Consider the following 41,509-nt stretch of genomic DNA (forward strand, 5'->3'; position numbering starts at 1 on the left):
CAGCATACATACCTTATCCGATACTGATGACCTCCCGGGAACGGTATCTTCACATAGCCGATATGAAAAACTGAGTACGGACAGAAGTGACTGTCTCCTATCGTTTGCTTCTCCCGTTGGTCTTTTATTGAACTGTAATCATATGTACAATCAATATCTGTTTATTGATAACAGCAATGAAAACCTCAGTAAATTTGAAAAGTCTGCCCGAAATATGCATTCACTTGCAAGGTACAGCAGAGCCAATCAGATCAACAAAGAATGGATTGAAAAATACCTCAATGAAGCCCATTCATTCGGACTGCAGTCTATCCGGGCCCATTTCAATGTGATGTCATGGTCTGATGATCCAACTCAGCTCAAACAGCTTAAGAACGACACAGGAAGTGCCCTGGCACTGATGGAATGCAAGCCTCGCCATAATACCACTGACGCTGCCACTTTATATTGGGCAGGAATTCCCGGTAATGCTGGAGATTTTCCAAGTGAAGAAAGCTTTTACACCTTCATCGAACCTGCGCTGTGCTTTTTCACCGGGGAAACCAACTACCAAAATTCACCATCCCCATTTGGCATTAAGATGGCAGACCGGCTCACAGGAAAACCCATTCATTTGGATATTTCTGATCTTCCCATGAAACAGGGAATCATCACCAACCGTAACAAATTTATACTGGGACCATCAGGAAGCGGAAAATCATTTTTCACCAACCATATGGTACGTCAGTATTATGAACAGGGAGCCCATGTTCTTTTGGTAGATACCGGAAATTCTTATCAGGGCTTATGTGAACTGATCAAAGGAAAGACTAAAGGCGAAGATGGTGTTGACTTCACCTACAGTGAAGATCATCCAATTGCTTTTAATCCATTTTATACGGATGATGGGGTATTTGATATTGAGAAGAGGGAAAGCATCAAAACGTTGATCCTTACTCTTTGGAAAAGAGATGATGAACCTCCTGCCCGTTCTGAAGAAGTTGCCTTGTCTAATGCAGTCAGCGGTTATATAGAAAGAATTAAGTTAAGTAACACCTACCCTTCTTTCAATGGATTTTATGAATATGTGAGAGATGACTACCGAAAGATCCTCAACGAAAAACAGGTTAGAGAAAAAGACTTTGACATCGCTAATTTCCTCAATGTACTGGAACCTTACTATAAGGGAGGAGAATATGACTATTTACTCAATTCAGATAAACAGTTAGATCTTCTCTCTAAGCGTTTTATTGTCTTTGAGATAGATGCCATCAAAGATCATAAGATCCTGTTCCCTATAGTGACGATCATTATCATGGAAGTTTTCATCAACAAAATGCGGAGACTGAAAGGAATCAGGAAGCTCATTCTTATTGAAGAAGCCTGGAAAGCCATTGCCAAGGAAGGCATGGCAGAATATATCAAATATTTATTTAAAACCGTCCGAAAATTCTTTGGAGAAGCCATTGTGGTCACTCAGGAAGTCGATGACATTATCCAATCACCAATCGTCAAGGAGAGTATTATCAATAATTCTGACTGTAAGATTTTGCTGGATCAGCGCAAGTACATGAATAAATTCGATGACATTCAGGCCATGCTTGGTCTTACTGATAAAGAAAAATCTCAGGTGCTGTCGATCAATATGAACAATGATCCAAAGAGACTTTATAAAGAAGTATGGATTGGACTGGGAGGAACTCATTCAGCAGTGTATGCAACGGAGGTTTCCAATGAAGAATATCTCGCCTACACGACTGAGGAAACTGAAAAAATGGAAGTCATGAACCTGGCCTCGGAACTCGATGGAAATGTTGAGCAGGCCATTAAGAGGCTTTCACTTAAAAAGATTAAAACGAACAAAGAAAATTAAATCATTTTAAAAATTTACGACAATGAAAAATCCAATCATTAAAACACTCATGGTAGCAGTTCTTGCTACAACGACTCTAGCCAAAGCACAATTTGTGGTCACAGATCCCGCCAATCTTGCCTCCGGTATCCTTAACTCAGCCAATGAAATCGTTCAAACCTCAAATACGGTAAGTAATGTGGTGAAGAACTTTAATGAAGTCAAGAAAGTATATGAACAGGGTAAAGAATACTATGACAAGCTGAAAGCAGTCAACAATCTGGTTAAAGACGCCCGGAAAGTTCAGCAGACTGTTCTGCTCGTTGGCGATGTTTCAGAAATGTATGTGAAGAATTTCGGAAAGATGCTTAATGATCCCAATTTCAATGCGCAGGAACTCACGGCCATTGCCAATGGATATTCTACCTTATTAACGGAGAGTACGGAACTTCTTAAAGAGCTCAAGCAAATCGTCACCTCCACCCAACTCTCACTCAATGATAAAGAGCGTATGGATGTGATTGACAAGGTGTATAAAGAGGTTAAAAATTATCATAATCTGGTAAGATACTATACCAACAAAAACATTTCTGTCAGCTACTTAAGAGCAAAGAAACAGAACAATACCCAAAGGGTTTTGGACCTTTACGGAACCTCTAATCAAAAATACTGGTAGTATGGAAGCCACTAACTTACACGAGGTCCTCCGTTCGGTGTACGAGGAGATGCTGCCTTTATGTGCTGATATGGCAGCGGTGGCAAAGGGTATTGCCGGACTGGGAGCATTATTTTATGTTTCTCTTAAGGTTTGGCAGGCACTAAGCCGAGCGGAACCCATTGACCTGTTTCCGTTGTTACGGCCTTTCGCCGTAGGAATCTGCATTATGTTCTTTTCAACGATTGTACTGGGAAGTATCAATGGAGTCCTGAGCCCGGTTGTACAAGGAAGTCATTCCATGCTTGAAGGCCAGGTTCTTGATCTCAATGAAATGCAGAAAAAAAAGGATGTATTGGAAAGAGAGGCCATGCTCAGAAATCCAGAGATGGCTTACCTGATCTCTGACGAAGAATTTGACAAGAAACTGGAAGAGCTGGGCTGGTCTCCTTCAGATCTGGTTACGATGTCGGGAATGTATATGGAGCGGCAAATGTTTGCGATCAAAAAAGATATACGTGATGGCTTTCGTGAGTTTTTGGAAATTCTTTTTCAGGCAGCAGCGCTCGTGATTGATACCATAAGAACATTCTTTCTCATTGTACTATCCATACTCGGACCTATAGCTTTCGCCATTTCTGTATGGGACGGTTTTCAAACGACACTCACCCAGTGGCTGACCAGATACATCAGCGTTTATCTATGGCTCCCGGTTGCGGATATGTTCAGTGCGATACTGGCCAAGATTCAGTCTCTTATTCTGGAAAGGGATATTGAAATGCTTTCTGATCCTGATTTTATCCCTGACACTTCCAACACGGTATATATCATTTATATGATTATTGGGATCATCGGATATTTTACCGTTCCAACTGTCACAGGCTGGGTTATCCAGGCTGGAGGTGCAGGAAACTTTACACGCAATGTCAATCAGACCGCTCAGAAATCCGGAAATATTGCAGGAGCGGCGGTAGGATCAGCAACAGGTAATATATCTGGAAAACTACTGAAATAATTAAAATCAAACCCTAATGGAATTTAAAACCTTAAGAAATATTGAAAACAGTTTTAAGCAGATCAGGTTATTCACCTTTGTTTTTGCCTTGTTATGCTTTGGTGTTGTTGGACTGGTTGTCTATCAATCCTATAGCTTCGCCGAAGAGCAGAGAAAAAAGATCTATGTTTTGGATAATGGAAAATCTCTCATGGTCGCGTTATCCCAAGATATGTCGATCAACCGTCCTGTAGAAGCAAGGGAGCATGTCAGACGTTTTCACGAACTGCTTTTCACTATTGCTCCTGATAAAAATGCAATTGAAAGCAATGCAAAAAGAGCTTTTAATCTGGCTGATCAGTCGGCGTTTGACTACTATAAAGACCTTTCTGAAAAAGGATATTATAACAGGATTATTTCCGGAAATATTCAGCAAAGAATTGAAGTGGATAGTGTGGTTGCCAGTTTCAGCAACTATCCTTATAAGGTGAAGACCTTCGCCAGGCAGTTCATTATAAGGTCAAGCAATCTAACCATACGCAGTCTGATTACCAACTGCTCACTGGTCAATTCAGTAAGGTCCGACAGCAATCCCCAGGGATTTACCATAGAAAAATTTAATGTCGTTGAGAACAGGGATCTTGAAACTGTTGACCGATAAAACCGAGTATCATGAAAAAGATAAGAAAAGCCATAGACAGTTATATTGATCAGATAGAGCAAAAGTGGAAAGCCCTGCCTGATTATAGACAGAGACTGCTAACAAAGATCTTTTTTGCTGTATATCTATTGTTGAGTGTCTTTGTACTTCTACACATCTGGTTAAAACCCACGAACACTCAAAAGATTCTTCCCGGAACATCTATTAAAGGTGTTCCATCGGAGCCTGATATTAAGAAAAATCCTGGAATCCATTCACATCAAAAAACATTAAAATGAAAGATTCAATCAAGAGTAAAATAAGAATTACAGAAGGATCTTCTGGATCTCCCGGTAACGAAGAATTTCAAGATACCACAAAGCAACAACGGGAAAAATTAAAGAAGCCTATCATCTTTTTTTTAATGACAATTGTTTGTGCCGGGTGCTTATACCTGATCTTTAAACCAAATAAAGATCAGGTCATTGCTAAGAATGCAGGTTTTAATGCGGTCGTTCCCCAGGCAGCTGATGATCAACTTCAATCTGACAAACAGAAAGCTTATGAACAACAGTTGTTGGAGCAGAAAAATGAAGAAAAAAAGAAAGCCTTAACTACCCTATCTGATTATTGGAATGATTCAAGTTCGTCAAATAATTTGAATGATAAAGCATTCAATTTGAATTCAAATGCCCCTTCTAAAAATATTGGTGCAGCCAATCAGAGTGCAGTAAACAGCTATCAAAACACACAGCAGGCACTTAGTTCCTTTTATGGTAGGGATCAACAGGAAGTTGATAATCTGAGGCGGGAGATTAGCAGGCTTAAAAATGAAGCATCTCAAAAAGAATTGCTGCCCAGAGGTGTTGGGATCAACGATCAGCTTGAACTGATGGAAAAATCGTATCAGATGGCGACAAAATATCTTCCGATGCCTGCACAGCAAGAAAAAGCTGGAGTGAAAGAAACCTCCGAAGAAGTTTCGGGTCATCACAAAGGAGATATCACATCAGTAAAGCAAATTAGAGGCAGTATTGTTTCCAGTTTATATCATGAACCTTCTGACAGTTTATTTTTAGAAAGACTTCATCAGAACAGATTTACAGGAATTCAAAATGAACATTCAATCAATTTTGAAAATAGGAATAGTATCCGCGCGGTAATCCATGAAACAAAATGGATGACTGCTGAAAGCACGCTCTCTTTAAGACTGCTGGAACCCATAATCATTGGGAAAGTTAAAATTCCCCCGGGAACACTTTTAAAAGCTATGGGAAAATTTCAGGGTGGAAGATTACAACTGAAAATATCAGTCATAGAATATAATGGATTTATCAAACCTGTTGAAATCAACATTCATGATAATGACGGACAGTTGGGACTGTATATTCCCTACTCTCCTGAACAAAGTACAATAACTGATATTGTAGGTAATATGGGTCAGAATTCGGGAACAAATATTATGATGACCCAATCTGCAGGACAACAGGTTGCCGCTGATCTCACTCGTGGAATTGTCCAAGGTATATCGGGTTATTTTCAGAAAAAAGTCAGATTACCAAAAGTTACTATAAAAGCAGGACATCAGGTCTTTCTAGTTTCAAAGAATAATTAATCAATAATAAAAAAACAATGAAATTTGTACTCAATAAATGGCTGTTTTCAGCCCTGATTATTTTTTCAGCATATAAAATAAGTGCTCAGGAAAAAACAGGTTTTACCTCCCTCAATCAGGCGAGATTAGAACCTTACAAAATGGAAATCACGTACAATAAAACGACCCATCTCTTATTTCCTTCTCCGATCCGCTATGTGGATTTAGGAAGTAATGATCTAATTGCCAGCAAAGCGGATGAAATTGGAAATGTCCTTAGAATAAAATCTTCAGTAAAAGATTTTGATGAAGAAACAAACTTTTCGGTGATTACTCAGGATGGAAAATTCTACACCTTTGATGTTTTATACAGTTCTTATCCCGAGACACTTAATTATGACCTTTTGAAGCTACAAAGGACTACTGAAAAGGGATACTCTACTGACGTGCTGTTTGAAGAACTCCTAGGAGGCTCATCGTCGCTTACCGAAGACATGATGAGAATACTGTATAAAAATACTAAGCGTCCTACTAAACATATCAGCACAAAAAGTTTTGGGATTCAGTTTTTATTAAATTCTCTGTATGTAGATGACGGAAAATTTTATTTTATCATTCAGGTAAAAAACACAAGTAATATCAATTATAATGTTGATTTTATCAATTTCAAAATAGCTGATAAAAAAAGACTGAAACGCACAGTTGTTCAGGATAAAGTTCTAACACCACTGCGTTCATATGAACCAATTACTGTTGTCAATCATCAGAGTGAAATAAAGGCTATTTATCTTTTGGATCAATTTACCTTGCTGGATGGTCAGGTATTGGAAATTGAAATATTTGAAAGAAATGGTGGGCGTCATCAGAAAATCAAGATTAAAAATAAAGATCTGATTAATGCTAAGGTGATTCAGGATATCCATTTAAAATGAAGTACAACACGTTTATAACAACATCAATAAGTGGCTATAAGACAGGATTAATCAAGAAAAACCTATTATTTCATTATTGAAGTCCATACCCAAAAAGGCCTTTTTCTAATTAGCAGCGAAAAGACCCTTCCGATCAAAGAGAGGGACTGGTCTTTTCGCCCAAAAATTCTCCAAAGAGAACGGTAATTTTTAATCGCCGTTCTCTTTATTATATGTTCCTAAAAAGACCTACAGCAGTCCTTCATCTGCAAATGAAATATATTCGGTAGAAGTTAGAATACAATGATCAAGCAATTGTATGTTTAGAAATTTTGATGCTTCTTTTATTTGCTGAGTCATTTTTACATCTTCAGCCGAAGCTTTTAAGTTACCTGAAGGATGGTTATGCGCAATAATAATGCATGATGCATTACATAAAAGAGCGGCCTGCATGATAATTCTAACATCTACAATCGTTGAGGAAATTCCAGATTCAGAAATTTTCTTTATTCCTAAAACTTTATTCGCCTGACTTAAATAGAGCGTGTAAAATGATTCTCTATAGTCAATTTCATCACTGTCAAAATGTTCTCTAAATACATCAATAGCATCTCTTGAATCCGCTATTAACCTTTCACAGTTACCTTCTCTGGAATAACTTAATTTGATTTCATTAACTACATTAAATCTCATCTTTTTTGCTCTGAGTACGGCAGAGACTGATATTTCCCGCACTTAATTATTGACTTTATTTTTCTCCACCTCTTTTCCTTCCTTATTAAAGCCTCCGTAAGACTTCTGTAGATATTTTTCAAAAGAAAAACCGGAAAAAAGAAAGCAGATAATCTAAGCGGACAATGCGGAAAACCAAAAGGAAACGGAATAATTGGAGGGTACCTTTAGGGAGCAAACCGTTTATGCCGTAGTCTTTTGGATGGAAATAGAAGATGCCTGGCCGCTATACCTTAGCTGCCTTTTTACCGATTGATGATGAAAATACTTTATACTATTCCTAAAAATACAATACTTTTCAAATTTAGTACCTTACTTAAAAGGCATCATTATGAAAACAAAAAGTGGATCGTAAAATAGTTGATTCAGCTATAGGTTAAAAACAATTACTGTGTTGCCTATGATGTTTTATTGAAGATGCGCACCACTAGATCGAGGGTATTAATCAAGTCCACGAATTTATCAAAGCAGGATCGCAAAAGCTTGCCTTCTGATCAATACAGAAATATTCTCAAAAGTTACTGGTTTGCATGGCCACGACCGTATGATCTACTTATATTGTGTAGAAGCTGTGATCATACAGGAAAGTGTGTACAATAACGGTATACAGTCCATAAAACAGCTTCTTTTGCATAGTACCTCTTAATAATATTATATCATTTTTCAACCATCTTGAAACAGCTTACTTGCTCGAAATATTCTTATATTTGTAAAAACACCATAACCATTGAATTCCAATCGAATGAGAGCTTATCGATCTATTTTATTCCTCATCATCCTACACCTATTCACTTTAGGAAAAAGCCAGAAAATATCCGAAGAACAATTAAAGAACGAGTTACAACAGATACAAGACAAGATCGGCAGTACAAGTGTCGTAAACACTACCATAAAACAGCTGGAAAACATCTACAGAACAGCAAAAGAAAATAAATACAATGTTGCATTCCCCATTGGTACTGAACTGATGCGAACTTATTCTACATTGAATAATTCGGAGAAAGTCATTGAAGTTGCAACAGACCTGGAAAGCCATATCAATGAAGATTCATCTCCACAGCAAGTATCTAATATGTACAAGATGAAGGCAGGTTCATTGGGAGCTTTGGGATTTCTAGAAGATTCCCATAAGGCATATCAGTCTTCAAAAAAATATTTGGGGAAAATCCAAGACAATGATGTCCGTCATTATTACAGCAGCTTATTTTATTCCAATTATTCCGGCTATTTTGATCAGAGCAAAAAACAACCGGACTCCGTACGTCTGTACCTCATAAAAGGGCTGGAAGAGGCAGAAAAAATATCCGAAAAAAAGTCCAGTATAGCACCGGGAAAAAAATATGATCTGATTGTTTCCATACAGGCAAACTTAACCTTGTATTATTTATGGATCATACAGCCCGCCCAGCCAAGGACGGCAGAGACATATCTTTTAAAATCATTGAAGATTGCTGAACATAGGAAAATAAGTTCACTCAATGAAATGAACCTATACAGAACCGCCGGTGATTTTTATTTTGAACAAAAAAATAACGACAAGGCCATACATTATGCCCAGAAAGGCTTAGAACTGGAGCGAAAAATTTCATCCCCTTCCGGTCGGGAAATTTTCTACGAGATCTTAACGGAGGCCTATTTGGCTAAAAACAATACGCTCGAAGGAAAAAAGTACAATCAACTTCTTACAAAGCTCAGGGACAGCATTAGAACTGTAGAAAAACATTCGGTGAATAAAGTTACTACAGCCATCAAAAAAGAAAAGGATAAGGAAAAAAACAGCACACTGAGAAACTATTTATATATATTCTTTATTTTAATCATCCTAGGATGTGGTGGGATCTGGTACTATTGGAAAAGCAGAAATAAAATCCTACAACAGAGATTTCAGGAACTCATTACAAAAATAAAACATGAGTCAGAAAACCGACAGGATGGAATGGAGAAGCATGAAGAAAAAGCAATAAAAGCTCCGAAAACAATAGCTGAGGAAACAGTCAATCAACTATTAAGTAAGATATCCAAATTTGAAAAAACAGAAAAATACCTGAAAAGTGATATTACAATAGCTGGTATGGCAAGTAGTTTCGGCACCAATACAAAATATCTTTCAGAAGTCATAAAATCCTATAAGAATAAGAACTTCAATCAGTACATTAACAGCCTTAGGGTTGAATACATTACCAGGAAACTGTATGAGGATTCAGTATGGAGAAAGTATAAGATCACTTCTTTGGCAGAATTATGTGGCTACGCCAATCATAGGGTCTTTCAGACTGCATTTAAAAAAGAAACAGGCCTAACACCCTCAGATTTTATTATCAGTTTAAAAAAGGAAACTGAACCGGAAACAGTGTAATACAAAATAAAATTTGAAAAAACTGACTACTGCCTGTCCAGCCCAAACAGCATAATCGTCAAGATAATTTTTTATCCATAAGATTATATGCATAACGGATGAGTATTTTTTCATGATTCTCAGTCAGTCAACAACATTAAAGCATTGAGAAAACCTACTGAAAAGGCTGGAGAATTGATCACCAAATAAATTGAACATTAGACTGAATTTTTCAATTTTTTCAAAAAGTAAGAAGGAGTTAAACCGGTTTCTTTTTTAAAAGCATTTACAAATACCCTAGGCGTAACATATCCGCATTCTTCTGCAAGATAGGTGATCTTATATTCCCTATAGATTGGATTTTCATAGAGCTTGTTGATGATGTAGTTGATACGAAGCTCATTGATATAACTTGTGAAATTATGATTTTTATAGATTTTTATCACTTCGGAAAGATATTTAGGATTGGTAGCAAGACTATTGGCCATCCAGGTAAGACTCAAATCCTTCCGGAGATATTTCTTTGAAACCTCAAATTTTTCAAGCTTAAGAAGTAATGCCTTTACGGTTTCATCTGTAATGGTGACAGAAGATTTTACTCCTATACTTTCAGTATCCTTTTCTGGTGTTAGTTCTATCGTTTCATCCCCGTTTTCATGATGTATTCTAGCAATGAGATCTTCATATTTTTTACGGATAATCTTATTGCTTCTTTTTCGGTATATCAACATACCTCCGACTATCAGGATGAGAATAGCAAAAGAGATAGCAGCAATTTTCTTTATCTTTTTCTCTTCGTTAATTTGAGTTTCTGAAATCATCTTTTTGACAGGAACTTCCACGGCTTGTTTTTCTACGGAATTAATACTGTCATTCAATTTTGAAAAAAGATCGAGATATTTTTGCGAAGTGGTATGATCTCCAGTTCCCAGATAAGATTTTGCCAATACCATATACGCAACTCTCCGATTATAAGGCATGCTGTTCGACTTCTCCAAAGCCAGCATATTCTCCCCATATTCTACGGCTTTATTATAATCTTTTTTCATATGATAAAACTCCTGAAGGGCCTGATATAAATCTATTTTTGTTTCCGGATTTATTTCTTTTTTAATTAAATCCAGCTGTTTTAATGCCTCCATAAAATAGAATTCGGACCTATTGACATTTCTTCCTTTATTTTTGGAATCCCTGAAGTGAATTCCCAGATTCATATTTACTGACACCAGCATATCAAGCTTTTTCTCTAAAGGAATGTCCTTACTTTTATCACTTATTTTCAAAACCTCCTGCCTGCTTTTTTCCAGATAATACAAAACCTTTTCGTCTGAACGTCCCTGGTAATACGGGGCAAAATTATAGTAAACCAGGGAAGTCTGGTAATACCTCTGATCTGCTACGAAAATCAGCTGTGCATATTTTAGAGCAGTTTCATATTCTTTTAGACTTTCATCATATAGGCCGAGGTTCTCATACAATATTGCTCTTTTATTGTATAACATGGATAATGTTTCATAATCCTTCTGACTATCGGCCAAATCCAGAGCTTTGTTCGATATTTCGAGGGCCTTTTTATAATCATAATCCTGAGAGTAGACCAACATTATATTTTTTGTTGCTTCCAGTTCTCCCTTTTCACATTCTATAGCTTTAGCAAGATTATTAGCATTTTGAAGCAATTTCAGGGCTTCTTTACTTTTTCCATGGTTACCAAGAGAGGTTGCCTGGTCTATTAGCTGGTCTATATTTTTACTGCCAGAACATAAAACTTCCGCACTGGCCATGTGAAAAAATAAAAGGGTCAAAAATAAATAGATTTTCTTCATTAGGAATTAGTATTTAGAGCAAAGAGTTAACAGAGTCACGATGAGAATAGCTACTGCATTCATATTGTTCAAAGAGGGTTAAAGTATAATTGCTTATCAACGGTCTTTTGATTTTTTATTTCTAAAAATTTATAATGAGCAATTCCTGATTTACATTTCATAAATTCTCATAAGATGAATCACTTTCATGGTAAAGATTGTATCCATAATTGTTATTTGAGCAAATTTAATGAAATATATATTCCTAAAATTCAAATACCTATTTGTGAATTTTTAAAACTTAAACTAGATATGTTGATATTTTTTAATATACTGATTTTCAGTATTCCAAATTTGTAAAACAGATCAAACAGTACATGAAACTTTCCGAATTATTCCTGTATAAGGTTTGTACAGCTATGGTGGTAATCATATTATTGCATCAAAATGATAACCGATTCTGAAAATAACATGATGAACCAAATCTTCTCTCTTCATTCACTTGGAGGGAGGAGGTTTTTTTTACTCATCTTGTTGTTAATCAACTTTGAGGTTATACAGGCCGTTGATAATCAGAATCAAGCTCCTTCGCCAGATTCTGCCTCCACATCAACTATGATAGTTCTATCAGAGGGTACTGTAGTTTCGGGTATGGAACAAATATATGTTTCACAACCAAAGGAAAAAAAAGAGAAAATTCCCAAAAGAAAGAACACACTTGTATCCAGTAAAAGAAAATACAAAAACAGAAAGGATTTCTCCCAAATCGTTAAAAACATTAATAAGTCCCAATTACTGTTCAGTAGCAATACACAATCAGAGAAATTCTTACTAACAGGTTCCGATAATAATACACAAATTGTAAGGCCGAATCAACAAACCCTGAAATTCCTTCTTTTTGAGTCCGAAAACAGAATACCTGTTCTGGTCTGTTTACTGGATGTTTTCCTGAAGAAAATCTATAAAAACCGCGGATTTTCAGATCTGAAACTAGTTAGAAATTTCAACCGTCCCCCACCATTTCTATCTATAGCTATCGCTTAACAAATCATTAGATAGCTTATTGAACGAAAATTTCCGAATGATTCATTCATACTCGCCGGCTCATCCGATGCGAACAGATACGATCATTTCTTGACTCAAATAAAATCATGATGTGTATTGCTAACCACAGATTGAAATCAGAAAACAAATCCTCCCGGAGAGTATTCATTTATATGACTTCAAATCGTAATGAAAATGACGGAATTATAATAATAGATATGCTCATCTAAAACCCTCAGGTAAAAATCTTTAAATAAAAGACACATCAGTACTTTTCAGGCTAAGTACCTTTTTTTTCGAAAAGAAAACATACCATTCATATAAAACCAATTTAAAAATCATGAAAAAACAACTTCTGCCCATCGCAATTTTACTTGCGGTAACGGGTACTGTACAATCTCAGATTGCCATAGGAAAAACGACAGTAACGAATGCTTTTGTATCCCTGGAATTTGCGGATACAGAAAATCGGGGATTCGTGCTTCCCTATGTAGAAACAAAGACAGGAATTACAGAAAACGGGACCGTCATTTATGATACTACCGACCACAAAGTAAAATACCTGAAGGATACCGGAACATGGGCTGATTTAAGTGTTGACAACACCGGAACAGCCGATATTTTAATCCAGACCAACAAAACGGAATCTACGGCCGCAAAATCAGTCATCGGATCAGCTGCTGCTGCAGACAGTACACCCGGTATGTTGATTTTATCCGATACCAACAAAGCGATGATAGTACCTAAAGTAGCCAGTCCGCACCTCAACATCATCGATCCAGCTCCCGGAATGATGGCTTATGACACCGTAAAACGACAACTTGCTGTTTACAATGGCAAAGTCTGGACTTTCTGGAAACCTTAAATAAATCCGACTAAAAACTATTAAATAATGAAAAAACAAACCCTCTTTTTCTTCCTATTTCTCATTATGGGTAATATGATGATTTTGGCACAAAGCTGCAACATCAATGCAGGAGCCAATGCGGTCATTTGCGGCACGTCTGCAAATCTATCAGGGAGCCCGGGCGGAAGTACAGCTGGAAACCCGGTATGGACTCTTGTGTCCAAACCCTCTGGTGCACCGGACCCAGTGATTGTAACACCCTCAGGTTACAATACCAATGTTACAGGAATGACCTTTCCCGGAAATTATGTATTCCAGATTGCTCAGACCTGCACCTCAGGAACAGCAACGTCACAGGTGACCATTACGGCCCCGGGAGCTGTCTCTACTTTTACTGCAGGGCCTGACATTACCAATGTTTCTGCCAATACGGGTACTGCAACCCTAAATGCAGTAATTCCTGCAGGGTATACCGCATCGTGGACGTATTACAACATTTATAATAAAGAATATTATAATCAGACTACCACAACGAATGCCACCATGTCCAATACGACAACCGCAACTCCTACCTTAACCCTTACGAAGAAAGCCAATCATGATATTGATCCTGCTTATCGTGCGGTATTAAGAATAACATCCATCAACAATCCAAACTGTTGGTACGAAGATGATGCTGTTGTCCGGTTCATTCCCAATCCACAAATCAGTCTTCCGGCAACCCATAACAGATGCTATCCGTCGACGGAAATCAACCGGTATATCAGTTTGAGTGGAACTTCTCCATTGTTCGCAAGCAATACAACAAACTCATCAGGAAACCCGACATTTGGAACGACAGTTACCATCAACGTCATCAGCCAGCCGGCAGGGGGAAATATTTCATTTTATCAGCTAAGGAACAATTCAATCTATTTCAATGGTGTCAATGTTACGGGGGCCTATGTGTTTACCATAACCGTTACCAACGCCAACGGAACATACACGACTCCTCAGATTACCTACAACTACAACGGAACAGATCCCAGGCTCGTTAGCTTTATTGATTCCACATATCCTGAACAAATGCAATCTTACTATTCAAGCGGTAGTGGAGGTGCCGTGTATTGTAATAAGGCAGGGACAACAGCACCGATTACCATTTATTTTAAAATTGATCCCGCAGACCCTGCAACACTTATTACCACAGTTGGTAATTCAGGGATAGCCCCTCCTGGAGGAAATCCTGCTTTGGTTTTGAACGGAGCCGGGACCATGAACAGGAATGTAGTGGTAACACCACCTACCGGAGGTTGGAGAGTGGGAACCTACATCGTTAATTTATCGATCAAAAGTGGCACCTGCGGCAATAGCCAGGATTATTATATTCATATTTCAGATGGTAGCCGCCCCAATGTGGCTGTACCTAATACGACAATATGTTATACAGGGTCAGGTGTTGTTACGGCGACAGTTCCTTTACCTGCTGTATATCAGGGAGTGGTTAATACCAGTTACTTTCAGGGATTTTCCGGCAGCTATAACTTTACTTTGGTTTCCAAGCCAGCCGGAGCTGCCAATCCTGTTTACGAAGCCAGTAATCTCAGAACATTTACAAATACCTCTACCACGATAAGTAACCTGGATAAGCAGGGAGAGTATGTGTTTAAGATAAAGGCTGCCTCTAATGCAGGTGGAGTGGATCCAAGATTTCTGGATCAAGAATATGCCTGCTCAGGAACTTCTCCGGAGGGTACATTTTCCATATTCGTATCCCCACAGGTCAATGCCAATGCAGGATCCGGTCAAACCTTGGGAATAGGAGTTTCACAAGCCTCTCTCAACGGGAATAATCCGGGAACGTCATCCACAGGTTTATGGACTTTGGTTTCAAAACCAGCCGGAGCTCCGGATCCGGTGATAGTCAACCCATCCCTATATAATACCAATGTGACAGGACTTACCGGTTCAGGAACCTATACTTTCAGATGGACTGTTACCACCGGTACCTGTACAAGTACCAGCGATCTTACCATTACCGTTGTAGCTCCTGGCCCCGGTGGAGTGCAGGGAGCCAGTTTTTGGGTGAAATCAGATGATGCAGGAACTATTGCGACAGCATGGAAGGACCAATCTGCATTTGCCGACCCTATTCCGAATGTGGGTGGGGTGATATTATCTCCGGCAGACAGAAACCATAATTTCAATCCTTACACTACCGGCTATACCACTTCTAAATTCTTTTATAATGCAGCTTCTGTAATGAATCCTACCAATGGAGAGCTGCCTGATATATCCCATTCCATTTTTTCAGCAGTAAGGCCTGTTACAGCAGGAACCGGACGTATTACAGGAATTGATGATGATGTAACCTATGCCTCTGAACCTGCGGCATCGATTGCCAATGGAAAACCAAGACATTATGAATATTATAATGTTACCACTTCAACAGATTTTTCTACCACTTTCAATATAGGTTCATCCAACGTTTTCTCGACGATAGCCAATAATTCTGTTGCCAACGGAGGATCTGCTGCCTCATCGGGAGGAGAAAAAAGATTAGGTCTGAATGGCACTTACGAAACAACTTCATTTACCGGATCTAATAAATTTCAGCTTTACGGCCGCAACCTAAGGGTAGGTCATGCCGGTTGGGATGCAGCCGGTGCTTTCCCTGGAGATATTATGGAAATTTTATGGTTCAAACGTGCCTTAACAGCAAATGAACAGTCGAGGGTAAATTCTTATCTGGCCGTAAAGAATGGGGTTACATTGAACGAGAATTATCTATCCACAGCAAGCGATGTGATATGGGACAGAACCATTAATACTGGTTACAACAATAATATTTTTGGTCTTGCCAAGGATGATCTTACCTTATTACATCAAAAGCAATCTGGAAGTACAAATAGCGGACAAAAGCTTGTCATTTCCACAACAGCATTTGCGGATAGCAATGCAGCCAACAGCATAGGTTTAGCCAATGATATGCAATTCCTGATGACAGGAGACAATGGTTTGGAACAAAGCCTTAAAACACCATTGTCTTACACAAGCGGTTCTAATGGTTTGGTTAACTACCGTTTTGAATCTATCTGGAAAGTGCAGAATTCAGGAAGTGTGGGTACGGTAACGGTTGCATGGCCTAAAGGAGTGAAGAACCTATATCTGGTACAATCTTTTGATGCCATTTTTGACGGAACAGATATGTTTATCCCAATGACTGCAGAAGTAACTGTAAATGGGACGGTATATAACACCGCTAATGTAACATTAGCCAACGGGCGGCTGTTCACTTTTGCAGGATATGTATACGCTCCCGGAGGAGTTGCCGGATCAGATTTCTGGATCAGATCCGATGATGCAGGAAACATCGCAACAGCATGGAAAGACAATTCCATCAACGCCAATGATATTCCTGCTGTGGGTACATGGACCCTTTCTTCAGCAGATAAAGATCATAACTTCCATCCGTACACGACAGGATATAGTGCTTCGAAATTATTTTACAATAATGCTTCAACATTGAATCCTACGACTGGCGAATTGCCCAATATATCTCATTCCATTTTCTCAGCAGTAAGACCTACTGCGGCAGGAACCGGACGTATTACAGGAATTGATGATGATGCAACCTATGCTTCTGAACCTGCGGCATCGATTGCCAATGGAAAGCCAAGACATTATGAATTTTATAATATTACCACCTCAACAGATTTTTCTACAGCTTTCAATATAGGTGCATCCAATGTTTTCTCGACGATAACCAATAATTCTGTTGCCAATGGAGGGACATCCTCTTTTTCAGGAGGAGAAAAAAGATTGGGATTGAATGGTGATTATGAAGCAACTACATTCAACAACATCAATAAATTCCAGCTTTACGGCCGCAACCTAAGGGTAGGTCATGCCGGATGGGATGCCGCCGGTGCGTTCCCTGGAGACATTATGGAGGTTATTTGGTACAAACGTGCTCTGACACCTAATGAACAGTCAAGAATCAACTCTTATCTGGCTGTAAAGAACGGGGTTACCCTGAGTGAAAATTATCTTTCCACAGAAAGCAACTTGGTATGGGATAGAACTGGAAATACCGGATACAACAACAATATCTTCGGTATTGCAAAAGATGAGGTCACTGTATTGAACCAAAAGCAGTCAGGAAGTATCAACAATAGTCAAAAGCTTGTGATCTCTACAACCGGACTTGCCGATAATAATGCAGCCAACAATACAGATCTACCAGGCAATCAGCAATTCTTAATGGTTGGAGACAACAATTTGAAACAGGGACTGAAAACGGCTCTGGCTTATACCAATGGTACCAACGGAGAAACGAATTTCCGTTTTGAAGCGATCTGGAAAGCACAGAACACAGGAAATGTAGGACAGGTAACCGTTGCCTGGCCAAAGGGAATCAAAAACCTATATCTGGTACAATCTCAGGACGAAACATTCGATACAACGGATAATTTTACTCCAATGACTACGGAAGTTTCTATAAATGGGGTGATGTACAAAACAGCCAACGTAACCTTAAGCAATGGGCAGTTTTTCACTTTTGCAGGTTTCGGACTTGCTCCGGGTGGAGTTGTGAATAACCTTTCTTATTGGTATAGGGCTGATAAAGACGCTGCCAACACGGGAGATGGAACAGATATTACGGCATGGACAGACCAGTTCTCAGGAACCACTTCAGCACAATTGGGAACCAATGCCCTGCCAAAATTCAAGTTAGGTGCTGCCAATTATTTCAACTTCAATCCAGGGGTCAGCTTTACGGCAAATACTCAAACCATTGGAAATACATCAGTAAGAACCTTTGGCAACAATACCTATGATGTCTTTATCCTGACCAAAGAAGGACTGTCAAACCCTGGCAGTAATGGAAGGATATTCAGCTCTTTACTGGATAATTCTAAATTAACTGGAAGCATCAACTATTGGGATGGTTTTGGTGATATGTATGACAGCAGAACAGAAAGAGTGAGAGCTGATGAGGGATATAGATATCTTGCTAACCCTGGAGGAACGAGGTCAACAACGATTCCAAGCATTGTATATCACAATCTGTTAAATACCACTACCGGTAAAGGAATCAACGGAGGTATTGTTTCCATGAGCGGAGCACATACTTCCATAGGCTTTCTAAACGGAGGACATACCTTCGGTTCTACACAAATAGGCTCCAATGGAAGTGATAATGGAGGTTTTGTCGGAAACCTGGGAGAAACGATTGTGTATGGAGAAGGTAACCTTACAACTTCGGAAAGACGAAGAGTAGATTCGTATCTTGCTATTAAATATGGTATTACGCTGGGACAAGTAAATACTGACCATTACCTGAATACAGATGGAAATACAGTATGGAATGGAGCAGCCAATACTACGTTCAACAATAATATCTTTGGAATATCTCGTGACGATATTGAAATGTTGGAACAAAAAGTATCGAAAAGTGTCAATGCGGGGACGGTTCTTACCATTGCTACAATCAATGATTTTGCTTCTCCGAACCAACTTGCAGCACGAACAGGATTTACAAGTGATAAAACATATTTCCTTCTGGGGGATAACAATGTTACAGCAACCCCGCTTGTCAACATCACGATTGCCGGAAATACACTGCAGAGAATCCAGAGAACATGGTTATCTCAACGTTCAAATACTTCTGGAGGTCTATACTTTGAGGCAGACCTTTCAGCCTATGGAGTGACATTCTCAGCCGGAAACAACATTAAAATGATTGTAGCAGATGATGCAGCTTTCACAATAAATGTAAAAACAATCAACGGAATATTTACAGCTGGCAGATGGGTATTTATGAATGATTTCAACGCTGATAATACCGTAAGATATATAACATTTGCTGAAGGAAAAACCTCCTGTTATAAACCGGGTGCTATTGCTACCACCGGCAATCCGGCATTACCTACAAAAGTAGGAATTACCGCTCTTGGAAGAGCTGGCGCCGGAAGTACTGACAACTGGCCAATGGTAAGAAAAGGGGGCTGGCTGGTGTTGGAAGCAAAAACCAAAGGTTTTGTTCCAAACAGAGTAAAGTTCAATGCATCCAACCAACCTGTTGCTGCAGATGGGATAACTCCTGTTATCACAGTTCCTGTAGAGGGGATGATGGTGTATGATATGACCAACAAATGCATGAAGATGTACACCCTTAAGGAAGGTGATGCAACCATGGCTTGGCACTGTATCTCCACACAGACTTGTCCTGATTAGAAAAGTACAGGTTCAATAATTGATAGAAACTTAGCTCCGGAAAGTATTGTACGGAACGGGGCTAAGACTATCAATTTTAGTCTATTAATTGCAGTCCACTGTGATGTATTATATAATAAAAAACTAAGTAATACCATGATACAATGAGCAATAAAGCATTTTATATTCTTACAACGTTCTAGTCATGAAAATCCCATCACGATAAAAAATTTACACTAATATCATATCAACAATATTCTATTAGTAGGGAATTTATGAAACCAATATCATCCAATTATTGATTTATAACATAATAATGTCCTTCCCTCTCCTATTAAAATTAATACTGCTTATGACTACCAATTTTAGAAATATTCATATTGGAAAGTTCATTCAGTTGCGCGTTAAGGAAAGCAAAATTGACTTAACCCGGATCTGCAACTTTATGAAATGTACAGAAATTGAAATCAACGAAATGTACCTACAGGAAGACCTATCCACTAGTATATTACTGAGATGGAGCAAACTGCTTGAATATGATTTCTTCAGACTATATTCACAGCATTTGATACTCTATGCCCCACCTTCTGCTTCAATCCGGGAATCCATTGTCTCAAAACTGCCTCGCTTTAGGAAGAACATCTATACCCGGGAAATGATAGATTTTATTATGGAGCTCATAGAGAAGCAAGAAAAGACCAAGCGGCAAATTACTGCTGAATATGGGATTCCTTATACCACTTTATGCAAGTGGGTAGCAAAAAATAATAAATAACATCATCAAACAGAAATGGAAAAACAGAATCAACCAAATTATAAACTGATCTATTCAGACATCATTGAACGAAAATTCCCTCATAAGAAAGCAGAATGCGAAAAGTTATTAGAAAAAAAAATACTTTCCACTATGGACATTCTGGAACTGAATAACAGAATTTTTGGTGCCAAAAATCAAGATTCAAAAAAGATGAATCAAAAACTTCGCTCTTACAATAAAACAGATATAATACGCATTCTTGATTACCAGAAAAATCATAGAATGAACAATATTCAGGTAGCGGAGCACTTTGGATTAAGCAAAAACTCGATGACCAAATGGAGAAGGATGTTTCAATAGTATGCAAAATATCAATTCCTTGCACATCCCTATGCTAACACTTATGTTAATCTCCTTATTGAGCGTTGAGGCTTTCTGGATGATCTTGAACCAGCTAAGATCAATATCCGGTCTTTCTTTTTCAATGACAGGTAATGGCGAATTTGAGCGGAATCGATCATAAATCCCATCCTTTAACGTAGGAACTTTATGACCTACAAGAACAATACTTGTCTGTTCGGATTGGTAGTGTCCATTGTTATATGATTTTTTTTGTTTACAATTAAAGTATTTGAATCAAGAGATTTTTGATATGCATCATCATCAAAACTGTCTGTTATCGCTTTTGAATAAAGTCCCTGCCGTTGTCAATATTTTAATAATGCTCATTCTTTTTTATTTTCTACCACAAAGTTCATAACTATGAACACAACTGAAGTAGCTAAATTAAGGTAAGTTATAACAGAATCTCTGTTTTTCAGTAACAGTTAGAAACTCAATTGGAAAGGTTTAGAAAAAAAGGAAATGTAAAGAATTATCCTGATGCATACTCTTTTTATAAGCTACATTAAAGTTGGTTTATTACCAACTTCAATGTTATATATATATTTTACTATCCGAAAAGTCCGAAAACTTAATAAAATCAACATGCCAAGAAGATTCGAACTTGAAGTATTAAATCTGAAATACTAAGCCTCCTAAAATTAGAAATGGCTTATCCATATTACTGCGAAATATCTTTATTACTCCTTTGCTAACAAATGATTTATAGAAATTAATTTATCAAGATCATTTAAAAAATCGTTCGAATTTACTCTTGGTGGGGTCGATGTTTATATCAACATTAATAATTGTCTATAAGATAGGATTAATAAAGAAAAACCTCTCAATACTATTTGATTATTGAAGCCCAATACCAAAAAATCTTTTCGTATTTTACAACGAAAAGACCCTTCCGATCAAAGAGAGGGGCTGGTCTTTTCGCTCGAAAATTTCACAAAGGAACGGCAATTTTTAATCGCTGTTCTCTTTGCATTATTTGTATGTAAAAACACCTACAAAATCCCTTCATCTGCAAATGACATATATTCGGTAGAGGTTAGAATACAATGATCAAGCAATTGTATGTTTAGAAATTTTGAAGCTTCTTTTATTTGCTGAGTCATTTTTACATCTTCAGCCGAAGCTTTTAAGTGGCCTGAAGGATGGTTATGCATAATAATAATAATAATAATAATAATAATAATAATGCATGATGCATTACATAAAAGAGCGGCCTGCATGATAATTCTAACATCTACAATCGTTGAGGAAATTCCGGATTCAGAAATTTTCTTTATTCCTAAAACTTTATTCGCCTGACTTAGATAGAGCGTGTAAAATGATTCTCTATAATCAATTTCATCACTGTCAAAATGCTCTCTAAATACATCACCAGCATCTCTTGAATCCGTTATTAATCTTTCACAGTTCCCTTCTCTGGAATAACTTAATTTAATTTCATTAACTACATTAAATCTCATCTTTTTTGCTCTGAGTACGGCAGAGACTGATATTTCCCGTACTTAATTAGTGACTTTTTTTCCACATTTTCTCCTTCCTTACTAAAGCATTCATAAGGGTTCTCTAAATATTTTTCAAAAGCAAAACCGGAAAAAAGAAAGCAGATAATTTAAGTGGACAATGTGGAAAACCAAAAGGAAACGGAATAATTGGAGGGCACCTTTAGGGTGGAAACCGTTTATGCCGTAGTCTTATGGGTAGAGATAAAAGATGGCTAGCTGCTATACCGTAGCTCCCTTTTTACCGGTTGACGACGAAAAATTCTCTATCCGAAAATAGTATTATAGTCTAATTTTAAAGGTATCTCACATTACAATTTTGATTCTAAAATCCAGAAAATAGTAGTCATACTATTCCTAATTCCGACAGAATAATTATTCGACAATATAATTTCCCAAATTCACACAAAAAAAATGGAACAAATTACAAGAGATCACTTAAGACAGCTAAGATTAGAAATAGTAAGTGACATAAAAAAAATATTAAGTATGAAAGGGACCGATAAGCAGGAATTTGATATTGATTGGCTACGCAGCAAAGCTATAAGGCGAATAATGAATATATCTCCCGCTACTCTTCAGAATTTGCGGATAACAGGGAAAATACGTTTTCGTAAAGTAATGGGCTCATATTATTACAGCAGAACCGATTTACTTAAATTATTCGAAGATGGAAAATAATGCAGTCTATTGGTTAAATTTCATAAAAATGGCATCAAATGATTCCAGACTAAATGTGTGGCATATGGCTCTTATTCTTGCTTTAGTGCAGCTCGCCTATTCACAAGATGAGCGTAACATTATAAGGGTAAGCAGAAGCAGACTGATGTCACTTTCGCATATCAATACTTTTCCTACCTATCACAAATATTTTAAACAGATCCAAGATCTTGGTTATATAAAATATATTCCTAATTATCACCCTGGATATCGTAGTACTGTTGAATTTTTATTGCCATGAAGCCATACTTTCTCTTATGTAGATGCTAAAATATTTTTAGCTAAGATCATTTTTAAATTTACTCAGTCTTTCTTCAAATTGCATAAATTTTTCTTCAAAACCATTATGCTCTCCTAATTTGTAATATCGTTTTAGATTTATTAGATCATTTTCAAATTGTTCCAACACTAACGAAAAGTCTTTAATAGATTCCTGTTTGAATCCTCCAGATAATCTGTCTCTTAGCTCCAGCATTTCCCTACTAATTGTCTCCTGCTCTGTAATAGCGTAATCTTCGGTCTGTGATATTGAGTGGTGCCCTAACATTTCTTTGACAACATGAATAGGTACACCATTGTTTAGTGTGATGGTGCTTGCAAATGTACGTCTTGCTTTATGCGTGTTGAGCGTACTGTAAACTTTGCTCAGCACAGCGATTTCTTTGAGATATTCATTCATTTTTTGATTGGATTTCACCGGAAGCACCAATCCACGTTCCACACAAAGAGGGTGATTTTCATATTTTTTCATGATTTGTATAGCATTTGGAAGCAGGGGAATATCGGTACTCGATTTTGTCTTCTGCCTGTTACTCATAATCCAAAGTTCTTCATCAATTCCCCGCTTTATGTCAGTTTTTTTTAACTGCTTAATATCAACATATGCCAGCCCCGTATAGCACTGGAAAACAAAGATGTCTCTTACCGTACTTAGACGTTCACTATCAAATTGCTTTGTTTCCAGTAAGTAAAGTTCTGCCCGGGTTAAAGGCTCTTTTAAAATTTTAATCTTTTTACCCTTAAATAATAGGAACGGATCCTTTGGAATAATTTCTTTAGCAATGGCACGAAGAACAATCTTTTTGAAATTCGCTATATATTTCAAAGTTGTATTATTTCCACATTTCCTTACGGTTTTTAGGTACATTTCATAATCTTTGATAAATTCATAATTAAGTTCCCGAAACTCAAGGTCCTCTTTTTGATATTTAAAAAGAATAAATTCCTGTACATGTGCCCGAGCGGTCACAAAACGCGTATGAGTACCAATAGCATATTCGTTAGGCACTAAGGCAAACACTTCATCATTATGCTTCTGAAACTCTTCGAGTACTTTAGATTTTGACGGATTATTACCTTTCACAAATTCAATAATGCGCAGTGCCGTAATTGTCTTTCCTTCATTGATCAATTCAGTTCTATAGTTACTGACATTATTCACCAATGAATCCAGAAAAAAGTTAAGACTTCTAGCATCCTCTCTTGTCCCTACAGCCCTTTCCGTATTCTGATCCCATCTTTTGGCATCCCATTTTCTTTTCGTGGAAGTCTCTTTAGGTATTCCATCAACAGTAACTCTCAAATAAACGTACCTGATCATATCAGCTTTTCTTTTTGGCGTCTTCAAAAAGAAGGTTAGCCCGTAACTGTTTTCCAGCATAATTCAACAATTTTTAAATATTAGTAAATGTCGAATTAAAGTGTCAATGAGTCAAGTCGTTAACGTTATTTACCCGTTGATCTACAGGCTTTTACGTCAATTTCTGTGGCAATTATTTTAGAATTTTAAAAGTGCCACGAAGTTGCCATATAGTTTTTGAGTATTTTTGAAAATAATGACTATATAGCCCAAAAATAAAAAACCTGCACTTAGTTAAAATTGCAGGTTTTAAAAGCTTTTTAAGCATTTTTTGAGTTTTACTCTTGCTTTTCAGCGGAGAGAGAGGGATTCGAACCCCCGGACCTGTTACAGTCAATAGTTTTCAAGACTATCGCAATCGACCACTCTGCCATCTCTCCTGAATCACGGCTATACCGTTGTTTTCAGTGGTGCAAATATATAACGTTTTTTGAAACTGACAAAATATTTTTCACACTTTCTGAAAAAACATTGATTCATCGAATCATTGATGCTTTTGTTTATAAAAATTCCCAGACACAGAAGGGCTTGGCAACGATCTGATTCTGAATAAAATTCGAAGATCCGTCTTATTTTGCCTGACCGATATCCAGCCTGTCAAATTTCCCGTCATTATTTTTGTGAAATTTAAAGTACGTGCGGAATGTACCCCACTTCCCTGCTTCAAAATTTCCGTAAATGTCTTTGCCCTCATTTTCCACTTTATCTATATTGAGAAATTTTTCCTTTCCCAGAGCATTTGAAAAGAATGATTTAAAATCTATGGTATTACCGTCATCAGTCATCCCCGGATTTTCAGTGAAGAACGTGTACCAGTTCTGATCGCCATCCTGCAATGCCTGAATAGCTTGTCTTACCATATCATCTGTTATTTTTGATAAATCCATATTGGTTTGTTTTTGTGTTCTAATTGTTTTTTGAGACTCTTTCTTCTGTGTTTGTCCGCACGCCATCCATGACAGGGAAATAACAGCTACCATAGCGAAGTTCCTTATCATGATAATCTATTGTTTTAAAGGGTGTTGAAGGTAAATAATCAGCAGGTTCAGAAGAAGAAACGGAATTTCGATCATGGCTCCCTTAAAATCTCTGTCTTGTAGCTGAAAACATATAATGAGTAATATTCCGGCAGCCATCAGGAAATTTCCCCAGACAAATGTTTTAGGAAATAGAATCAGTATCGCTGCGATGATGGTTATTGCTCCATTGATCATCAGTCCGGTTTTGCTAAAGCCCCATTTTCCAAACATGGCCGTCATTTCCGGTTTACCCATAACCATGGCTGTTCCTTGTTTTATTCCCATAAAAACAGCCGTCAGGATAAGTAAAGAATTGATAATTTTTAAGATCATTTGTTTGCATTTATACAAATATGCAGTAAATAAATGAATGATCTATGGAGAAATTTTCGGAAGTTATTTAAATTGTATTGTTTTATCTTATCTCAGAAATCCATCCGGTTTTGATTCTCCAAAATGTATAATCCGGATCTTTACCGTCTATCTCCGGAATATCTTCTATTAAAGGAATTTTGTTGATTTCTTCCTGAGTTAAAAGGGGCAAATTTATCTCTACCCGCCTATTGTTCAGAATATTCTTATCTTCTACAGGATAAATGCTTCCTTCTGCAGTCAGCTGTGTACCGTACCGCTGTGGTTTACTCTGAAAAACCTGGATTCTATCATACAGATAAGCGATGTTGGACGGATTAATATCTCCACTGTTTTCAATCATCAAATCATAACATGCTTTCATGAATTCAGGTTCGCCAATAGCATGCTGAATGATAAGCCATGCGGCATCACTTGCCTTCTCTCCCACTTTTGAAATGGTAGGAAATCCAATTGCTTTGATCATTTCCCGTAGCCGATCTGCATTTTGCCTGTGCACCTTTTCCATTTCAGGATGATATCCACGGGAAAGCTTACCTTCAGCAACCAATTTTTCTCTTATTGACAGGTCTTTTTCTGCCAGATCAATTAATTCTTTTGACCATATTTCATTCATCGTTTTTTAGGTTTAATGGAGTAATTCTAAAATTTCAAAGTATTTAATTCATCAAACTCGTTCTTTTCATATACTTTTTCAATCCTTCCATTCTGCAACACAGCGATCTTATCGCAGGTATGGAAAAGAGTTTCAATGATATGAGAACTTATAATCACTATTTTATGCTCTGATCTCAATTGTTTAATGATATCGTAGAGAATGTGAACACCTTCAAAATCCACTCCGTTAAAAGGCTCATCCAGAATATTGATAGGCTTGTCCAGCATCAGCATTCCAATCAGTGCCAGTTTTTTCTTCATTCCGCTGGAGTAATACTGCACATATTTTGTCAAAGGAAGGTTGAACTTTTCAGTGAATTCATTAAAATTAATGCCTTTTTTACCTGAAAAATAAGATAAATACTCTTCTCCGGTGATGTAAGGATAAAAATAATTTTCCGTCTCCAGATAAGAAACAGAACTCCTCTTCAGAATTTTGTCCTGCCAGTGGATAGTTCCTGAGAATTTAATGCTTTGGTATAAAGAATCAAACAATGTGGTTTTTCCCGCACCATTTTTTCCAAGGATACCAATGACATTCCCTTCCTGTATGGACAGATCTATCCCTTTTAAGACTTTCTGGTTTTTGAATTCAACCTGTAAATTTTTAATCTCCAACATAGGTTCTGATATTTTGTTCTGCCTTTTTTATATCGTTCTTCAACACCAGCAAGGCCGGAATTACTGTGAGACTACAGAAAATGTATTCTATATAAACACTGATATTATAATAACCTCTCTTTTCTTTATAGTGATAAAGTCTATATTTTCTGCTGATAATAAGAAGAAAATACAAATTCATGAATGCAAAATAATATAACAGATACAAGCTGTCTTGGGGATTTATAATCAGAAAGAACACATAAACGGGAAGCAGAAGTACATTGAAAAACAATGAATTTTTCCTTATTTTTTCTTTTAGGCTAAACTTTTTAAAATACATTTCAAACATTTCCTTGTTTTCATAAGGCTCATAGATATCTGAAACGTAATCCATCAGAAAAACTCCAGCGACAATAAGTGATCCGGGATGATAAGACGAAGCCAGAACAATCCCATATCCTGCCATTGCCAACCAGCTATTATTTCTCAGGAAACTTTTCCATTCAAATAACTGATTAGAAACAAAATTCCATTTCAGAGCAGGATTAATGTTCGTTTTGGGAAAGAAAAAAGCAAATCCTACGATCAAAATATATAAAGCCAAGCCGGCCTCTTCCAGTTTATAATGAATATTACCCATCAGTAAAACTGTATAAATTAATGCGGATTCAAGCACAACAACTGCCCGCCAGCTTTTTTCAAAAACCTTCTTCAAAAAAGGAATGTCTTTTCTTCCTCCATGGAAAACAAGTGCTGACATGAAAAATAAAACCGGATAATAATGATCTGACGGCAGCTTTACCAGGATCATAACAATGAAAATGATTACAAAAGGTATACTCACTCTCATATCAAGATTAAAAATCCTGAATATCTGTTGAAATCTGAATACAAAATGGCTGAATAGTTTTTTCAATGGCTTAAATCTTCTCTGTGACATTAGAAAATGAATAGATATTTCTGATATCATATCCTTTTTCATTTGACAGAATATCTGGAAATTCATTCATCATAACTATCTTTTTCAAGGCTATTATTTTTTTGGATTGCAAATTGATAAAAATTTTTTAAATACTCAGGCTATAATGGTTTATTCTAATTAAAAAACATCATAATCTGAAAATAAATATCCAAATCTCTCTCCAAATTGGACATATTCATCCTGCTCAAAAATAAATCCTTCACTTTAGCGTGATATGGGTCCTTGTTTATCTTCTTAAAAAGATATTTTAACTGGAAAAATATTGTTATTCAGTGATTTTATTGTTAACTAAAAAAAACATAAAACATTAATAATAAACAGTTTAAAAAACATTTATTATTAACTCGCCCATTACGACATCAAAATCATATACGCTAAACATTACATTTGGTTCAGAACAAAGTTTATCCTATTTACCACAACCAAAAAAAAATTTATGAAAAAGAAATCCATTTTGCTGGGTGCTTTACTTGCAGCCGGTATTACTATTGCACATGCCCAGACTCAAGAAGAGAGGGCAAACATTCTCAAGGGAACCAATGTGACTGTACTTGAAAAATTATCTCAGGAATATTCAGTACAATTTGCCCGTGAAAAAAGTGAAGCACTGGAATTTGCCAAAAAAAATAATATTCCTGTCATTATCAATAACAGAGACGGCTCTATGCAGGAATTAATGAAGATCGTCAATGGAAAGCCCATCTACTTCACCAATAATAATGTAGCAGCAGCCAAATCTACAAGAGCCAATCACTTGAACTCGGGCGGGTCTTTGGGATTGAACCTGGCAGGAGAGAATATTCAAGTTGGTGTTTGGGATGGTGATACTGTCCGCATGAGCCATCAGGAATTTGGCACGCGCGTAACAGCTGGTGATAATGGAAATCCAAATTTTAGTCAACTGAACCGGGACCATGCTACTCATGTTTCAGGAACAATTGCAGCAAGTGGAGTCAACGCCGCAGCTAAAGGAATGGCCCCAAAATCGAAAATCAAATCATATGATTGGAATAATGATATTTCTGAAATGGCTATCGATGCATCGCAGGGACTTATTATTTCCAATCACTCTTACGGGAATAGACCTGATCTTCTTGAAGACTGGCAATTTGGAGCCTATACTGGTTATTCTTCCGAATACGATAGAGTTCTGTTTAATGCTCCTTATTACGTAGTATGTAAATCTGCAGGCAACAGTGGTGGCAGTGGCTATAATGCATCCCCTGTTGGAGGAGGGTCTTCAAGGCTTTTTGATAACCTTAGTGATGGTGCTGTTGCAAAAAACACTATTGTTGTAGCTAATGCCAATGACGCTAATATCAATAGTGCCGGGAATCTGGTTTCCGTATCCATAAATTCCTCCAGCAGCGAAGGTCCTACTGATGATCTGAGAATCAAACCGGATATTACAGGAAACGGAACTGAGCTTTATTCTCCTGTATCTTCTTCCAATACAGCTTATGAATCTTACACAGGAACTTCTATGTCATCTCCAAACGTCACAGGAACACTGGTGCTGGTGAATGAACATTTCAAAAACCAAACGGGAAACTTCATGCTGGGAGCAGCACTAAAAGGTTTAGCATTGCATACTGCCGATGACGCAGGTGCAGCAGGGCCCGATGTGAATTTCGGGTGGGGATTGCTTAATGCAAAGAAAATGGCGGAAACCATTAATAACCGAACTACTACAGCACTTATTTCTGATAAAACATTATCAGCCGGAGGAACAGAAACGATATCTGTTAATGCTGATGGAGTAAGCCCGGTTATTGCATCCATCTCTTGGTATGACCGTCCGGGAGCCACACAAACTTCAAGCAGCCAGCTAAACAGCACCACCAAAAGATTGGTCAACGATCTTGACTTGCGTATTGTAAGTTCCAACGGGCAAACGTACTACCCATGGGCACTTACTTCCAGATCTACGAATAATAAGCAGGACAATAACAGTGACAATTTTGAGCGTGTAGATGCAGGGGTACTTCCTGCAGGACAATATTCAGTTGTAGTCACTCATAAAGGGACTTTAACCGGAGGCTCACAAAACTATACCCTGATTGTAACAGGGAAAAGTTCAGGAACAACTCCTGTAACCCCAACGTGTAACGTTCCTACCAATCTGGTCAGCAGCAATATTACAACTGGCGGCGCTACCCTTTCCTGGACAGCTTCCTCATCTGCTAACACAGGCTACACCGTAGAATATCAATCAGGGTCTGCTACAAACTGGACAGCAGCCTACACAGGCACAGCAACAACGACAACTATTTCAGGCCTTACTGCAGGAAGCAGCTATACATGGAGAGTAAAAACCAACTGCAGTACAACAGCAGCCAGTGCATACGTTTCATCAAACTTTACGACAGTTGCCAGCCCATCTACCTCTTGTGCACAGGCGTATGAAACGAACAACACTTTAGCTGCAGCTTATGGAATCAACACCAATACAGATTACAAAGCTGCTATAGGAACCAATGGAGATCTGGATTACTATAAATATACAGTAGCTCAGGGAACTTACACGGTAAACCTTACGGAACTTTCCCATGATATTGATATTGAACTGCAAAACAGCAACGGAACCAGATTGGTGCTTTCCGAAAATGGAGACACAAGCAATGAGCAGATATCAAGAACATTAAGCGCAGGGACTTATTATTTAAAAGTGTACGGATATCAGAGTTTCAATGCCAACAGCTGTTATAAACTCAGAGTAACCAACAGTGCAGCCAATTCAGTATTTGCTGCCACGGGTTCCGAACTGCCATCTGGTAAGGGAGATCAACTGAAAGTATATCCTAATCCTGCCAAAGATCAGATCAATATACATCTGACCATTAAAGGAGAGAAAACATCTGTCATCAAAATTTATGATGTTTCCGGAAAACAGATATTAACGCAGAATGCCGTGAATGGTGAAAATACCATTAATATTTCACGCCTTGCTGCAGGATCGTACATTCTTTCAGCAGAAAGTGACAGCCAAAAGCTTAGTCAGAAATTTATCAAACAATAGTTTTTATAAAGTTTCATTTTAGCAAATTTTAATATATTTTAATAGCCGGCCAGATTTAATGATTGAATTACTTCATGGCCGGTTTTCATTAAAAATCCAAAGTTCTTTTCAGGGGGATTTTATTAAAAGCTTGATCCTATCAAAAGCTGATTATAATAAGTTTTTAAAGTACTTTTTCACCAGCCGGCCGGACTTAATGATTTATTAGTCCGGTCCGGCTTTTTATACACTGTTCACAAATCCTTAAAATAATCGTAATCTATATTTCAGGTAGTTTCCCAAACAGACGTTTAATTTTGTTCAGATTTAATATACTGTATAAAGTGAAGAAAATTTTTACCTCTGTTTTATTTTGTGCATCTCTGTTTTTCTATGCACAAACCGGAACTGTCTCCGGAAATATCAATGATGATTCAAAATTATCCCTGCCGGGTGCAAAGATCTCTCTGATACCTGGGAATATCTACACAACCTCCGATGATCATGGAAATTTTGTCTTTCTGAACGTTCCTCCCGGAAACTACACAATGAAAGTAGATTATCTCGGCTACGGAACCAGCGAATACAATGTAAGTGTAGAAGCTGAAAAGAATACAAAGCAAAATATTATTTTCACCAGAAAAGAAACTACCATTGCAGAAGTGGTAGTCACGGGAGCTACTCTTAAAAACCAGGCCAGAGCATTAAATAAGCAAAAAAACAATGCCAATATCACGAATGTAATTTCATCCGACCAGATCGGACGTTTTCCTGATGCCAATATCGGGGATGCTTTAAAGCGTGTTCCCGGAATTACTATACAAAATGATCAGGGTGAAGCCAGAAACTTGATTATCCGCGGTTTGGCTCCAAATCTAAACTCTGTAACCTTGAACGGTGACAGAATTCCATCCGCAGAAGGTGACAACCGAAATGTTCAGATGGATCTTATCCCTTCTGATATGATCTCTACTATTGAGGTGAATAAAACGCTGACACCTGATATGGATGCCGATGCCATCGGTGGATCTGTCAACCTGATCACAAGGGCTTCTCCTAACGGACAGAGAATTTCAGCAACGGTAGCCGGTGGTTATAATCCAATCCGTGAAAAAGGGAATTATACAGCCGGATTCGTTTATGGAAACCGTTTTTTAAATAAGAAACTAGGCGCTGTTTTGAGTTTCTCCTACAATAACAATAATTTCGGTTCAGACAATATTGAACCGACATGGAGTCTTGCCAACGATGCTGCGCAGACCGCTTACGTCAGCAAAATGGGTGTCCGTTATTATAATGAACACCGGATCAGGCACAGTTTTGATCTGAATATGGATTATGAATTTAATTCCAAAAACAAGATCTATGCTTCGGCGATGTACAATTTCAGAACGGATAAGGAAAACAGGTTTGCATTAGGTTATAAAGTAAAACCTGTTTATAATAGTGATGAAACAGAAATCACAGGATGGAAAGGCAGCATTACCAGACAAAATAAAGGTGGAGATGCTGATAATGACAATACGCGTCTTGAAAGACAGAAAGTACAGAATTATGCATTAAGAGGAGAACATCTTCTGGGTTCAAAAATCGATCTTGACTGGTCTATGAACTATGCCACGGCAAGTGAAAAGAAACCTCACGAACGTTATATAGAGTTTGAAAATGGAAAGATGAATTTTTCCTCTGACCTGAGTGATCCGGGAAGGCCGATGATCACGCCTCTTTCTGCAGATAATCTGGGCATTTATCAGTTAAGCGATCTTTCGGATTCGAATAGTTTTACACAGGAAAAAGAGTTTGGCGCCAAGGTGAATGTCCGTTTTCCTTTTTCTGTTATTGAAAATCAAAAAGGTAGGCTTCGTGCAGGTTTACGTCTGCGTTTAAAGGAAAAAGAGCGAAACAATGATTATTATGCTTTTGAACCTTTAGATACGATGGGAAGTCTGTTGTCCGTTCCTACGGTTCATTTTGACGGGCAAAATTTCCAACCGGGGAATTATGTTCCGGGAACTTTCGTGAATCCATCTTACATCGGTGGTTTGGATCTGTTTAATCCTGATTTATTTAAAGGAGAATCAAAGCCTGAAGAATTCCTTTCCAGTAATTATACAGCGAAAGAGAATATCTATGCCGGATACATCAGATGGGATCAGGATTTCAATGACAAATTCTCAATGATTGTGGGAGCTCGTTTTGAAACAACAAAAATTGACTATACAGGAAATTATGTGTTGGATGAAGAGGATCTGGCAGGAAAAATCAACCGAACCAATACCTATACCAATGTACTTCCGAATTTGTCGTTTAAATATGTTCCCGTTCAGGATCTGGTACTTCGTGCGGCATTTACAACAGCTTTGGCCCGTCCGAATTACTATTCACTGGTTCCTTATCTCAACGTTATTTCCGCAGATGAAACCATCGCAGCCGGAAATCCGGATTTAAAGGCAACATACGCTTATAATTTCGATTTTATGGCGGAGAAATACTTTAAATCGGTGGGAATACTTTCCGGAGGACTTTTTTACAAGAATCTTAAAGATTTTATTTATACGTATTCCAGAAGAAATTATACAACCGGAGATTTTGCGAATGATTTTGCGGGACAGTCCAACCCTATTCCTTCGGGAGAAAGTAACTGGAGATTTACCCAACAGCGTAATGGTGATAATGTAGATATTTACGGTTTTGAGGTGGCACTTCAGAGACAACTGGACTTTATTCCGGGAGCCTTCTGGAAAGGTCTTGGAGTCTATGTGAACTATACCTATACAAAATCCAAAGCCAAAGGAATTACCAATGAAGATGGCGTGGAAAGAACGGATGTAGGTCTTCCGGGCGCTGCTCCTCATATGTTCAACGGATCGCTTTCATGGGAAAACAAGCGTTTCTCAGCAAGGGTTTCGATGAATTATGCTTCTCATTATATTGATGAATTGGGTGGTAAATCATTTGAAGACCGTTATTATGACAAGCAGGTTTTCCTTGATGCGAATGCTTCTTACAAGATCACAAGCCAGCTGAGAGTTTTCGCAGAAGCCAATAATCTGACGAATCAGCCGTTACGTTATTACCAGGGAATTCAGAGCAGAACCGCACAGGTTGAATATTACAGACCGAGATTCACTTTAGGGGTGAAATTTGATTTTTAAACGCATGAAAAAGATACCATTTATATTCGCTGTTTCAGTTCTGCCTTTTGTGGTAAGCTGCAGCACTCAACATTTAGGAAAAAAAATACAACCTTCCGTTATTACAGAAACCGTTATGCATGATACGGATGATCCGGCGATCTGGATCAATCCCGAAGATGCCTCAAAAAGTATAATTATCGGGACCGATAAAGATACGGATGGCGGACTTTATGCTTTCGATCTGAACGGAAAGATCATCCACAAGGTTCCGGGATTAAAACGTCCAAACAATGTAGATCTGGAATATGGATTTATGTTAAACGGAAAGAAAACGGATATTGCCGCCGTCACCGAAAGGGAAACGAATACCGTAAAACTCTACAGCCTTCCTGATCTGAAGGAAGTTGGTGAATTTACCGTATTTGATGGTGAAACGGAGCGTGATCCGATGGGTATTTCGATGTACAAAAACCCTGCAACGGGAGAAATTCATGCTGTGGTAGGAAGAAAATCCGGCCCGGCTGATGGCTATCTTTGGCAGTATCAACTCTCCGAAAAAGAGGGAAAGATAACAGGTGAGGTTGTCCGTAAGTTTGGAAAATACAGCGGACTGAAAGAGATCGAAAGCATTGCTGTAGATGATGAAATGGGGTATATTTATTATTCTGATGAGCAATTTGGAGTGCATCAGTATTACGCAGATCCGGCGAAAGGGAATGAAGAGCTTTTGGTTTTCGGAAAGGGTGATTTTAAATCTGATGTGGAAGGTATTTCCATCTACCCTACTTCTTCCCAAACAGGCTACATTCTGGTTTCCAACCAACAGAAAGATACTTTTAATGTATATCTGAGAGAAAATCCTGCAAAGGGAAAAATTGCAGAAATCCCGGTTTCTACCAGCGAAAGCGACGGTTCAGAAGTAACGAATGTGAATCTAGGTCCGAAATTTCCCAAAGGAGTATTCGTAGCGATGAGCAATGGAAGAGTCTTCCATTTTTATGACTGGAGGCTTATTGAGGAGAGAATTCAGGCAGCACAGAATTCTAAATTAAAATAGAACATTTTCATAGACATAATTGCTCTTTTGGGCGATGATCAACCACTGCAATTGCGGTGGTTTTTTGATGAAATACGAGTCGCCATTTTTAGTCTGATGATTGATTATAATACACAAAAAGTCAGCAACATCTTAAAACCCAAAACAGTAAATTAATTTATTCTGACCATTTTTGATAATTATTTTAATGTCATATACAAAAAATCACTAATTTGGGATAAACTAAAAGCGGAATCTGAAAAGCTTAACAAAGAGTAGGAAAAAACTCAAAAAAATTAATTCATGAAAAATCTTACAAAAATTTCGAGAGAGGGTTTAAAATCAGTAACAGGAGGAACTAAAGAAGGATGTCCGGGGCCTGGATCACCGTTCTACCGTCCTTACGATACACAAGAACAATGTGAAAATGCAACAGGAAAAACCTGTTATTTTTTAGAGCAAGGCTATTGTTTCAATGAGGGATGGTTTGCTAATTAACCTTTAAAAAATACAGAATCAGAACTTTACGACATTATAACAAAACCAGCTTTCAGGAGCTGGTTTTTCTGTTTTTATAAAGTCTGTCATTATGAATTTGAGAAGTTGATGAGTAGGAAGTTTTTATAATTCTTCTCATCCACTCACCATTTCTTCTACTCCTAGCTCCTACTCTTAATTGGCTTATGGAATTTCTTCTGGTGATAGATATAGCAGCTTAAAACCACTGTAAAATTGCAGTGGTTTTGTTTTGTCACAGGTAGGTACAAGCGAGGGCAGTAGAGATGTTTATTTTATTCTATACAATTCTATCATTTTAACCTTTCCATTATTTTTTGTAACAACGTTCCAATGTGTGTGTAAACCAATTTTTCCATTACTTTTATTGCTAACATATTCTGATTTTCCTGTTTTCAGATACTCATCAATTTTTCCAATAGTCTCTTTTTCATATTTACTAACTTCAAATTCCTCATTTTTATCAATAAATTGACCGTTTTGATCTTCAAAATAATGTTTCAGACCGTAGTAATTGCTATCAATTTTTAAAATTGTCTTCGTACTATACGGTATAGGAACATTATCACTAATATAGTTGATAATTAAAAAGTCATTCTCATCCGAAGTTTTCTCTAACATCTTTAAAGTATTTGACCTAAAGAAATTTAAATATTCTAATCGCGCAGTGCAGGCGTCTTGAATAGTTTTAATTGTTGTCTCATCAAATTTATTTTTGCGGAATTCATTACCTTCTTTTTTACAATTCTGAATATCCTTGTCATTTATTTTGAAGAATGAAAGAATGTCTGATTGTAAATTTTGATTTTTCTGTGCTTTACAAGAATATGTAAAAAGTAAAGCAATACATATTAGAAAGATTCTCATTTTATTTTTTATAGTATTGTAATACCGATTTAAATCTGAAGACACCTGATTTTGACAAATTTATAACATTGAATTCATTTGATAAACCGTTTTCAAGAGCACCTGTGTTGTTTCTTACAAAACTTCATTGGGGACACGAGCGAGACGCTCGCGCCAGCGGACTGCTAAAATCAGATCAGTAACAATATAAATTAATAATATTATTCTGAACTTTTACAATTATTTTCCATGAAATAATTAATCTGTTCTTCATTAGTAACTAATTTATTATTCTTAAAATATAGAACATAGCCATTAATAAGACTTTGATTTCCTTTTGGTAACATTTTTATATCATAATCTGTAGATTGTAAATACCTATCAAAAAAATTTATATTCTTATTATTAATCATATTATCATCAAGCTCATAAATTATCAATACTCCTTTATAAAAATACGTTTTGTATATTCTACTTTTCTTTTCATCACAGAACAATAGGTCTTTCTTACTAACGGTAAATAAGAGTTTATTTTTACAATCCACCATTAAATTTATTTGAATAAATTTAAACGTTTTTTTGTCCTCTATCCATTTATCAAAATAATGATATAATGAATTTTGAGTTTTAGTTTGAGCCTCTAAATAATTGAAATTAAAAATTAAAAGTAAAATGATTACAATCTTAATTTTTCTTATATTTTCCTTCATAAGCTTTAATTATCTTAGAACTATTGTAAATTATCGTAGTATTATATTTAGCAGCATAAACAAAATTAATAGCCTTCGCACTCGATTCAGCAGCTACTCTATCTCCTTCATTAGTTTTTCCAATCGATTTAAATATATATTCATTTTCTTTAGTTGGAAATTTAGACATAATAAAACCTTGCTCCATAATTATACATACCCGTCTCCTGAAGCTCTTTCCCATTGTACTTATAACTGTAATACCCTCCAAGCTTAGAATTACCGAGCATGCCTTCTATATGATTGAGACCATATGGATAATAGTTGTTGGTATCTGTTACTTCAAGAGCTCCTGTGCTGTTTTTGGCAAAACTCACTCTGGCATTTCCTAGATGGTCCCTATACTGGTAAATATAACGGTTTTCTCAAATGGTAAACCACTGCAATTTTACAGTGGTTTTGTTTTATCAAAGGGCACAAGCTATGACATTTGATATGTTTATTTTATTCTAAACAATTCAATCATTCTAACTTTTCCATTATTTCTTACTACAATATACCAATGTGTATTTGCACCGATTAATCCTGCACTTTTATCGCCTACATATTCTGATCTACCTATTTTTAAATATTCTTCAATTTTTTGAATATTCTCTATTTCTGATTTACTAACTTCAAACTCCTCATCTTTATCAACAAATTGACCGTTTTGATCTTTAAAATAATGTTTTAAACCATAGTAGTTATTATCTATTTTCAAAATAGTTCTTGTTCTGTATGGAGAATATGAATTATCACTAATATAATTAATAATTAAAAAATCTTTCTCATCAGAAGTTTTTTCCAACATCCTTAGAGTATTATCTTTATAAAAATTAAAATATTTATAATGATCAATGCACTGATCATAAACAGTTTCAATAGTTGTTGTGTAAATTTTCTGTTTGAGTAATTCTTCCCTCTCTTTTTTACAATTCTGAATATCCTTGTCATTTATTTTGAAGAATGAAAGAATGTCTGATTGTAGATTTTGATTTTTCTGTGCTTTACAGGAAGTCGTAAAAAGCAAAACTAAACATATTAAAAAGATTCTCATTTTTTTTGTTTTTTAGCATTATCATAGTAATTAAATCTATTTGTCAAAGGCATACCACATCTTATATAATTATCATAAGCTTCAAGTGAACCACCTCCTCTCATATTAAAGCGTATGTTTTTTCCATAATTATTGTAATATAAACTATTACCCGCACTATCAATAAGAATTGTCTTAACATCTACCCCTGTTGCTACTTTATTATTATCATTTATTAAATAGGAAACCCTTAATGGTAATCCATTTTCAGCTCTGATCATATTCTCTTTGTGACTTGCATATATTTCTCCTGAGCTTACATCTGGCCTTGTCCATTTAGGAAACATAATATAATTGGATGGATCTTCTTTATGTGCTAATTCGTGTCCGAGATTCACAAAAAAAGGTGACTCTTGATAGCCATTTGTTTGTGGTAGGAATTTTGTCATTTTGGGATCTAACTTTATCGGATCTGACTTTTCTACTCCAGCATCAAATGTTCCTTTTTGATAAATAATATTTACATTATTTTTATCGTTATCAAAATAGGATACTAATTTCTTACCAGTATCTCCTCCATTTATTCCTACCTGTTCTAATCTTTGTAGTCCTGCTACAATTCCTACTACATTCTCTGATAAAGATACACTTGGGTCAACTGCCTGCCATTTTCCATCGACCTGATGCTGGGTTTGCCCATTGGAGTATCTGTATTGGTTATCTCCATCTGTAATTGTAATCCATAAACCATCAGGGTCTATAAAGCGAATTGGGTTATTGATAGCATAATTATAAGGTGAAAAGTTATGTCCTTTTTCACTTAAGGGATCCATCTGAGCCCATCTGCCTAAATCCGGCATATAGCTTCTCCAACCATAATCATACATCCCAGTCTCCTGCAATTCCTTCCCGTTGTACTTATAACTGTAATACCCTCCAAGCTTAGAATTACCGAGCATGCCTTCTATATGATTGAGACCATATGGATAATAGTTGTTGGTATCTGTTACTTCAAGAGCTCCTGTGCTGTTTTGGCAAAACTTACTCTGGCATTTCCTAAATGATCTGTACTGGTAAATATAACAGTTTTCTCAAATAGCAAACCACTGCAATTTTACAGTGGTTTTGTTTTGTCTAAGGGTATAAGCCACACTCTTGTTCTAGTGATGGAGATAGATGTTCGTGCCAGCATGGTAGAGAACTTATTGTCGTATACAGTGATTGATTATTTGATCAGATGTATACAATATAGGCTGGTGATTAATACTTCCTTTCCAAATAATTTGATTATCAAAAGAAATAGAAGTATTATCATACTCACTACTTGTAATAGCTCTATCTAAAGAATACTTTTTTAATTTTAAATTATATGAAATACCTATTTTTACAGCATTACATTTAATGAGATTTTTTCCTTTCTTTTCGGAAATTAAAAAACTTTTCTTTTCTCCTTTTATTTCTAAAATATAAAAATTAGATGTCTTAATAATCTTATTAAATATTATACTGTCTGGAGAAATATTCGACCTGTCCTGCGCAAAACAAGATGATGTTACAATAAGAACTAAATTAATAAATATTAATTTAATTAGGAACTTTATTTTCATAGAGAGGGTATTTTTTACCATTTATATCAAGATATATCTTTTCTGTTACTGATCCATCCCGATTTTTCTTTATATCTTTACCTGGAATTCCGTTTCTAATCCTATCTGGATCTAGTGCACTAGCTTTATTATGTGCATTTAAGTAATTGGGTATATTTCCTTTATTAGATCCCGGTGTTTCAGATGCAGATATGTAGCTTTCTAAAATTTCATGTAAAGCTGCCGAACCTTGTGGCGATTTTTCTGCTTTATCCACTTTTTCTGCCTGATTTGGATTTAAAGTCTGATAACCTTCAGTAATCGTTTCACCATTTTCATTTTTAACAACCTTATTTCCTCCATAAGCACCACTTACAATATAATTCCCATCAGCTGTTTGATTTGCACTTGTCGCTTCTAAATTAACTATGACACTCTGATCATTAGTCGCTTCTAAAAGTTTCTGTTCAGCTTTTGTTGCTTTTGCTCCCTCCTTTACTGAACCTGTGACTTTACCATTCTCATCAAGTTTTAAATCAAGATTTGTTGTTTTAGATTGTAATTGCTTAAAAGCTTTATCTTTTAAATCTCCTGTAATTACAACATCACTTACACCTCTACCATCAGGATCTATAAACCTTAAAGGATTATTCATTGCATAGTTAAATGGGGACCATCTTCTATATTGTTCTGCCAGCGGATCCACCACACCCCATCTTCCCAGATCCGCCATATAAAACCTTGCTCCATAATCATACATTCCCGTCTCCTGAAGTTCCTTCCCATTGTATTTATAACTGTAATACCCTCCAAAATTAGAACTACTAAGCATTCCTTCAATATGATTGAGGCCAAATGGATAATAATTGTTGGTATCTGTTACTTCAAGAACTCCTGCGCTGTTTTTAGCAAAACTTACTCTGGCATTTCCTAAATGATCTCTGTACTGGTAAATATAACGGTTTTCTCAAATAGTAAACCACTGCAATTTTACAGTGGTTTTGTTTTGTTCGGGACACGAGCGAGACGCTCGCTCCAGCCGACGGGGGTACGAACAGAATCGACAAAATTAGAGGCTACCCAAACTTTTAGGACAGCCTCTTTATTTAAATTATTGTCTAGTCCTGAAATAGCGATACAAAAAAAAGAATCGTTATGGAAGAACAATTAAAATCGCTTTATATAAAGCGCACTCAGAAAGATTACAGTTTAAGTTTAAAACTTCAAATTGTAAAAGAAGTCGAATCGGGAGAGTCCACCATCAGTCATTGCCGCCAAAAATATGGGATACAATCCCATGCAACTGTTTTGAATTGGCTCAGAAAATATGGTAACTTTGATTGGGATTATCAAAGACCACATACCATGCAAAAAACACCTGAACAACGTA

Annotated in this window: 36 protein-coding genes and 1 tRNA gene (1 of these 37 only partly in view); 19 read left to right on the forward strand and 18 right to left on the reverse strand. The window is 36.8% G+C overall.

Features of this window, described 5'->3' with window-relative positions:
- The 7 genes in view from BM143_RS13510 to traN are tightly spaced (at most 22 nt apart) and all read left to right on the forward strand, a layout consistent with a single transcriptional unit that may run on beyond the window.
- A protein-coding gene (locus BM143_RS13510; RefSeq protein ID WP_090024961.1) for a TraG family conjugative transposon ATPase crosses the window boundary here: on the forward strand, positions 1–1,852 show its 3' portion. 656 nt of this gene lie to the left of the window's left edge; 1,852 of the gene's 2,508 nt are visible here — the last part of the coding sequence; its start codon lies beyond the left edge, outside the window; it ends in the stop codon at positions 1,850–1,852.
- A 22-nt stretch (positions 1,853–1,874) separates the two neighbouring features.
- Positions 1,875–2,507, forward strand: coding sequence for a DUF4141 domain-containing protein (locus tag BM143_RS13515; protein WP_090024962.1), 633 nt, complete (start codon positions 1,875–1,877; stop codon positions 2,505–2,507).
- A 1-nt stretch (position 2,508) separates the two neighbouring features.
- Positions 2,509–3,501: a conjugative transposon protein TraJ gene (gene traJ / locus BM143_RS13520; protein WP_090024963.1), complete on the forward strand. Its 993-nt coding sequence runs from the start codon at positions 2,509–2,511 to the stop codon at positions 3,499–3,501.
- Positions 3,502–3,517: 16 nt separating this feature from the next.
- Positions 3,518–4,141: a conjugative transposon protein TraK gene (gene traK / locus BM143_RS13525; protein ID WP_090024964.1), complete on the forward strand. Its 624-nt coding sequence runs from the start codon at positions 3,518–3,520 to the stop codon at positions 4,139–4,141.
- 11 nt (positions 4,142–4,152) lie between these two features.
- Positions 4,153–4,419: a hypothetical protein gene (locus BM143_RS13530; protein ID WP_090024965.1), complete on the forward strand. Its 267-nt coding sequence runs from the start codon at positions 4,153–4,155 to the stop codon at positions 4,417–4,419.
- Positions 4,416–5,735 carry a conjugative transposon protein TraM gene (traM, locus tag BM143_RS13535; protein ID WP_090024966.1) on the forward strand — a complete coding sequence of 440 codons (1,320 nt, stop codon included), beginning with the start codon at positions 4,416–4,418 and terminating at the stop codon, positions 5,733–5,735. Before BM143_RS13530 ends, traM begins: the two co-directional genes overlap by 4 nt.
- A 17-nt stretch (positions 5,736–5,752) precedes the next feature.
- A complete protein-coding gene (traN, locus tag BM143_RS13540) occupies positions 5,753–6,646 on the forward strand; it encodes a conjugative transposon protein TraN (RefSeq protein ID WP_090024967.1) in 894 nt (297 codons plus the stop codon).
- 228 nt (positions 6,647–6,874) lie between these two features.
- Here traN and BM143_RS13545 read toward each other — a convergent pair whose 3' ends face one another.
- Positions 6,875–7,318 carry a JAB domain-containing protein gene (locus BM143_RS13545; RefSeq protein ID WP_090024968.1) on the reverse strand — a complete coding sequence of 148 codons (444 nt, stop codon included), beginning with the start codon at positions 7,316–7,318 and terminating at the stop codon, positions 6,875–6,877.
- A gap of 781 nt (positions 7,319–8,099) precedes the next feature.
- On the opposite strand from BM143_RS13545, the gene BM143_RS13550 reads away from it, so the two are divergent.
- A complete protein-coding gene (locus tag BM143_RS13550; RefSeq protein ID WP_090024969.1) occupies positions 8,100–9,713 on the forward strand; it encodes a helix-turn-helix domain-containing protein in 1,614 nt (537 codons plus the stop codon).
- A gap of 197 nt (positions 9,714–9,910) precedes the next feature.
- Here the strand turns inward: BM143_RS13550 and BM143_RS13555 are convergent, their stop codons facing one another.
- Positions 9,911–11,518 (reverse strand): helix-turn-helix domain-containing protein, encoded by a 1,608-nt coding sequence (locus tag BM143_RS13555; RefSeq protein WP_090024970.1) that lies wholly within the window; start codon positions 11,516–11,518, stop codon positions 9,911–9,913.
- 450 nt (positions 11,519–11,968) lie between these two features.
- On the opposite strand from BM143_RS13555, the gene BM143_RS13560 reads away from it, so the two are divergent.
- From BM143_RS13560 to BM143_RS13580, 5 genes are all read left to right on the forward strand, one after another.
- Positions 11,969–12,541, forward strand: a complete 573-nt coding sequence (locus tag BM143_RS13560; protein WP_139222046.1) for a hypothetical protein — start codon at positions 11,969–11,971, stop codon at positions 12,539–12,541.
- A gap of 340 nt (positions 12,542–12,881) precedes the next feature.
- Entirely contained in the window at positions 12,882–13,406 is a 525-nt protein-coding gene (locus BM143_RS13565; protein WP_090024972.1) for a hypothetical protein, read from the forward strand.
- A gap of 27 nt (positions 13,407–13,433) precedes the next feature.
- Complete coding sequence (locus tag BM143_RS13570) at positions 13,434–19,607, forward strand: hypothetical protein (RefSeq protein WP_139222047.1); 6,174 nt, start codon at positions 13,434–13,436, stop codon at positions 19,605–19,607.
- Between the two features lie 331 nt (positions 19,608–19,938).
- Positions 19,939–20,361 carry a transposase gene (locus BM143_RS13575; protein WP_090025022.1) on the forward strand — a complete coding sequence of 141 codons (423 nt, stop codon included), beginning with the start codon at positions 19,939–19,941 and terminating at the stop codon, positions 20,359–20,361.
- A gap of 15 nt (positions 20,362–20,376) precedes the next feature.
- Complete coding sequence (locus BM143_RS13580) at positions 20,377–20,703, forward strand: transposase (protein ID WP_090024974.1); 327 nt, start codon at positions 20,377–20,379, stop codon at positions 20,701–20,703.
- Positions 20,704–21,737: 1,034 nt separating this feature from the next.
- On the opposite strand, the gene BM143_RS13585 is transcribed toward BM143_RS13580, so the two are convergent.
- Positions 21,738–22,205 carry a JAB domain-containing protein gene (locus BM143_RS13585; RefSeq protein WP_090024975.1) on the reverse strand — a complete coding sequence of 156 codons (468 nt, stop codon included), beginning with the start codon at positions 22,203–22,205 and terminating at the stop codon, positions 21,738–21,740.
- 453 nt (positions 22,206–22,658) lie between these two features.
- On the opposite strand from BM143_RS13585, the gene BM143_RS13590 reads away from it, so the two are divergent.
- The gene (locus BM143_RS13590) at positions 22,659–22,925 is read left to right on the forward strand and encodes a helix-turn-helix domain-containing protein (protein ID WP_090024976.1); all 267 of its coding nucleotides are present in this window, start codon (positions 22,659–22,661) and stop codon (positions 22,923–22,925) included.
- Between the two features lie 316 nt (positions 22,926–23,241).
- On the opposite strand, the gene BM143_RS13600 is transcribed toward BM143_RS13590, so the two are convergent.
- The 7 genes from BM143_RS13600 to BM143_RS13630 form a co-directional block, all read right to left on the reverse strand.
- The gene (locus tag BM143_RS13600) at positions 23,242–24,624 is read right to left on the reverse strand and encodes a site-specific integrase (protein ID WP_090024978.1); all 1,383 of its coding nucleotides are present in this window, start codon (positions 24,622–24,624) and stop codon (positions 23,242–23,244) included.
- A 274-nt stretch (positions 24,625–24,898) separates the two neighbouring features.
- Positions 24,899–24,983, reverse strand: a tRNA-Ser gene (locus BM143_RS13605).
- 189 nt (positions 24,984–25,172) lie between these two features.
- Entirely contained in the window at positions 25,173–25,601 is a 429-nt protein-coding gene (locus BM143_RS13610; RefSeq protein WP_228430808.1) for a hypothetical protein, read from the reverse strand.
- A 6-nt stretch (positions 25,602–25,607) separates the two neighbouring features.
- Positions 25,608–25,955 (reverse strand): DoxX family protein, encoded by a 348-nt coding sequence (locus tag BM143_RS13615; protein WP_090024979.1) that lies wholly within the window; start codon positions 25,953–25,955, stop codon positions 25,608–25,610.
- Between the two features lie 82 nt (positions 25,956–26,037).
- Positions 26,038–26,610 (reverse strand): DUF6624 domain-containing protein, encoded by a 573-nt coding sequence (locus BM143_RS13620; RefSeq protein WP_090024980.1) that lies wholly within the window; start codon positions 26,608–26,610, stop codon positions 26,038–26,040.
- A gap of 26 nt (positions 26,611–26,636) precedes the next feature.
- Positions 26,637–27,272 carry an ATP-binding cassette domain-containing protein gene (locus tag BM143_RS13625; protein WP_090024981.1) on the reverse strand — a complete coding sequence of 212 codons (636 nt, stop codon included), beginning with the start codon at positions 27,270–27,272 and terminating at the stop codon, positions 26,637–26,639.
- Positions 27,259–28,065 carry a hypothetical protein gene (locus BM143_RS13630; protein WP_139222048.1) on the reverse strand — a complete coding sequence of 269 codons (807 nt, stop codon included), beginning with the start codon at positions 28,063–28,065 and terminating at the stop codon, positions 27,259–27,261. Before BM143_RS13630 ends, BM143_RS13625 begins: the two co-directional genes overlap by 14 nt.
- 607 nt (positions 28,066–28,672) lie before the next feature.
- Between BM143_RS13630 and BM143_RS13635 the strand changes: the two genes are divergently transcribed.
- The 4 genes from BM143_RS13635 (at position 28,673) to BM143_RS13650 (ending at position 35,905) form a co-directional block, all read left to right on the forward strand.
- Complete coding sequence (locus BM143_RS13635; RefSeq protein ID WP_090024983.1) at positions 28,673–31,255, forward strand: S8 family serine peptidase; 2,583 nt, start codon at positions 28,673–28,675, stop codon at positions 31,253–31,255.
- A gap of 323 nt (positions 31,256–31,578) precedes the next feature.
- The gene (locus BM143_RS13640) at positions 31,579–34,389 is read left to right on the forward strand and encodes a TonB-dependent receptor (RefSeq protein ID WP_090024984.1); all 2,811 of its coding nucleotides are present in this window, start codon (positions 31,579–31,581) and stop codon (positions 34,387–34,389) included.
- Positions 34,390–34,393: 4 nt separating this feature from the next.
- Entirely contained in the window at positions 34,394–35,428 is a 1,035-nt protein-coding gene (locus tag BM143_RS13645) for a phytase (RefSeq protein WP_090024985.1), read from the forward strand.
- 282 nt (positions 35,429–35,710) lie between these two features.
- Entirely contained in the window at positions 35,711–35,905 is a 195-nt protein-coding gene (locus BM143_RS13650) for a bacteriocin-like protein (protein WP_090024986.1), read from the forward strand.
- A gap of 288 nt (positions 35,906–36,193) precedes the next feature.
- Here the strand turns inward: BM143_RS13650 and BM143_RS13655 are convergent, their stop codons facing one another.
- The 8 genes from BM143_RS13655 to BM143_RS24265 all read right to left on the reverse strand — a co-directional run bounded on the left by BM143_RS13655 (position 36,194) and on the right by BM143_RS24265 (position 41,074).
- Positions 36,194–36,790: a hypothetical protein gene (locus tag BM143_RS13655; protein WP_090024987.1), complete on the reverse strand. Its 597-nt coding sequence runs from the start codon at positions 36,788–36,790 to the stop codon at positions 36,194–36,196.
- Between the two features lie 200 nt (positions 36,791–36,990).
- Positions 36,991–37,479, reverse strand: coding sequence for a hypothetical protein (locus tag BM143_RS13660; RefSeq protein WP_090024988.1), 489 nt, complete (start codon positions 37,477–37,479; stop codon positions 36,991–36,993).
- On the reverse strand, positions 37,454–37,666 hold the full coding sequence (locus BM143_RS24030) for a hypothetical protein (protein WP_167375293.1): 213 nt from the start codon (positions 37,664–37,666) through the stop codon (positions 37,454–37,456). The genes BM143_RS13660 and BM143_RS24030 overlap by 26 nt, the downstream gene beginning before the upstream one ends.
- The gene (locus BM143_RS13670) at positions 37,641–37,835 is read right to left on the reverse strand and encodes a hypothetical protein (RefSeq protein WP_090024990.1); all 195 of its coding nucleotides are present in this window, start codon (positions 37,833–37,835) and stop codon (positions 37,641–37,643) included. Before BM143_RS13670 ends, BM143_RS24030 begins: the two co-directional genes overlap by 26 nt.
- A 122-nt stretch (positions 37,836–37,957) precedes the next feature.
- Complete coding sequence (locus BM143_RS13675; protein ID WP_090024991.1) at positions 37,958–38,554, reverse strand: hypothetical protein; 597 nt, start codon at positions 38,552–38,554, stop codon at positions 37,958–37,960.
- Positions 38,551–39,492, reverse strand: a complete 942-nt coding sequence (locus BM143_RS13680; RefSeq protein ID WP_090024992.1) for an RHS repeat-associated core domain-containing protein — start codon at positions 39,490–39,492, stop codon at positions 38,551–38,553. The genes BM143_RS13675 and BM143_RS13680 overlap by 4 nt, the downstream gene beginning before the upstream one ends.
- A 243-nt stretch (positions 39,493–39,735) precedes the next feature.
- Positions 39,736–40,140: a hypothetical protein gene (locus tag BM143_RS13685; protein ID WP_090024993.1), complete on the reverse strand. Its 405-nt coding sequence runs from the start codon at positions 40,138–40,140 to the stop codon at positions 39,736–39,738.
- Positions 40,118–41,074, reverse strand: a complete 957-nt coding sequence (locus BM143_RS24265; protein ID WP_090024994.1) for an RHS repeat-associated core domain-containing protein — start codon at positions 41,072–41,074, stop codon at positions 40,118–40,120. The genes BM143_RS13685 and BM143_RS24265 overlap by 23 nt, the downstream gene beginning before the upstream one ends.
- A 200-nt stretch (positions 41,075–41,274) precedes the next feature.
- Here BM143_RS24265 and BM143_RS23760 point away from each other — a divergent pair.
- Positions 41,275–41,509: helix-turn-helix domain-containing protein (locus tag BM143_RS23760; RefSeq protein WP_139222049.1), on the forward strand; the 235-nt coding region annotated here is incomplete at its 3' end.

It is taken from the genome of Chryseobacterium oleae (assembly GCF_900115055.1).
In the GTDB taxonomy this organism is placed as follows: domain Bacteria; phylum Bacteroidota; class Bacteroidia; order Flavobacteriales; family Weeksellaceae; genus Chryseobacterium; species Chryseobacterium oleae.

Excerpts from the sequence above, each read along its gene's own strand:
- BM143_RS13515 (WP_090024962.1), top strand. The coding sequence starts at position 1,875 with ATGAAAAATCCAATCATTAAAACACTCATGGTAGCAGTTCTTGCTACA.
- traJ (WP_090024963.1), top strand. The coding sequence starts at position 2,509 with ATGGAAGCCACTAACTTACACGAGGTCCTCCGTTCGGTGTACGAGGAG.
- traK (WP_090024964.1), top strand. The coding sequence starts at position 3,518 with ATGGAATTTAAAACCTTAAGAAATATTGAAAACAGTTTTAAGCAGATC.
- BM143_RS13530 (WP_090024965.1), top strand. The coding sequence starts at position 4,153 with ATGAAAAAGATAAGAAAAGCCATAGACAGTTATATTGATCAGATAGAG.
- traM (WP_090024966.1), top strand. The coding sequence starts at position 4,416 with ATGAAAGATTCAATCAAGAGTAAAATAAGAATTACAGAAGGATCTTCT.
- traN (WP_090024967.1), top strand. The coding sequence starts at position 5,753 with ATGAAATTTGTACTCAATAAATGGCTGTTTTCAGCCCTGATTATTTTT.
- BM143_RS13545 (WP_090024968.1), bottom strand. The coding sequence starts at position 7,318 with ATGAGATTTAATGTAGTTAATGAAATCAAATTAAGTTATTCCAGAGAA.
- BM143_RS13550 (WP_090024969.1), top strand. The coding sequence starts at position 8,100 with ATGAGAGCTTATCGATCTATTTTATTCCTCATCATCCTACACCTATTC.
- BM143_RS13555 (WP_090024970.1), bottom strand. The coding sequence starts at position 11,518 with ATGAAGAAAATCTATTTATTTTTGACCCTTTTATTTTTTCACATGGCC.
- BM143_RS13560 (WP_139222046.1), top strand. The coding sequence starts at position 11,969 with ATGATGAACCAAATCTTCTCTCTTCATTCACTTGGAGGGAGGAGGTTT.
- BM143_RS13565 (WP_090024972.1), top strand. The coding sequence starts at position 12,882 with ATGAAAAAACAACTTCTGCCCATCGCAATTTTACTTGCGGTAACGGGT.
- BM143_RS13570 (WP_139222047.1), top strand. The coding sequence starts at position 13,434 with ATGAAAAAACAAACCCTCTTTTTCTTCCTATTTCTCATTATGGGTAAT.
- BM143_RS13575 (WP_090025022.1), top strand. The coding sequence starts at position 19,939 with ATGACTACCAATTTTAGAAATATTCATATTGGAAAGTTCATTCAGTTG.
- BM143_RS13580 (WP_090024974.1), top strand. The coding sequence starts at position 20,377 with ATGGAAAAACAGAATCAACCAAATTATAAACTGATCTATTCAGACATC.
- BM143_RS13585 (WP_090024975.1), bottom strand. The coding sequence starts at position 22,205 with ATGAGATTTAATGTAGTTAATGAAATTAAATTAAGTTATTCCAGAGAA.
- BM143_RS13590 (WP_090024976.1), top strand. The coding sequence starts at position 22,659 with ATGGAACAAATTACAAGAGATCACTTAAGACAGCTAAGATTAGAAATA.
- BM143_RS13600 (WP_090024978.1), bottom strand. The coding sequence starts at position 24,624 with ATGCTGGAAAACAGTTACGGGCTAACCTTCTTTTTGAAGACGCCAAAA.
- BM143_RS13610 (WP_228430808.1), bottom strand. The coding sequence starts at position 25,601 with ATGATAAGGAACTTCGCTATGGTAGCTGTTATTTCCCTGTCATGGATG.
- BM143_RS13615 (WP_090024979.1), bottom strand. The coding sequence starts at position 25,955 with ATGATCTTAAAAATTATCAATTCTTTACTTATCCTGACGGCTGTTTTT.
- BM143_RS13620 (WP_090024980.1), bottom strand. The coding sequence starts at position 26,610 with ATGAATGAAATATGGTCAAAAGAATTAATTGATCTGGCAGAAAAAGAC.
- BM143_RS13625 (WP_090024981.1), bottom strand. The coding sequence starts at position 27,272 with ATGTTGGAGATTAAAAATTTACAGGTTGAATTCAAAAACCAGAAAGTC.
- BM143_RS13630 (WP_139222048.1), bottom strand. The coding sequence starts at position 28,065 with ATGATCCTGGTAAAGCTGCCGTCAGATCATTATTATCCGGTTTTATTT.
- BM143_RS13635 (WP_090024983.1), top strand. The coding sequence starts at position 28,673 with ATGAAAAAGAAATCCATTTTGCTGGGTGCTTTACTTGCAGCCGGTATT.
- BM143_RS13645 (WP_090024985.1), top strand. The coding sequence starts at position 34,394 with ATGAAAAAGATACCATTTATATTCGCTGTTTCAGTTCTGCCTTTTGTG.
- BM143_RS13650 (WP_090024986.1), top strand. The coding sequence starts at position 35,711 with ATGAAAAATCTTACAAAAATTTCGAGAGAGGGTTTAAAATCAGTAACA.
- BM143_RS13655 (WP_090024987.1), bottom strand. The coding sequence starts at position 36,790 with ATGAGAATCTTTCTAATATGTATTGCTTTACTTTTTACATATTCTTGT.
- BM143_RS13660 (WP_090024988.1), bottom strand. The coding sequence starts at position 37,479 with ATGAAGGAAAATATAAGAAAAATTAAGATTGTAATCATTTTACTTTTA.
- BM143_RS24030 (WP_167375293.1), bottom strand. The coding sequence starts at position 37,666 with ATGGAGCAAGGTTTTATTATGTCTAAATTTCCAACTAAAGAAAATGAA.
- BM143_RS13675 (WP_090024991.1), bottom strand. The coding sequence starts at position 38,554 with ATGAGAATCTTTTTAATATGTTTAGTTTTGCTTTTTACGACTTCCTGT.
- BM143_RS13680 (WP_090024992.1), bottom strand. The coding sequence starts at position 39,492 with ATGCTCGGTAATTCTAAGCTTGGAGGGTATTACAGTTATAAGTACAAC.
- BM143_RS13685 (WP_090024993.1), bottom strand. The coding sequence starts at position 40,140 with ATGAAAATAAAGTTCCTAATTAAATTAATATTTATTAATTTAGTTCTT.